This window comes from Bacillus sp. ok061, assembly GCF_900108285.1.
GTDB lineage: Bacteria > Bacillota > Bacilli > Bacillales > Bacillaceae_G > Bacillus_A > Bacillus_A thuringiensis_S.
The window spans coordinates 1-57671 of sequence record NZ_FNUW01000011.1 but is presented as its reverse complement, the minus strand read 5'-3'; the positions used below and the strand labels follow the sequence as shown (position 1 = coordinate 57671).

Here is a 57671-nt window from a genome sequence, read left to right as displayed (position 1 = left end):
GAGAAGAAGAACGCCGACGCTGAAAGGCAAATGAAAGAGGAAGTTACGAAAAATCTAAACATGAACGACAAAGAGGCGAAAGCGCGTCTAGCGGAAATTAAGAAGGAAGCGACGAAAACCGAATTCAAAGACGTCATTATCAACATCAAAGAGTCTATCACACGTACAGTATCGAACATATTCGGTAATGCGGAAAAGCGACACAACGGCGGTACATTATCGCAAACTACGAAGCGACCGAAGTATCATAATGGCGGATCGCCCGCGGGACTTGCAGCGCACCGCCCGAAATTCGACGAAGTAGATGCGCGACTGCTTAAAAACGAGATGGTATTAACACAAGCGCAGCAGGCGAATTTATTTAATGCCCTTCGTACTGCGCATCGACCTAGTAACACAAGTTCGATATTCGACAACAAGGACGACAAAAAGAGCGAGAATGTTACTAAGAATGTCGTTATCAATGTCGCGGAAATGAATGTACGTGACGATCAGGACATCGAGAAGATAGCACAAGAGTTAGCGCGATTAGAAAGATCAAAAGAACGAGCAAGAGGGATCTGATGAATAAATGTGGGAACGCAGAAAGGAGGGAAGCCCAGCGGTTTTCAATTGGCGGCATATATTGCCGTACTAAAGCGAATTGGAGCGATGAAAAATGAAGAAGAAGTTAAAAACGTAGTAAGCGAAGAGATAACGGCAGGCGACGGATAACGACTAGATTACAGTACCAAACGCAGCCGTTATCGGAACTTATCACCGATAGTGTGTTACAATTAATCGAAGCGGAAAACGAGAATCTCCAATTGACTGGACGTGTGATTGGTTGGACAGTTTAAGAAGGTTGTATAAAAAGGGAGATGGCGCAAAGATGGCGAGAGCAAACGAGAATGATATAACGGAGAAATTGGCAGAAGGTCACCGAAAATATGGTGACGGCAACTTTACAATACAGAACATCGGTGATGAAACTAACCCAAATTGGACTGTCGTAAAAAACGTGAGGAAGGGAGCGGCGGGTATTCACGAGGGCGAAGATATATTTAGCATGCGATCAAAATATATAAAATAGTGCGGAGATGGACGGGCATCACTTCGTCTGTCTTTCTTTTTATAGACTATATACGGAAATTGCGATACCGAGAGACGCAATTCTAGACGATTAGATTTAATGTGATGAACAGTTATGGGCTTATATGCGTTCTATTTCGATTTAAGTAGATTAAGAGGGGGAAACGAAAGTAGGAAAACTGCGTGCTAAGGCTAGTGTAGACGAGATTTTTATGCTTGCGTATTAGGTTAGCGTCAGGATATAATATCCATATGTAAAGAAACGAACGTCTACGTGTTGGTGTTCGTATCCTACGTTTAACTTTCGGTAAGAACAAATCGGAAGAAGACGGAGGCAAACCGTTGATATTATCATAATCTCATGCGCCCATAGCTCAGTCGGATAGAGCGGTGGTTTCCGGTACCACGTCTGCCGGGGGTTCGAATCCCTCTGGGCGCGTCAAAAAGTCCTAACTTATGTTTTGTAGGTTAGGACTTTTTTATTTATTCCATTATTCGAGGGCTAAACAAAATAAACTGATAGGAGTTTTATTTTATACGTGTACTTTCAAAATGCCTTGTCTCATTGCTTCTGTTAATGCTTCGGACCTGGATCCTACTTTTAATTTTTTGAAGATTTTTGTTAGGTTGTATTCTACAGCTCTTGAACTCATGTACAGTTCATCAGCAATTTGTTTATTGCTACTTCCTTTAGAGACGGATTCTAAGATTTCTAATTCTTTTTGTGTAAGAAGAGCGGTTTTATTTTCAATTTGTTGAGTTGTTATATCGTCTGTACGTAGTTGACGTAATAAAGAAATAGGAAGCAAAGTATATCCGTTTACAGCTGCACGAATTGCCATTAAAAGCTCTTGCTGAGATGCTGATTTACTAATAATTCCGCTGATACCAGAGTTTATTAATAAATTAAATTGGGATATGTATTCAAAACCTGTGTATAAAATGATTTTTGCATCTGTTTGAATATGTAATATTTTCTGGGCGAGTTCAATACCACTACAATTGGGCATATTCATATCCAAGAGATATACGTCAAAAGGTGTAGCGTCACTTTTTATAAGTGCTTCCTGTTCATTTAAAATATATTCTGCTTGCATATCTTCTTCTAATTCAATCATGCTCTTGGTTCCTTCACCTACAATTTGATGATCATCTACGATTAATACTCGAATCATTATTTACCACCTCGGAACTGTAATGTTTACTTGAAGTCCTTTTTTAGCTGCGGATACTATATGTATTTCTCCACCAATTGATTGAAGCCTTTCTTTTATACCAGAAAGCCCCATATGCTGCTTAGGGGAGTAGGGAGTGTCTATATTAAAACCTTTGCCGTTGTCTCGGTAGTCTAGGAAAATACAGTTATTCTCTTCCCATAAAAAAATCGATACGATAGTTGCCTCGGAATGTTTATCTGCGTTTGTTAGTAGTTCTTGAATGATACGATATAAAGATAAAATTTTGTCAAAATCGTAATAATGTTCTTGAATTGATTCATGATCAAATTGAATTTGAAATTGCACACGTAATTGTGTTTGGGCTAGCAATTCTCTTAATGCACCAATTAAACCAGCGTCTGATAAAAGTGATGGACGCAATTCATTACATGTATCGCGAATTTGTTGTATTACATCGTGCATACCGAAGCGAATTTTTTTTAGTTCATTTTTAAATTCTAGTGGAACGGATTTGTTTTTTAGTAAAGAATCTAGTTTACGGTACCATACGATTTGATCTTGTAATGCAGAGTCGTGTAAATCTGAAGCGAGTCGGCGCCTTTCTTGTTCAGAAATTTGAAAGAGTAGGCGTGATAAGCTTGCAGAATTTGTTTTGGATTCTAAACTCTCCTGCTCTAGAGAATGAATAATTTCATTAATGGTATACAAGTTTTCGTAAATAAGACGGACGTATGTCGTGACAGTGATGAACCATGATTTTTCATGCGTATTATATTTAATATTATTCACTTTTCTTCCAATCCAGATGTAGTGTTTTATATGTTTAGTAGAGTATAAGTAAATGCCGATGCATCCATCATCCTCTAATAAATCATTAATTAGTAATGCTGCCATACTCCATTTTTTCTTTTTAGAAAGTGTGAAATCTTTCGTTTGTCCATATCCGTTACAGAGTGTATATGTGTTGTCTTTCATATCATATTGAACAAATAGAATAAAAGAAGGTTTCAACATCGAAATGATTTCATTAGTGAATTTTTTCTCTAACTCTTCTGTTTTCATAATAGATGATAGCTGTGCGGTAAACTGTTCAATGTTTACGTATAAGTTTGTTTTAGTCCGAAAGAGGTGATTACGGAATGTAAAATCTAATCTTTCTTTTAATATGAGAAATAGAATGTTTAACGGAAAAATAATAATAAAACTTTGCAGTAGTCGAGAGAGAAAATTGTCTTTGTAATAAATGCTCCAGCTCGTAATGATTGCAATTAATAGAGTTGGAATTAGTGACAGAAATGCGTAATACCGTAAACGATCAAATACAAACTCTATATCAAAAATCTGCTTCGTCGCTACTAAATAAAAATAACCGATTGGAAGAGTGATTAGGAACATAGCTCCAATACCTGCTGAGAGAATCGGTGTTCTGAATATTGCATCTGGAAGAGCATAGAGTGTAACGAACGGAAAGAAGGCAATGGAATGAATCGTGAGCATTAATTTTAAAAATGGTTTATGTACTGTACTGTGATATTTGATATAGGCACGGATTAAAAAATATATACAAAAGATAATATTTATTGAAAGGTAAATTAGTTCTAATCCATCGGTATTAACTATCGGAAATGGAATGAACATCGTTAAATTAGAGAGTAATAGTAAAATAATGCCGATTGTAATATCGATTTTTAGAAATCTCATAGAAATAACGTATAGTTGTTTTTTCTTGAATAATTCATTCAACAATAAAATGAGAGACATAGGTGTACCTTGAAATACAATACTTAAAATAATGAGAGCGATAAAATCACCTTTACCAGATTCAACTGCGATTAGAAGACTTGAGGAAGTCATGAATAGAAACGTGATCAAAAAGAATGTTTCCCGGTTCAAAGGCTTCTTTGTATAAAGAAAAATAGATAACCCTAAACAAATAAAAGCGAGTAGGAAGGGAAAGTATACAGAAATAATTTTGTCACGAGAATCAATAAAATGTTGTGTTCCTTTATAAGTTTGGGTGATATCGTCTTTTTTAATTTGTATTTCAGATGCATTTAGTGATTGGTTTTGATATCCAGGAAGTATTCCTAAATGAGGCTTTTCTTTATTTATCGAATAGATTATATCTCCTTCTTTTAAGTCCGTATGAAAAGCCCAACCGGAGGATTTAATTTTTGCTATTGTGTATGCAGTTGAGTCTGTTTTAGAAATAAGAACTCCACTATATGGTTGGTTTATTTTATATAAGATATAGCCTTGTAAACAAAAATACAGGATAGTTACACATAAAATGAAAACGAAGTTACGTTGTATCTGCAACGGTTTAGACACCTCTCTTTGTAGGTATATCGTTTAATTTCTGAATATTTTTATAATAACATTTAAGAAGTTTTCATACAATCAATGTCATCTGTTGAAATTGCGGTGAACCACATAAGAGTGGTTCGCCTTTTTTACGGTAAATACAGTACGGATTGCGGACAATAGCATCAGAAAGAAGTCTATGATAAAGATACAACTTAACAAGTAAATGAAGGAGGCAATAGTGATGAAAAAGTTTTTGTTGATGGTAGGCGGGATTGCATTAGGAATGGCGGTTATTTATTTCGTAAAAAGCTAAAAGGGGATGTTATATATGGCATTTGAAATTCAAGGATTAAATAAAACATTTGGTGAATATAAAGCCGTTAATGATTTAAATATACGTGTAGAAGAAGGTGGAATTTTAGGGATGCTGGGCCGGAATGGTGCTGGTAAGACGACAACGATTCGTATGATCTTAGATTTAATCAAACCGGATAGCGGCCAAATTCTATGGAATAATCGCCCTTTTTCAAAGAAAGACCTATCTATTGGCTATTTACCAGAAGAGCGTGGATTATACCCGAAAATGAATGTAGTGGAGCAATTGGTGTATTTCGGCAAGTTAGAAGGAATGCCAGCTAATCTTGCAAAAAGACATGCGTTACAATGGCTAGAAAAATTAGAAATGACACCACATTTAAAGAAGAAAACAGAGGAATTGTCAAAGGGAAATCAACAAAAGATTCAATTGATTTCAGCGATATTGCATAATCCGGAATTCATCATACTAGATGAGCCATTTAGTGGATTGGATCCTGTAAATGCAGAGATGTTAAAAAATGTTGTGCTCGAGTTAATTGCGCAAAGAAAAACGATTATCTTTTGTAGTCATCAAATGGACAGTGTAGAAACGTTCTGTGAGGAAATTTGTATTATGAAAAACGGTCAACTTGTATTATCGGGTGCTTTGTCAGATATTAAGAAAAGTTATCAGTACAAATATATGACGTTGCAAACGGAAGGGGATATTGAACCTATTCTTAAGAAGAAAAATTTCAATTTTGAAAAAGTTAATCGTACGTTCATGATTAAAGTTAATGATGGAGAGGATGCATTTTCGCTGCTTGAAGATATTAAAACTAAACAATATATCCGAGATGTTTCTATTAAAGAGCCTTCTTTACATCAAATCTTTGTTGAAAAGGCGGGTGCATAAGTAATGAGGAATTTCTGGATTGTTTTAGGGCAAACTTACTGGGACCGTGTGAGGACGAAAATATTTATTGGGATGACATTATTATTAATAGGAGGAGGGATATTCTTATTCTCTTTTCCAACTTTAGTACAAAAGTTTTCTGGAGAGAAAGAAAAAGCAAAGGTTGTATTTATTTCTGAAGCACCTAATGTTACGGTGGATCAATCTAGTCTTAGTAAAGCTCTTCCAGAATGGGATTGGTCTTTAGGAGATAAAACAAAATTAAATCAATATAAGCAAGAATTGTTAGATAGGAAAGTCGAAGCGCTCTTTATATTAAAAGAGGGTGCGGGTGCTGAACCAGTATTAGATTACTTTATGAAGCTGGATAATCCTAAGTTGATTCAAAGTGCACAGGTATTTGTACAAAATCAGTATTTTCAAAGTGCGGTAGTTAAACAACAGTTATCAGAAGAGGCTGTGAAATCACTGACGATGAACGTGCAAGCGACAAAGCAGAACTTAAATAACGAAGAAACAAGTTCATTTTTACTAGTATATTTATTAGTAGCGATTATGTACTTAGCAATCACTTCATATGGAAATGCTATAGCGACAGCAGTTGCATCAGAGAAAGCCTCCCGTGTTATGGAAGTGATGGTTACAAAAGTATCTCCTGTCCATATGGTTTTCGGGAAAATTTTAGGAGTCGGTCTTGCTAGTTTGACACAGTTATTTATTTTCTTCTTTAGTATGGCGTTATATATTAAATCTGGAATTTTCAAGGTATCGGATTCGTTTTTTTGAGTGAATATTGATGTAAATATGATTACAGGTGAGCATGCTGCATATTTCTTGTTATATTTTGTTCTCGGTTACTTCGTTTATGCGGCACTTTTCGCGGTGTTTGGTTCTATGGTAAGCAGGCCAGAAGAATTATCCGGAACAACGATGCCGATTACTCTTATATTGATGGGAAGCTTAGTGGTCGAGTTGTTAGTAGTACTTGATAACCCTGAAGGGCTAGTATCAAGGGTGACATCATATGTTCCGTTTACAGCTCCAATTAGTATGGTAGTTAGGATTATTAATGGATCTGTTGGGAGTTTAGAAATTATTACATCTATGGTTGTATTATTGGCTAGCATCAGCTTAATTGCTATGTTTGCAGCGAAGGTCTATCCGAAAGGTGTATTAAGAAGTGGTAAGAGCCTTAAATTTAGTCAATTGTTAAAAAATAATTAATTGTAGGGGGGAATAAATAATGGGATTTTTTTCGAAAAGAAAACAAAAAATGATGGATAGTAGTGGCGAGAGAAGCGTGAAAAAAATAGTTGAGTTGTCTGTGGAAGAGATGAGAGGAATTCAAGGAGCGTCTAGTGAATCGAACGATTATCTCTATGATTCATATGTAATTAGGAATCAAAGTTCCTTAGCTTTAAATAAGAGGTTTCTTCCTTAATTAAGAATCGTAAAAGAGTAGTTAGGCATAGTGAAGTGTCACTATACCTAAACTGCTCTTTTTATTTTGGAATTGAACAGAGATAAATTTAATGTTGTTATATATAAAATTAAGAGTTACTATTAGTATGTGGTGACAAAACATGAGTTTATCCCGCATTAACGGGCAGTAAGACCCCCACCTCAAAATTCAGCGGAAGCAAAGAAGTTAGGTGGGGGGCGTCTACCCGTAAAAGCCCGATTGGTGAGGGTTGATTAAAGTTTCACTTTATTATTTTCTTTCAATATTATTCAAATTTCGGTTGTAAGTTGTAAATATCATTAATACATATAAATTAATAATATTTTGGAATGGGCGTCTGCGTGAGGATTCTCCTTTTACCAAACTTATTGTACAATAGAAACAAGGGGGAGATTAGTTTGAAGGCAAGTCTTTTACAAGAACAAAGCTTACGTTTGGCAATGACACAAGAGTTAAGGCAAGCGATTACAATGCTTCAGTATAATGTACAAGAATTATCGGAGTTTTTGTATGAGCAATCGTTAGAGAATCCCCTTATTGAGTTAGGTGGTTTTGAGAGGGAGAAGAAGAAGAAGAGCTCTAACAACAGTAAAAGTACCAGCAAACAAGTCGAGAATCAGATGGAAATCTACAGTGTGGATTCTACAACGATTCAGCAACATTTATTAAATCAAATACAGTATTATAAAATAGAAGAAGAAGAGCGAAAAATAGCTTCTTTCATTATTATGAACATGGATGGAAATGGGTATTTACAAGAAACGAATGAAGAATTAGCAGATCTCCTTTCTGCGCATATTCATGTAGTCGATCGCTCTGTAGAGATTGTCCAATCACTTGAGCCAGCAGGGGTAGGAGCGCGTAATATTCAGGAATGTTTAACCTTGCAATTGAAGCGCTTACAAAGAAGAAATGGATTAGCGGAAGATGTTGTAGAGGAGCACTTTGCTTATTTCGTGAAGAAGGATTGGCGAAAGCTCGTTCATGTGCTGAAGTGTAGTAATGAAGAATTACAATCGGCGGTGAACTGTATTACATCATTGCAGCCGAAACCGGGCCTTGCGTATTCTTCGGATAAACCACTGTATATTGTGCCTGACATGGCAGTGAAAAAAGAAGGCGATCGCCTCGTTTTACAGATGAATGAGAGAAATATGCCGAGAATTGAAATTCACTCTGAGTACAGTGCGCTTCTTAATAATAGTGAAAGTGAAGTAGCGTCTTACGTTTCAGAAAAGTATCAGCATGTGCAATGGATTATGCGCAGTTTGAAACAGAGAAAACAAACACTTCTGCAAGTGATGACGATTATTATGGAAAAACAACGTGATTTCTTTTGGGAAGGTCCAGCGTATTTAAAGCCGCTCGCTTTAAAAGAGGTGGCGGAAGAGCTAAGTGTGCATGAGTCTACGATTAGTCGTGCAACAAGAAATAAGTATGTGCAAACGCCACACGGTTTATTTGAGATGAAATCGTTCTTTAGTAATGCAGTTTCGACGACAGAGGATGAGGCAGTTTCAACGAAGCGAGTGAAACAGTTTATTCAAACGCTTGTGGAAGCAGAGAATAAGAAAAAGCCACTCTCAGATCAAAAGATTTCAAAATTATTAGAAGAAGAGCATGAAATTGTTATTTCTCGAAGAACGGTGGCGAAGTATAGAGAACAAATGCATATCCCAGCTTCGTCATTGCGAAAAACAATCGGATAGGTGAAGAAGATGAAAGTTGTGCTGTATACAAAAAAGGATTGTGGTCTTTGCGTGCAGGCGAAACAAGTTTTGCAGGAAGTACAATGTGAATATTCTTTTCAAATTGAGGAAATAGATATATATGAAGATCATGACCTTTTAGAAAAATATCACTTAATGATTCCGGTTGTAGAAATAGACGGAAAACAAGTAGAATATGGTAACATTCACAAAGGTGTCATAATAAACTATATAAAGAATGCAGTTAAGAGTTGAATAAGTTTCTATCTCCTGTTACAATAATACACGTAGCAGGGATTATTTTTTTAACCCACGTGGGACACAAAATGTCACTACGGGACGTAAAGTGACCACCGAGGGAAAATGAACCAATGTAGTGAGGAGAAAAGATATGCGCTCATGGATTCAGAACACAAAAAAATTATTACCTGATCTGCTACCTGTTATGCAAACGAGAATGCAAATTCTTCAATACATTAGGCTCATGCAGCCGATTGGAAGAAGAAACTTATCAGCAAGCCTCGGTATGACAGAACGAGTATTGCGAAGTGAAGTTCAAGTTTTGAAAGAACAAAACTTAGTTCACGTCGCTTCTTCTGGAATGACTTTGACAGAAGAAGGAACAGCTTTAGTTCTTGCTTTGGAAGACTTTATGAAAGAAATTTCCGGGTTAAAGGTTTTAGAAAAACAACTTAAGGAAACATTAGACTTGGATGAAGTTTTCGTTGTCCCTGGTGATAGTGATGAATCACCTTGGGTCAAACTGGAGATGGGCCGTGCTTGTGTGACTTGTATAAAAGACCGTCTGACAGCGAATAATATCGTTGCTGTGGCTGGAGGAACTACGCTAGCTGCTGCTGCGGACATGATGCAACTTGATTGCAAAGATTTACATATGCTATTTGTCCCAGCACGTGGTGGAATTGGAGAAGGTGTTGAATTAGAAGCCAATACCATTTGTGCCAAGATGGCGCAAAATACGATGAGTAATTATCGCTTATTGTATGTTCCAGACCATGTTAGTAGCGAAGCATATGCGTCTATTGTGACAGAGCCTTCCGTGAAAGAAGTTCTTGAGTTGATTCGATCTTCCAATATCGTCATTCATGGAATAGGTGATGCGTTAACAATGGCACGTCGCAGAAGTACTTCAGAAGCAGATTGGTTAAAGATTCAGGCAAGCGAAGCAGTTGGCGAAGCTTTCGGTTACTACTTTAATGAAGAAGGAAATGTTGTTCATAAAGTAAGAACAGTTGGTATGCAACTTGAGGATTTACAAAATGTATCTCACGTTGTTGCAGTCGCTGGAGGTTCTTCAAAGGCAAAAGCAATACAGGCTGTAATTAAACAAGGGCACACTTCAATTCTAATTACAGATGAAGGTGCAGCAAAACAGTTAACAAAGGGTTTTACCCTTTAATATAATCCCCCAAGGAGGAAATTCAAATGACTAAAATTGGTATTAATGGATTTGGACGTATCGGACGTAACGTATTCCGCGCAGCTCTTAACAACTCTGAGGTAGAAGTAGTAGCAATCAACGACTTAACAGATGCTAAAACATTAGCTCACCTTTTAAAATATGACACAGTTCACGGAACTTTAAATGCAGAAGTATCTGCTAACGAAAACAGTATCGTTGTTAACGGTAAAGAAATTAAAGTTATCGCTGAGCGTGACCCAGCTCAATTACCATGGAGCGACTACGGAGTAGAAGTAGTAGTAGAATCTACTGGCCGTTTCACTAAAAAATCAGACGCTGAAAAACACTTAGGTGGATCAGTTAAGAAAGTTATCATCTCAGCTCCAGCTTCTGACGAAGATATCACTGTAGTTATGGGTGTTAACCACGAACAATACGATGCAGCTAACCACAACGTAGTATCTAACGCTTCTTGTACTACAAACTGTCTAGCTCCATTCGCTAAAGTATTAAACGAAAAATTCGGCGTAAAACGCGGAATGATGACAACAATTCACTCTTACACTAACGACCAACAAATCTTAGACTTACCACACAAAGATTTACGTCGTGCTCGTGCAGCAGCTGAAAACATGATCCCAACATCTACTGGTGCAGCTAAAGCTGTAGCATTAGTATTACCAGAACTTAAAGGTAAATTAAACGGTGGCGCTGTACGTGTTCCAACTGCTAACGTTTCTCTTGTTGACTTAGTTGTTGAACTTGACAAAGAAGTAACAGTTGAAGATGTAAACGCAGCATTCAAAGCAGCAGCTGAAGGCGAATTAAAAGGTATCCTTGGATACAGCGAAGAGCCATTAGTATCTATCGACTATAACGGATGTACAGCTTCTTCTACAATCGATGCATTATCTACAATGGTAATGGAAGGTAACATGGTTAAAGTACTTTCTTGGTACGATAACGAAACTGGTTACTCTAACCGCGTAGTAGACTTAGCAGCTTACATGACTTCTAAAGGTCTTTAATTCTTAATTATATAAGCAATCAATGACAAAACGAGGGAGAGGGTTTGTTCCCTCTCTCTCTTCTTTCGTTTTAAAAGCAAATGTGTTAAGCTTTTGAATGGGTTTTGTCAATCCTAACTAGTAGTCGGAGGGAAATCCAATGAACAAAAAATCAATTCGTGACGTAGATTTAAAAGGTAAGCGTGTATTTTGCCGCGTTGATTTCAACGTACCTATGAAAGAAGGCAAAATTACAGATGAAACTCGTATCCGTGCAGCTCTTCCTACAATTCAATATTTAGTAGAGCAAGGTGCGAAAGTTATTTTAGCAAGCCACTTAGGCCGTCCAAAAGGTCAAGCGGTAGAAGAATTACGTCTTACTCCAGTAGCAGCACGTTTAGGCGAGCTTCTTGGTAAAGATGTTAAAAAAGCAGACGAAGCATTCGGACCAGTTGCACAAGAAATGGTTGCAGCAATGAACGAAGGCGACGTATTAGTTCTTGAAAACGTACGTTTCTATGCGGGCGAAGAAAAGAACGATGCAGAACTTGCGAAAGAATTTGCAGCACTTGCTGACATCTTCGTAAACGATGCATTCGGTGCAGCTCACCGTGCTCACGCTTCTACAGCAGGTATCGCAGACTACCTACCAGCAGTATCTGGTCTATTAATGGAAAAAGAGTTAGATGTATTAGGTAAAGCACTTTCTAACCCAGAACGTCCATTTACAGCTATTATTGGTGGTGCGAAAGTAAAAGATAAAATCGGTGTAATTCGTCATCTATTAGACAAAGTAGATAACTTAATCATCGGTGGCGGACTTGCTTACACGTTCGTTAAAGCTTTAGGTCATGAAATTGGTCTATCTCTATGTGAAGACGACAAGATTGAACTAGCTAAAGAATTTATGCAACTTGCAAAAGAAAAAGGCGTAAACTTCTACATGCCAGTTGATGTTGTAATCACTGAGGAATTCTCTGAAACTGCAACAACTCAAATCGTTGGTATCGACTCTATCCCTTCTAACTGGGAAGGCGTAGACATCGGTCCTAAAACACGTGAAATTTATGCAGATGTAATTAAAAACTCTAAGCTTGTTGTATGGAATGGACCAATGGGTGTATTCGAAATGACTCCATTCGCAGAAGGTACAAAAGCAGTAGGACAAGCATTAGCAGATGCAGAAGATACATACTCTGTTATCGGCGGTGGTGACTCTGCAGCAGCTGTTGAAAAATTCGGTATGGCTGATAAAATGAGCCACATTTCTACTGGCGGCGGTGCGTCATTAGAATTCATGGAAGGTAAAGAGCTTCCAGGTGTAGTTTGTCTTAACGACAAATAAGTAGCAGCCAAAGAAAAAGGACGGTGCAAAGCATGCGTAAACCAATTATCGCAGGTAACTGGAAAATGAATAAAACTCTATCTGAAGCAGTTAGCTTCGTAGAGGAAGTTAAAGGTCAAATCCCAGCAGCTTCAGCTGTTGATGCAGTAGTTTGCTCTCCAGCTCTATTCTTAGAGCGCCTTGTAGCAGCAACTGAAGGAACTGATTTACAAGTAGGTGCACAAAACATGCACTTCGAAAAAAATGGTGCATTCACTGGTGAAATTAGCCCAGTAGCACTTAGCGACTTAAAAGTAGGCTACGTAGTACTTGGCCACTCTGAGCGTCGTGAAATGTTTGCTGAAACAGATGAATCAGTAAACAAAAAGACTCTAGCAGCATTTGAACATGGTTTAACACCAATCGTATGTTGTGGTGAGACTTTAGAAGAGCGCGAAAGCGGAAAAACATTTGATCTAGTAGCAGGTCAAGTGACAAAAGCACTTGCAGGTTTAACAGAAGAGCAAGTTAAAGCAACTGTTATCGCTTATGAGCCTATCTGGGCTATCGGTACAGGTAAATCTTCTTCTTCTGCAGATGCAAATGAAGTATGTGCGCACATCCGTAAAGTTGTTGCAGAAGCTGTTTCTCCAGAAGCTGCAGAAGCTGTTCGTATTCAATACGGCGGTAGCGTAAAACCAGAAAACATTAAAGAGTATATGGCACAATCTGACATCGACGGCGCTTTAGTTGGCGGTGCTAGCTTAGAGCCTGCTTCGTTCTTAGGTCTTCTGGGGGCGGTAAAATGAGAAAGCCAACAGCTTTAATCATCCTTGACGGTTTCGGACTTCGTGAAGAAACTCACGGGAATGCTGTAGCGCAAGCTAAGAAACCTAATTTTGATGGTTACTGGAACAAATTCCCTCATACAACGCTTACAGCTTGTGGTGAGGAAGTAGGTCTTCCAGAAGGTCAAATGGGTAACTCTGAGGTTGGTCACTTAAATATTGGTGCTGGCCGCATAGTATATCAAAGCTTAACACGCGTAAACGTTGCAATTCGTGAAGGTGAGTTCGATCAGAACGAAACATTCCAAAATGCAATTAAAAGCGTAAAAGAAAAAGGTACTGCTCTTCATTTATTCGGTTTACTTTCTGATGGTGGTGTGCATAGTCACATGAACCATATGTTTGCTCTTCTTCGCTTAGCAGCAAAAGAAGGTGTGGAGAAAGTTTATATCCATGCGTTCTTAGACGGCCGCGATGTTGGACCACAAACAGCAAAAGGTTATATCGATGCAACAAATGAAGTAATTAAAGAAACAGGAGTAGGACAATTCGCGACTATCTCTGGTCGTTATTACTCCATGGACCGTGACAAGCGTTGGGATCGCGTAGAAAAATGTTACAGTGCTATGGTGAATGGTGAAGGCCCTACTTATAAATCAGCAGAAGAGTGTGTAGAAGACTCTTATGCGAACGGTATCTATGATGAATTCGTATTGCCGTCTGTAATTGTTAACGAAGATAACACGCCAGTTGCAACAATCAATGATGATGATGCAGTTATCTTCTATAACTTCCGTCCAGACCGTGCAATTCAAATTGCTCGTGTATTTACAAACGAAGACTTCCGTGAGTTCGATCGTGGTGAAAAAGTACCTCACATTCCAGAATTCGTATGTATGACACACTTCAGTGAAACTGTAAATGGTTACGTGGCATTCAAGCCAATGAACCTTGATAACACTTTAGGTGAAGTTGTTGCGCAAGCGGGATTAAAGCAACTTCGCATCGCGGAAACTGAAAAGTATCCGCACGTTACATTCTTCTTTAGCGGTGGTCGTGAGGCTGAATTCCCAGGAGAAGAGCGTATCTTAATTAACTCACCGAAGGTTGCAACGTATGACTTGAAACCTGAAATGAGCATTTACGAAGTAACGGACGCTTTAGTAAATGAAATCGAAAATGATAAACATGATGTTATCATTCTTAACTTTGCAAACTGTGATATGGTTGGCCATTCTGGGATGATGGAACCAACGATTAAAGCAGTAGAAGCAACTGACGAATGTTTAGGAAAAGTTGTAGAAGCGATTCTTGCAAAAGATGGTGTAGCACTTATTACTGCTGACCATGGTAATGCCGATCAGGAGTTAACTGCTGATGGCGAGCCGATGACAGCTCATACAACTAACCCGGTTCCTTTCATCGTTACAAAAAATGATGTAGAGCTTCGTGAAGGTGGTATTTTAGGAGATATCGCTCCAACAATGCTTACACTTTTAAATGTGGAACAACCGAAAGAAATGACAGGTAAAACAATTATTAAATAATTTGCTTATATAAAAAGGAGAGAATTTATTATGTCAACAATTATTGATGTTTATGCTCGCGAAGTCCTTGACTCTCGTGGTAACCCAACTGTAGAAGTAGAAGTTTACACAGAAAGCGGTGCTTTCGGACGCGCTATCGTACCAAGTGGTGCATCTACTGGTGAGCACGAAGCAGTAGAATTACGTGACGGTGACAAATCTCGTTACCTTGGTAAAGGTGTTGTTAACGCAGTAAACAACGTTAATGAAATTATCGCTCCAGAAATCGCTGGTTTCGATGTAACTGACCAAGCTGGTATTGACCGTGCTATGATCGAATTAGATGGCACTCCAAACAAAGGTAAACTAGGCGCTAACGCTATCCTTGGTGTATCTATGGCAGTAGCTCACGCAGCAGCTGACTTCGTAGGTCTTCCATTATACCGTTACCTTGGTGGATTCAATGCAAAACAATTACCAACTCCAATGATGAACATCATCAACGGTGGTTCTCACGCTGATAACAACGTTGACTTCCAAGAGTTCATGATCTTACCAGTTGGTGCTCCAACATTCAAAGAATCAATCCGTATGGGTGCTGAAGTATTCCATGCACTTAAAGCTGTATTACATGACAAAGGTCTTAACACTGCAGTAGGTGACGAAGGTGGATTCGCTCCAAACCTTGGTTCTAACCGTGAAGCTTTAGAAGTAATCATCGAAGCTATCGAAAAAGCTGGTTACAAAGCTGGCGAGAACGTATTCTTAGGAATGGACGTTGCTTCTTCTGAGTTCTACAACAAAGAAACTGGTAAATATGACCTTGCAGGCGAAGGCCGTACTGGCTTAACTTCTGCAGAAATGGTTGATTTCTACGAAGAGCTTTGCAAAGACTTCCCAATCATCTCTATCGAAGATGGTTTAGACGAAAACGACTGGGATGGTCACAAATTATTAACTGAGCGTATCGGTGATAAAGTACAATTAGTTGGTGACGATTTATTCGTAACTAACACTCAAAAACTTGCTGAAGGTATCGAAAAAGGTATCTCTAACTCAATCTTAATTAAAGTTAACCAAATCGGTACTTTAACTGAGACTTTCGAAGCTATCGAAATGGCTAAACGTGCTGGTTACACAGCAGTTGTATCTCACCGTTCTGGTGAAACTGAAGATGCTACAATCGCTGACATCGCAGTTGCAACTAACGCTGGCCAAATCAAAACTGGTTCTATGAGCCGTACTGACCGTATTGCTAAGTACAACCAATTATTACGCATCGAAGACGAACTAGGCGAAATCGCTGTTTACGATGGTATCAAATCTTTCTATAACATCAAACGATAATTGTAGAAAATAACGACAGACCGTGAGAAATCACGGTCTGTTTTTTTATGCTAAAATTGTTCACCAGTCATAAGTGACATGAAATGTTTGAAGAAGCGGTTATAATCAAAATCAATTGCTATTTGATGACTCGGCCAATCAATAAATGGCTTAGATTCTCCTAAAGAGCGAAATTCTCTAATGCTTGCCCCCTGCGCATAGGATTCTGTCATGACAACGATAGGTGATTTGTGATAGGTAAACATAGAGTTATCAAGTAAAGCGAGTATTGGCATTGTGTCATGGAAGGGGCTACCCTTTAAATGTGGTAGGGCGTCTTTATAATATCCGTAGTAATAATGATCGAATAAAGGTTTGACAAGTGGGGCTTTTCCTTTTGTTTCAATATACTCCGCCATCTCGGGTGTAATGACGGAATATTGGGTGACGTTTAATGGGTATATGTACATGTTAGCTGTAGATTGGAGGACTATATTAGCAGCAGTAGGATCGCCATAAAAGTTTGCTTCGGAAATAGGGGTAACATTACCAGGGTGTAAAAAGGCACCGCCCATTACGTAGTAAGATTTAACTTGCTTCATTAACTGTTTACATACGATGAATAAAATTGCTAGGGAGGTAAGTCTTCCTAAACTTACAATGATTAATTCATCTTTATACTGCTCAATAAGAGGAATAACTTCAAAAAAATTCTCCATTTCTCCGTTAGTCACATTCACCTTTGGAATAATTGGCCCAAGCCCCTGTTTCCCATGTACATCCGTAAAAAATGCAGGTGGGGCACCAGTAAGAGGACGTTCTGAACCACCGAATATCTTGATATTTCTATTCTTTGTTTCGTTATTAAAAAAATGAGCATTTTGTACGGCCATTTTTTTCGGGACATTGCCGTAATCAGCAACAATACCGATAATTTCTATTTCATCAATAAAGAAAGCTAAGAGCAGAGCCATCGTATCATCAATCCCAGGATCACAAAAAATGAGAACTTTTTTGGGCATATGTTCACCACCTATCTTGTTTATCCCGTACAAACCCGCTTGATGAAGGCTAACAATCAGTATGGATGTGGGAATCCTCATGGATTAAAGTTTCACTTTATATATATGTAAGCTTAAGGATAAAAAGATTATTTTATTGAAATAATAGTCTTATAAATTCAGAAAATAAAAACTTTTTATATTAGGTCAAGGTTTTTGACGTAATTTCTGTTTGGAAATGCAGTCATATCAAGGTTGTAAGCGTATAACATAGGCTGTTTTTGCTGTCAAGTTGATAAATTGCAGCTTTTTACAATTTATACTATGATAAAGATATTAACAGAAGATCGTATAAACATGAGGGATGATGAACATGAAATTTACAAAGATTCTTGTCCAAATTGCTGCTCTTTACGTGTTTTATATGGTTGGAACTTGGGTGCAAGAAATGCTAAATATTCCAATTCCAGGAAGTTTGATTGGGATGTTCCTCTTACTTGTTTTACTTAGCCTAAAAGTTCTTCCAGTGAAATGGTTCGATTTAGGAGCAGAAACACTCGTTGCTATTATGCCGTTTTTATTAATTCCGCCAACGCTTGGCTTAATGAATTACGGTGCTTTTTTTATGAGTAAAGGAATTTCTCTTTTCATTACAGTTGTAGCGAGTACATTTTTAATTATTATTGTCGCAGGACATACAGGACAATATCTTGCGAATAGGAAGGAAAGAGAGTCGCGATGAGCCAAATATTAATCGGAATCGGTTGGGTTCTTTTTACGGTGCTATTATATCAATTATCTAAAAAAATCTATAAATTATTTCCAACACCATTCACCATTCCAATGCTTGTAGCAACAGGATTAATGGCTTTCCTATTTATCGTGCTTGATATACCATATCAACATTATATGGAAAGTGGTGGTGGCTGGATTGCAAAGCTACTTGGACCCGGTGTTGTAGCATTTGCAATTCCTCTTTATAAACAACGTCATATTCTGCAAAAATATGTTGTACCGATTGCCGGCGGGGTATTAGTAGGTACAACAGTTGCAATCGCTAGTGATTTTGCCATTGCTTCACTTATGGGAACAGATAAAAGCTTAATCTTATCGTCTTTACCAAAATCGGTGACAATGCCAGTTGCGATGAGCGTTTCTGAACAAGTTGGTGGTGTACCTTCCTTAACAGCAGCTTTCGTTGTTATCGCAGGTATTACTGGAACGATTACAGGACCTCTCTTATTAAAATGGAGCCGTGTTACAAACTCAGTTGGTAAAGGTATCGGATTTGGATGTGCTTCTCATATTATGGGCGTTATGAGAGCGATGAAAAATAACGAACATGAAGGTGTTATTGGATCGGTAACAATGACATTAACAGCAATTTTGACATGTTTACTTGGACCGTTATTTGCAATGATGTTTATGTAATAGAAGAAAAGCGAGAGCGACTCTATAGCTCTCGCTTTTCTATAGGATTTATGCTACAGTTACAATAACTGAATCTTTGTAGGAGGTACGCCAAGTGCATACGTTATTATCCGTTTTACTTATTACTGTATCGATTTTAATGATTGTTATGGTACTTATGCAGTCTAGTAATAGCTCAGGCCTTTCAGGTGCAATTTCAGGCGGTGCAGAGCAATTATTTGGTAAGCAAAAAGCACGTGGAATTGAAGCGGTATTAAACCGTATTACAATCGTTTTAGCTGTATTGTTCTTTGTATTAACAATTGCTGTTACGTACTTAAACTTATAGAATTGAAAGAAGAAGCGTTAGTAAGATGTACTAATGGTTCTTCTTTTTTTGTTTTGCTATTTGAAAGATGTTTCTAATTAGATTATAGAAATATAAATATGGTACACTAGATATAGAAAGAATACGACTAGATTACAGAAGAGAAAGAGGAGAAGTACATGATGAAATTAGCATCTCCGAAACCATTTACATTTGAGGGTGGAGACCGCGCTGTTTTATTACTACATGGATTCACAGGGAACTCAGCTGATGTACGTATGTTAGGGCGTTTCTTAGAAAAGAAAGGCTATACTTGTCATGCGCCAATTTATAAAGGGCACGGTGTACCACCAGAAGAGCTTGTTCATACAGGGCCTGAAGATTGGTGGCAAGATGTAACGGAGGCATATCAGCTTTTAAAAGATAAAGGTTTTGAGGAAATTGCTGTTGTTGGATTGTCACTTGGCGGCGTATTTTCTTTAAAATTAGGTTATACAGTACCGGTTTTAGGTGTAGTACCAATGTGTGCACCGATGTATATTAAGAGCGAAGAAACGATGTACCAAGGTATATTGGCATATGCCCGCGAATATAAAAAGCGTGAGCAAAAATCACCAGAGCAAATCGAACAAGAAATGTTGGAATTCCAAAAGACACCGATGAATACATTAAAAGCATTACAACAATTAATTGCTGACGTACGTAACAATGTGGATATGATTTATGCACCAACATTTGTTGTACAAGCCCGTCATGACGAAATGATTAATACAGATAGTGCTAACATTATTTATAACGGTGTAGAATCTACGTTAAAAGACATTAAATGGTATGAAGACTCTACGCATGTCATTACACTTGATAAACAACGTGACGAGCTACATGAGGATGTATATAACTTCTTGGAGCAACTAGATTGGTAAGATCTAGTTGCCTCTTTTTTTCATAAGGAATTTTTTGTGAAAACTGTAAAAATCATAAGGGGAGTATTGAAGTTTCGCTTTATACATCCCCTATCTTTCGGATACACTAAATAATATAAGGTTTTAAAGGAGGTATTTTTGCTTGGAAGAAATTACACAAGAACATATTGATAAGTTGTTATTATTTATGAGAGAAGAAGCGTATAAACCGCTAACGATACAAGAGTTAGAAGAGGCATTTGGAATTGAAGGTTCTGAGGGCTTTAAAGATTTTGTAAAGGCACTTGTAATGATGGAAGAGAAGGGGCTTGTTATTCGTACACGTAGCAACCGTTACGGTCTTCCTGAAAAGATGAATTTAGTAAGAGGTAAGTTAATTGGACATGCACGTGGCTTTGCATTCGTTGTACCAGACGAGAAGAAAACGGGAGACGATGATCTTTTCATCCCGCCTACAGAATTAAACGGTGCACTTCATGGCGATACAGTATTAGCACGCCTTAGTTCTCAATCGAGCGGTTCACGTCAAGAAGGTTCAATTGTACGCATTTTAGAGCGTGGAACGAAAGAACTTGTTGGTACATATACAGAATCGAAAAACTTTGGCTTTGTTATACCTGACAATAAGCGCTGGACGAGTGATATCTTTATCTTGAAAAGTGCATCAATGGGTGCTGTAGAAGGTCATAAGGTAGTTGTGAAAATTACGAGCTACCCAGAAAACCGTTTAAGTGCAGAAGGTGAAGTTATTCAAATTCTAGGTCATAAAAATGATCCAGGAGTAGATATTTTATCTGTCATTCATAAACATCATTTACCTTTAGCATTCCCTGAAGAAGTGATGGAGCATGCAAACAGTGTACCAGAAACGATTTCAGAAGAAGATTTAAAGAATCGCCGTGATTTACGTGATCAAATGATCGTAACGATTGATGGTGCAGATGCGAAAGATTTAGATGACGCTGTTACAGTAACGAAGCTTGAGAACGGCAATTACAAGCTAGGCGTTCACATTGCGGATGTAAGTCATTACGTTCAAGAAGGTTCTCCAATTGATGTAGAAGCAGCGGAAAGAGCGACAAGTGTGTATCTTGTTGACCGTGTAATTCCGATGATTCCACATCGTCTATCTAACGGTATTTGCTCATTAAATCCGAAAGTAGACCGTCTGACATTATCTTGTGAAATGGAAATCAATAACTTAGGTGATGTTGTTAAACACGAGATTTTCCAAAGTGTGATTAAAACGACAGAGCGTATGACGTATGCTGACGTAAGAAGCATTTTAGAAGATGAGGACGAAGAGTTAATTAAGCGTTATGAGCCATTAGTACCGATGTTTAAAGAGATGGGGCAATTGGCACAAATTCTACGTGAAAAACGTATGCGCCGTGGTGCAATTGACTTTGACTTTAAAGAAGCGAAAGTATTAGTAGATGAAGAAGGAAAACCGACTGATGTTGTCATGCGCGATCGCTCTGTATCAGAGAAGTTAATTGAAGAATTTATGCTTGTTGCGAATGAAACAGTAGCAGAGCACTTCCACTGGATGAACGTACCGTTTATGTACCGTGTCCATGAAGATCCGAAAGAAGATAAGCTTGAGCGTTTCTTCGAGTTTGTAACGAACTTCGGATATGCGGTAAAAGGACGTGCGAATGAAGTGCACCCTCGTGCGCTGCAACAAATTCTTGAAATGGTTCAAGGACAGCCTGAAGAAGTAGTTATTTCAACGGTTATGCTTCGTTCTATGAAGCAAGCTCGTTACGATGCGGATAGTTTAGGGCATTTCGGTTTATCAACTGAGTTCTACACACATTTCACATCACCAATTCGTCGTTACCCAGATACAATCGTTCATAGATTAATTCGTGAATACATTATTAATGGTAAAGTAGACAATGAAACGCAAGCAAAATGGCGTGAAAAATTACCTGAGATTGCAGAGCACTCTTCTAATATGGAACGCCGTGCTGTTGAAGCAGAGCGTGAAACAGATGAGATGAAAAAAGCAGAGTATATGGTTGATAAGATCGGTGAAGAGTATGACGGTATGATTAGCTCTGTAACAAACTTCGGTTTATTTGTAGAGCTTCCAAATACAATTGAAGGTCTTGTACACGTTAGCTACTTAACGGATGATTACTACCGTTATGACGAGCAGCATTTCGCTATGATCGGAGAGCGTACAGGAAACGTATTCCGCATCGGTGACGAAATTACAATTCGTGTTATTAACGTAAATAAAGATGAGCGTGCAATCGACTTTGAAATCGTTGGCATGAAAGGTACACCTCGTCGTAAGTTCAAAGATCGTCCAGTCGTTATCGAGCAGCCAAGAACAGGCAGAAAGAAACGCGGTGGACGTAGCGAGCGCAGTAATGAGCGCGGCGGTGAACGTGGCACAGGTAGAAAATTTGACCGTGGTGGCAAAGGAAAAGGAAGAGGATCCGCATCTGCATCCACATCCGCATCCGCAAGTCAGCCAGGGAAAAAAGATGGTAACGGCAAGAAGAAAAAAGGATTTTTCGAAAACGTACCAGGATTCAAGAAGAAAAAGAAAAAGCGTAAGTAAGAAAAGGATGGCTTCGCTTTGATGAAAAGCGGAGCCTTTTCTTTTTTTATTGGTGGCTTGAGAACGAGCCACTTTCGCTTTTTATTAACATTTGTTACAATAGTAAAAATAGAGGAGGGACGTTATATGCCAAAAGGTACAGGTAAGGTTATTGCACAAAATAAAAAAGCGTTTCATGATTATTTCATCGAAGAAACATACGAAGCAGGGCTTGTCCTTCAAGGAACGGAAATTAAGTCGATTCGCGCTGGTCGCGTGAACTTGAAAGATGCGTTTGCACGTATACATAATGGTGAAGTATGGGTTCATAATATGCACATTAATACATACGAACAAGGGAATCGTTTCAACCATGATCCACTTCGTACGAGAAAATTACTTCTTCATAAAAAAGAAATTGATAAGCTAGCGGGCGCTGCAAAAGAAACAGGTTACGCATTAGTTCCACTTAGAATCTATTTGAAAAATGGATTTGCAAAAATGGCACTTGGTTTAGCAAAAGGTAAGAAACAATATGATAAACGTCACGATTTAAAAGAGAAAGAAGCGAAACGTGAAATTGCACGCGTGTTCCGTGATCGCCAAAAGATGTAATACAGATATTTACATTTGTAAAACCGCGCGCGTATGATATAATAACTTATGTAAGGTTGTTGCACATTGAAAAACAGCTCTTAGTAGCTATCACGATATTTTCTTCGTATGCTCCATTTTTATCATGGGGACGTTACGGATTCGACAGGGATAGTTCGAGCTTAGGTTGCGAGTCGAGGGGATCGGCCTCGTTAAAACGTCAAAGCCTATAATTGGCAAACAAAACAATCTTTCTTTAGCTGCTTAATTGCACTAAAGGTTCCTCCCTCCATCGTCCATGTGGTAGGGTAAGGGACTCAAACTAAGTGGACTACGCCGGAGTTCGCCGTCTGAGGGCGAAGGAAGAGAACAATCAGACTAGCAACTTGGAAGCCTGTCGATAGGCCGAAGAGTTTGCGAAATGCTAATATATCGACTACACTCGTAGAAGCTTAAGTGCCGATATTTTTGGACGTGGGTTCGACTCCCACCGTCTCCACCAATACATATTTGGTGGTTTTTTTATTTTGTGTGTGATTTGAACCATAAATTTGCCACTTTGGCAAGGTTATGGTTCTTTTTGTTTGCGGCAAACTTATGCTTCAAATTTTTATGTTTAGGGGTCAACATACATACCCAATAACCTATTGTTAAAAATAGCATTTTAAGAGCTATTTCTTACACACGATATGCAACAATTAAATACATGAAATTTTAAGGTATCCCCTAAAAAAAATATCTTTCACTGTGCTTATAAAAATTTAGCTTATCTTAAGGTACTAAAAATAAAGTGAGAGAAATTGCTGTCTACTTCCGATTATGTATTAAAAAGTTTAATATAGGGATTAAAAAATTATTTGACAATCTAAATATAAAAGGATATTATCTTACACTGTAAGATAATAAAAAAAGGAGGGGACTCAATGTTTTATAAAAAGTTGGCAGCAGAGTTTTTTGAATTTATGGTAAAAGCACAAAATAGATCGATGGGACCACTTGATACGCAAGAATTTTCTCGTGGCGAAATGGGAATCTTGGTGTATTTAACATTTAAAAAGGATGGAGTAACCTCTGGACAATTAAGTGAGGCTTTATATGTAAGTACTGGTCGAATTGCTACCGCTCTTAAAGGTCTTGAAAAAAAGAATTTAATTGAGCGTCGTACGGATTCTACGGATAAGCGTAGAGTCAATGTATATATTATGGAGGCTGGTAAACAAATCATCTTAGAGAAACATGAGCAAGCACTTAAGAAGATGGAGATGAAACTGCAAAAGCTTGGGAAAGAAGACGCACAGAAGTTTGTAGAACTTTCGAAACGTGTGTTCTCATAATCGTATATAAAACACCTTATAGACTTTAAAAAATAGGCAGTTTTCATGAGTATTATTAAATTTGCAGTTCAACACTGGACTGCATAAAAATTTATTATATATCTTACACTATAAGATAAAAGGGGCATTGATATGTTGAAAATATTTAAATATTTGAAAAGGAATGAATGGATACTTGTTCTATTTAGTATAGCATTCATTACGGTACAGGTTTGGCTGGACTTAAAGCTACCGGACTATATGGCTGAAATCACGACATTAATCCAAATGGAAGGTACGAACTTTTCTCAAATTATTGAACCTGGAGCATATATGCTACTCTGTGCAGTAGGAAGTATGGTTACTGCTGTTATCGTAGGATACTTTGCTGCTAAGGTTGCAGCGGGATTATCAAAACGTCTACGCGGATTAGTTTTTGATAAAACTTTATCTTTTTCGTTGGAAGAAATTAATCGTTTTTCGATAGCAAGTTTGATTACTCGTTCAACTAATGATGTTACGCAAATTCAATTTATTGTGGCAATGGGATTACAGATAATTGTAAAAGCGCCAATTCTAGCTGTTTGGGCAATCATGAAAATTTCAGGGAAAAGCTGGCAATTGACAACAGCGACGGGTATAGCAGTTGTCGTTTTATGCATGATGTTAGCTGTGATTATTCTATTTGCAATACCAAAGTTCAAAATCATTCAAACTCTTACTGATAATTTAAACCGTGTAACTCGTGAGAACTTGACAGGGATGCGCGTTGTACGTGCTTATAACGCTAAGGACTATGAAGAAAATAAATTTGAAAAAGCTAATATGGAATTAACAAAAACAAATCTTTTTGCAAATCGTTTAATGGCAATTATTGGACCAGGGATGACTGCAATTATGTCCGGTTTAAGTGTTGCGATTTATTGGATTGGTGCTTATTTGATTAACGAAGCACAGATGGTAAATCGAATTACAATTTTCTCGGATATAGTTGTTTTCTCATCGTATGCCATGCAAGTTGTAATGGCATTTATGATGGTAAGTATGATTTTTATTATGTTACCTCGTGCTACGGTATCAGCAAAACGTATTATGGAAGTACTTGAAACAGAAGCGAAAATTACAGATGGTACAGTTACAGAAGGAAAACCAGGTATTGTAGGAGAGATTGAGTTCCGCAATGTTAGCTTTAAATATCCAGATTCAGAGAACCATATTCTTCGTAATATTAGCTTTACTGCAAAAAAAGGAGAAACGGTAGCTTTTATTGGATCCACGGGGAGTGGAAAAACAAGTTTGGTAAATCTAATTCCTCGTTTCAATGATGTTTCTGAAGGGGAAGTATTGGTTGATGGCATAAATGTAAAAAATTATAGACAAGAAACTCTACACGATAAAATTGGTTACGTTTCACAATCGTCTGTGTTATTCAGTGGTACTGTAACTTCGAACGTATCCTATGGAGAATCTGGACATATGGATTCGTCACTAAATGCTGTCAAAGAAGCATTGGAAATTGCACAAGGGAAAGAATTCGTGGAAAAACTTGAAGGACAATATGAAGCGCAGATATCACAAGGTGGTACAAACGTATCTGGGGGACAAAAACAGCGTATATCGATTGCACGTGCAATTTATCGGAAACCAGAAATTTATATATTCGATGACTCGTTTTCAGCATTAGACTACAAAACAGACAGGGTTCTACGTTCTGCTTTAAGAAAAGAAACGAAGGATGCCACTACCTTAATTGTTGCACAGCGTATCGGAACAATTAAAGACGCAGACCGCATTATTGTGCTTGAAGAGGGAGAAGTAGTTGGGAATGGAACACATGAACAATTAATGGATAGCTGCGAGACGTATCAAGAGATTGCATATTCTCAGCTTTCGAAGGAGGAATTGACTGATGGCCAAAAATGATTATACCATTGGAGATCATGAAAAAAACTCAAAAAATGGGAGACAGATGGGCGGAGGGCTTAGTCCAATGGGTGGCAGGGCCCAAGGGCAAAAAGTAAACAATTTTAAAAAAACGATTCAACAGCTGATTTCCTACTGTAAGTCTTATGTACCCATTGTTATTTTTGCCTTAATATTAGCTTTTGTGGGTTCTGCATTTAATGTATATGGCCCAGATAAATTAAGTGAAATGACAGACCTTATCCAAGAAGGGATTAGGGGTGACATTGATTTAGGTGCAATCAAAAATATTGGAATCATTTTAGTGGTTCTCTACGGATTAGGCTTGGTATTTAATTATATACAAGGTTTTATAATGGCAACGGTAACACAAAAAATCACAAAAAAAATGCGTACAGAATTATCGCAAAAAATGAATCGAATCCCTTTAAGTTACTTTGATAAAATGAGTTATGGAAATATATTAAGCCGTGTAACAAATGATGTTGATACAATTGGCCAAACGCTAAATAATAGCCTAGGACAATTAGTAACGGCAATCGCAACTTTTGTTGGTGCATTAATAATGATGTTCTATACAAACTGGATTATGGCTATAACAGGAATTGTTGCAACCTTAATTGGATTTATTTTAATGACATTGATTATGAAGCGTTCTCAAAAATACTTTGTACAACAGCAGGCTGAACTAGGGAAAATCAATGGACATATTGAAGAAATGTATGCAGGTCACCATATCGTAAAAGCATATAACGGCGAAAAGGAAGCAAAAGAAGTGTTCCATACAATCAATGATCGTCTTTTTGATAATGCTTGGAAATCACAGTTTATGTCTGGGATTATGATGCCTATCATGCAGTTTATCGGGAACTTTGGGTATGTAGCAGTTTGTATTGTTGGTGCATTACTTGTGACAAATGGTGTAATTACAATTGGAACAATCGTTGCCTTTATGGTCTATATTCGTTTGTTCACACAGCCATTATCACAATTAGCACAAGCTGCAACGAATCTGCAATCTACAGCAGCAGCAAGTGAACGTGTATTTGAATTTTTAGAAGAAGAAGAATTATCAAATGAAAGTGAAAAAACACTGAGATTAGATAATGTCAAAGGAGATGTGGAATTTAAGCATGTTAAATTTGGCTATGATAAAGATCGTCTTATCATTAAAGACTTCTCTGCTAAAGTGAATGCAGGACAAAAAGTAGCTATTGTAGGTCCAACGGGTGCTGGAAAAACGACATTAGTAAATTTATTAATGCGATTTTATGAACTGAACAGTGGCGAAATTACTATTGATGGTGTTCCTATAAATCAATTAACTCGTGAACATGTGCATGATCTATTCTGTATGGTACTTCAGGATACATGGCTATTCGAGGGGACGATTCGCGAAAATATTGTCTATTCAAAGGAAAATGTTTCAGATGAAGAAATTATAGCAACATGTAAAGCAGTTGGGCTGCATAATACGATTAAAAACTTATCTAACGGTTATGATACCTTATTAAATGATAAAGCGAATTTATCAGCTGGACAAAAACAATTAATTACGATTGCCCGTGCGATGATTGAAAATGCCCCATTATTAATTCTAGATGAGGCTACGAGCTCAGTTGATACACGTACGGAATTATTAATTCAAAAAGCAATGGATCGTTTAACAGTTGGGAAAACATCCTTTGTCATTGCACACCGTCTTTCGACGATAAAAAATGCTGACTTGATCTTAGTGATGAAAGAGGGAGACATTTTAGAAACAGGAAACCATGAGGAGTTACTAGCAAAAGGTGGATTCTATGCGGATCTGTATAATAGTCAATTTGAATCAGTCTCTTAAGTATTGATTACTAACTTCTTTCTCAGGATCCTTGAGGCTAAAAGCTAGTGACTGAAGTACGAAGGTTTAGTAGGTAGGGCTAGAAATAGATATAGACTCTTTCCAGACCATAAAATTAATTTACTGGGTGAGGTTGGTTGAACAAAGACGAGTTTTGAGATTATTGCTCACGTAATTTAAATATCTTATGTTGGGCATACTATTCAGTTGTGCCATAGGTCAAAAAATTTAGCAAATATGTAAAGCTCCATTAAATTAAAAATGGAGCTTACTTTTTTTATACATTAAACCTTCAAAGTTTCAGGTGCTACATTTTCCGAATGGATATCATCTCCATTCAGTACTCCATGCATTTAGAAGCCAAAAAATCAATCCATTTCCTAATAAATTTTGGTTAAACCATCGTGACAACGTGTCATATTTTCCCTTTGACGTATGACATGTTGTCATGTACTATTGATTTACACCCAGTTGTGACACATTGTCACATTCTAGTTAGATTGGAGGGAAAAAATGCCTAAACAAACATTTTTTAATTTAGCAAGTGAAAAAAAAGAAGCATTAATTCAAGCAGCAATGAAAGAATTTTCAAGAGTTCCATTATTTGAAGCATCGATTTCCAATATCATCAAAGATGCTGGAATACCGAGGGGGAGCTTTTATCAATACTTTGAGGGTAAAGAAGATGTTTTCTTCTTTTTATTAGATGAATATTCCAAAAGAGACAATGAAAAATTCATTTCGATATTAAAAGAAAAGGATGGGGATTTATTTGACGCATACATTGAGTTATACCAATATATGCTAACGAAATTTCAAAACCTAGAAAATAGAAACTTTTTTAGAAATGCCTTTTTGAATATGAATTATAAAGTCGAAAATACATTGACTCGAAATGTGAACGAGGAAAACTATAAGAGTCGATTATCAGAAATCATGGTTTTAATAAATACAGAAAAATTGAACATTATAGAAGAAGGAGAAATATTTCATATCATGAAAATTATCATGATGGTGACATTTCAAAATCTTATTCAAAGTTTCGCAAAGGAAATCCCTTTTGATGAGTCGGTGAAAAACTATGCTTTAGAACTTTCTTTGCTTAAAAAAGGGTTTTATAAGGGGGGCGAATAAATGAAATTTTTAGAAGGCAAAGAAATGAGGGAATCCCAAATGGAAGATATGCAAAAATGGGGTCAGTTTTTATTACCTTATAAGTTTGCTTTAGACGAAATGAAAACAAAAATCACTATTATAGCTGAGGAAGCAAAATATTTAAATAATCACAATCAAATTGAACATATTAAGACCAGACTCAAATCTTTAGAAAGTATTCAATCAAAACTTGATAGAAAGAAAATTGCGCCTTCCCTGTTAAATACGAAAGAACATTTGTATGATATTGCTGGGATGAGAATTATTTGTCCTTTTGTAAGTGACATCTATGATATCTATTCGCAATTATCTAACCGAAATGATATCGAGATTGTACAAGTGAAAGATTATATCACAAACCCAAAACCAAATGGATATCAAAGTTTACATGTAATTGTTCAAATTCCTGTGACACTATCCAAAAGTGTAGAGAAGGTTTATGTTGAAATTCAGCTTCGCACCTTAGCGATGGATTTTTGGGCTAGCCTAGAACATAAAATTTATTATAAGTATGATAAAGAAATCCCTTGCTACCTTGAAAAAGAACTTAAAGAGGCAGCGGAAACAGTAAAATCTCTGGATGAAAAAATGAAAGATATCCATAAAAAAGTAAAAGATTTAAATTGTTAAACAATGCTATGGAACCAAGGAAAGGAAAGAGAATCTTTAAATATAGAAATAAAAAAAATTTGAGGGAGATGCATGCGTTTGGCCGAAACTGCACAAAGATAACTACAACATCAACGATTGCCTATGTTCCAAATTATTAAGCGGGCTATAGCTATAATCATTGGAGCGCTATTAATGGCCACAGGACTCGAAATTTTCTTAATTCCTAATCAGGTTATTGATGGAGGCATTACCGGAATCTCGATTATGCTTTCTCACCTCACCGGATTAAATTTAGGTATCTTCCTATTTATATTAAACCTTCCTTTTGTTTTCATGGGCCATAAACAAATTGGAAAAACATCCGCATTTTCTACTGTTTTTGGTATTTTAACTTTATCAATTTTAACTACACTTTTTCACTCAATTCCTGCATTTACAGATGATATTCTTCTTGCTACTATTTTTGGAGGCATGGCACTTGGGGTTGGTCTAGTCATTAGATATGGCGGGGCATTAGACGGTACAGAAATCCTGGCGATTTTAATTAATAAAAAGATTCCTTTTTCTGTAGGAGAAATTGTTATGTTTTTTAATGTTTTTATTTTAGGAGCTGCAGGATTCGTATTCAGTTGGGATCGCGCAATGTATTCCATTTTAGCTTATGTCATTGCATCGAAGGCAATTGATACTGTAGTTAATGGTTTTGAACAATCGAAATCTATATGGATTATCAGTGAACAGCAGGAAGAACTTGGCGAAGCAATAAATTCAGAATTAGGTCGTGGGGTCACATATCTTCACGGCGAAGGTGCTTATACGGGGGATAACAAAAAGTTATTTTTTGCATTATTAACCGACTTGAAGAGGCTAAATTAAAATCTTTAATTGAAGAACTAGATCCATCTGATTTCCTAGCCGTAGCAGATATTACAGAAGTACGTGAAGGAAGATTTAAAAAACGAGATATACATTAGTGTTAAAAATATCACAATATATGCCGCTTACAAGTTGATTTAGGTGGCTATCAATTGTTTGTAACTAAATTTACAAAGATATATCGCCACGGTAATTATAAAAAATATATAAATTACCATAAAACCCCAAACAATTTATTTATAATCCGTTTTATCAATTTCCTCCACGATTCTTTGCATAAGGAATTCTATTCCAATACATGGTATGATAAGTAGTGGTTCAATATTTAACCAAGTTAATTATAAATTAAGTTATATAAATAAGGAGTGTTTATTATGTCAAAAGTACTTTTTATTAATTTCCCCGGAGAAGGCCATGTGAATCCGTCAATTGGAATTGTAAGTGATTTGATACAACGAGGCGAACAAATTATTTATTATTGTATTGAAGATTATAGAGATAAAATTGAAAAGACAGGTGCAGAATTTCGAACATATGAAAACTTTATGCCAAAAAGAGATATTAATACGGATGTTAAACAAAAAGCTAATCAGTTAGATATGTTATTTAACATGATTTCTGCCATGGATAGAATAATAAAAGATATTTTATCCGAAATCGAAGGTGAACAATTTGATTATGTAATTTATGATCATCATTTTGCGGTGGGATATATTATAGCATCTGCTTTACAATTACCAAAGATTTCTTCATGTACAACGTTTGCTTTTAATGATTCTATTTCGTTATTCGGGAAAGATAATTCTGGGTATTCAGGCGGGAATGCTCCTTTGAATAAAAATTGTATAGACATTATTAACAAATGGAAAGAACAATACGGAGTCATGTACGATAGCTTCCCTGACATTTTAAGTAATCCAGGAGATATTACTATTGTATATACTTCGAAAGAGTACCAACCGTATGCGAATGAATTTGATGATTCTTTTATATTTGTCGGACCTTCCATCACACCGCGTCATGATGTGGGAGATTTTCCTATAGAAGATTTAAAAAATAAAAAAGTGATTTTCATCTCTATGGGAACTATAGTTAATCAACAACAAACTTTATATGAAAAATGCTTTGAAGCCTTTAAAGACATACCTGCAACAATTGTATTAGCAGTTGGTAAAAAAACAGATATAGAACAATTTAAAAATGTTCCTCCGAATTTTATTCTATATAAATATGTTCCACAATTAGAAGTATTAAAGCATACAGATGTATTCATTACACATGGAGGAATGAATAGTTCCAGTGAAGCGCTATATTATGGGGTACCATTAGTCGTAATACCTATTTCAGGAGATCAACCTTTAGTTGCTAAAAGAGTAACTGAATTAGGAGCGGGTATTCATTTAGACAAAACGAGCTTAACTCCAGAAATATTACGGGAAGAGACAGAAGCAGTACTATATAGAAAAGAATTCAAAGAAAATAGCTGTAAAATTAGGAACTCTTTCCAAATGGCAGGGGGATATAAAAAAGCAGTTGATGAAATTCTGCACGTTCTTTCAAAAACAAACTATAAGAAATAAATAATGGAACAAATCTAATGAATTATATGAACTATAAAGGAACTTTCTATATAAGGAAGTTCCTTTTTTATTGGTATCTTCATAAAAAAATTCTAAAAGAACTAGGATATATAAACGTAACTTAAAATAAATGGATCTTAGTGAGTAATGTACGACAATAAGAGTAAGCTGTTTAGGTTTTATCATTAACTATACAAACTTGGGGTTTTATAGGATAGAATCGTAACGAATTTTTGTTTTTTTATTGTACTTGTGGCAACCTTATGGGTTAATTAGGTACTCACGGCAACATTATACTTCTAATTTTTTGGTTATCTATTTTGAAAATGTGTTGTTCATGGCAATTTTATGATTCAAACCATGGTAATTTTATGGTTCAAATCACATTTTGTATGATCTGAACCATAACTTTGTCAGGTTGGCGAGGTTATGGTTCTTTTTGTTTGTGGTTGTATAGAATACTTAAGTTGATGGGGCGGTATCCCTGAAACAGAGAATAAAAAATGGTTATTGATGATAAACAGGTAGATACTATAGCTGCTAGTAAACGCCCAATTGGTGAGTGTTTATTAAAGTTTCACTTTATTCGAATCTTCATATGTTTTGTGTTTTTATCCATACCTATTGTAAGATTATATAGAGTTCTCCTAATAAGCTGTTTTAATGGATTATTTAGGAATTTTAAATTTATAAATCTTAAATTGTTTTTTCAGGATAATTTTTTTATCTAAATAAGTTATATTGAAGTAGAGGTGAACCATCGGTGAGGCAGGTGTTAGTAATTAAGAATGAAAGGTCTTTAGCGAAGAAAATTGTAAGCGGTCTAACGCAAGAAGGCTATTTCATTTTAAAACTTCACAATGAAAACGAAGGTTTAAATATAATATATGAACAAGATTGGGATATTATCGTATTAGATTGGGATTCATTAAGTATATCGGGACCGGAAATTTGCAGACAAATACGACTTGTTAAAACGACACCGATCATTATTGTGACTGACAATATTTCTAGTAAGGATTGCGTAGCAGGGTTACAAGCAGGAGCAGATGATTATATAAGAAAACCATTTGCGAAAGAAGAATTAGTAGCAAGGGTTCAAGCTATTTTAAGGAGAAGTGATTGTAACCAGCAAAATGAGACGAATTTTTTTCAGTTTAAAGATCTCTTTGTTGATGCATCTAGCAATATTGTGAAAAAGGGTGGCGAAAACCTCTCGCTTACTAAGCGCGAGTACGACTTACTTGTATTTTTAATCAAGAATAAAAACACAATATTGAGCCGTGAAATGCTTTTGAATCAAGTTTGGGGATATAACGTAGTAGTAAATCCAAATGTAGTAGATTTATATATTGGGTATGTAAGAAAAAAGTTAAAGTGCGAGAAGAAAGACAGATATATTCAAACGATACATGGTAGAGGTTATTCAATGACTGAATGATAAAATAAGGTAATAGAAAAAAGAGTAAAACTGTTTCATTCAGTTTTACTCTTTTTTCTATTGAATCTAATAATCAAATAGTTTCTTAGAAATATTAAAAGACGTAAAAAAATGGATTATAAAAATATTAGCTATTAATGAGCGTGTTTTGTAGAGGAAATCATGGTTAATCAACACGCCTGACTTCACATATTACTTTTTATGCCTGATTTTATGAATTCACACCATTCACAAGATTTTCACAGAATTAATGACTATACTAATTAACAGGATGTTCAAATGAAAATGATTATCAATAGCGATTCAATTGAATAAAAGTTACTTTCTAATTCAATCTATGGATGTCATCATTTTCGAAATAAATCACACTATAAGGAGTATACATATGAAAAAATCTATGCTTTTAAAATTAGTGAGTATTCTAGCAATTTTCACTTTAATGTTAGTAGCTTGCTCAGATTCAAGTAAAGAAACTTCGAAGGCTAATAATAAAGATAATGGTAGTGATAAGCCAAAAACGGTTGAAATCACTGATGCTCATGGAACTGTTAAAGTCCCTGTAAACCCAAAGAATGTAGTTGCTTTGGATAACAGAACTTTTGAAACTTTATCTGATTGGGGAATTAAATTAGCGGCTGCTCCGAAGGATGTAATGCCTGCAGATTCAGCATATGTAAAGGATAATTCAGTTCAAAATATTGGAAATCACCGTGAACCAAATCTTGAAATTATTGCAGCTGCAAATCCAGAACTTGTAATTGTTGGTCAAAGATTTGCTGGTCATTACGAAGAAATTAAAAAATTAGTACCAAATGCAGCTGTTATTGATCTTAATTTTGATGTTTCTGAGAAAGCTACTAAGCCTGGCGAAAACTTAGTAAAAGGACTTAAAGATTCTACAGTTACTTTAGGAAAAATCTTTGATAAAGATAAAGAAGCAAAAAAATTAGTAGCTGATTTTGATAAATCTATTGAAAACGCAAAATCTGCTTATAACGGAAAAGATAAAGTTATGAGTGTTATCGTTACTGGTGGGAATATTGGTTTTGCTGCTCCACATTCTGGTCGTGTTTGGGGACCAATGTATGAAATTTTCGGTTGGGTTCCAGCATTAGAAGTTTCTAATTCTACTGCAGGTCATAAAGGTGACGACGTTTCTGTTGAAGCTATTGCACAAACAAATCCTGATTGGATTTTCGTATTAGATCGTGATGCTGCAACATCTGATGCAGCTACTTCAGCTCCAGCTAAGGATGTTATTTCTAAATCACCTGCTCTTCAAAACACAACTGCTGTTTCTAAAAACCAGGTTATTTATGCACCAGAAGATACTTACACAAATGAATCAATTCAAACTTATATAGAGTTGTTTGGAAATATTGCAAAAACTTTAGCTAAGTAGTGTAAAGGAGTACGAAGCAGTGTCAAAAAATATAATTTCTAGGGTTGAGAATATTTCTCAACCCCAGTTTTATAATCACAATAAATTATGGACAAAACCTTTTATAATAGCGATTATAGTTGTTATAATTTTAGGGATTATATCACTGTTTACTGGAGTTTATGATATACGTGGACAAGAGGACGGAATGGAGATGTTTTTCATAACTCGTGTTCCGAGAACAGTTGCATTAATGCTTACTGGAGCTGCAATGGCGATGGCAGGGCTCGTAATGCAACTCATTACACAGAATCGCTTTGTTGAACCTACTACAACAGGGACTATTGAATGGTCAGGCTTAGGCCTGCTTTTTGTATATTTACTATTTCCTGCCCCAACTTTAGTTCAAAGAATGACTGGTGCAATCATTTTTTCTTTTATAGGAACTATGATTTTCTTTCTATTTTTAAGAAGAGTTAAGCTTCGTTCGTCTTTAATTGTCCCGATTATTGGATTGATGCTTGGAGCAGTAATTTCTGCAGTGTCTACTTTTTTGGGACTCCTTTTTCAAAAGACGCAAAGTATTGAAACTTGGTTCGTAGGTTCATTTGCTAACGTTCAGGTGGGAAGATATGAATATTTATGGCTGATTGTTATCATTACTTTTCTTATTTTTATGTATGCTAATAGATTGACTTTAGCTGGACTAGGAGAAGATGTCGCAACAAGCCTTGGAGTTAATTACAATAGAATTGTTCTTTTGGGGACTGCTCTTATCTCTGTTGCAGTTGGAATTGTTGCAGCTGTTATTGGACACTTGCCTTTCTTAGGATTAATTGTGCCAAATATCGTTTCAATGTTTAGAGGTGATGATCTTAGGAGTAATTTACCTTGGGTTTGTGTGATCGGAATGGGGTCAATAACTGCCTGTGACATCATTTCTCGAACAATTATACAGCCTTTTGAAGTACCTGTTTCTTTAATACTTGCAACAGTGGGAGCAGTCGTGTTTATTACTATTTTATTGAGACAAAGAAAACCAAGGAGGCTGCGATGATCACATTAGATTATAGAAATAAAGAAAATGTCGAAATCGATTCTAGCCTTCATAATGAAAGTAGATCGGCCAGTGCTTTTCGGTCTAAGAAGGAAGCAAGACGTTATTGGATTTTACTGATTACATTGATTGCTTTAGGTCTCCTTTCTTCGTATGGACTTTTAGTTTATAACAATCCAGTTCCGATAGATTCACCTTCTTTTATTCCAGTTGTTAAGAGAAGGATAGTAGCTATTGTTGCAATGATTATCGCTGCAGTTTGCCATAGCTTGTCGACAGTTGCTTTCCAATCTATTACGAATAATAAAATTATTACTCCTTCGCTTTTAGGTTTCGAATCACTTTATTCAGCAATTCAAACGAGTACAATATTCTTCTTTGGTGCTAGTGCATTAATAAATTTTAATGGAATTGGATCATTTTTATTCCAAGTTGTTGTTATGGTCTTCATGAGTTTGATACTTTATGGATGGTTACTTTCCGGTAAATACGGGAATTTACAACTTATGCTTTTAGTTGGAATTATTATTGGTACCGGGCTAAATTCTGTGTCAACTTTCATGAGAAAACTACTTGCGCCTTCAGAATTTGATATTTTACAAGCAAGATTATTTGGTTCTGTTAATCATGCAGACCCTGCATATTTTCCTATTGTAATTCCTATGATCATAATTGTAGCAGTATTAATTTTGGCTCATTCTAAGAATTTGAATGTTTTGTCACTAGGAAAAGATGTTGCTACTTCTTTTGGCGTTAAATATCAACCTAGTGTAATTTATACGCTTGTATTAGTAGCTATTTTGATGTCCATTTCAACAGCTCTAATTGGACCACTTACTTTCTACGGCTTTTTAGTAGCAACTTTGAGTTATCAGGCAGCGTCAACTTATGATCATAGATACATTTTTTCGATGGCTTTTGCTATAGGATTTTTAATAATGACGAGCGCATACTTTTTAATGTATCATGTATTCCATGCTCAAGGTGTAGTTTCAGTTATTATTGAATTATTTGGTGGAATCATATTCTTAACTATAGTTTTAAGGAAGAGGGCTTTATGATAAAAATTGATAATGTTAAAAAGTTCTATACTGATAAGGTGAAGATAGGACCTTTGGATATTGAAATACCAAAAGCAGGCTTTACTTCTTTAATTGGACCAAATGGTGCTGGAAAGTCAACGACACTTTTGATGATTGGCAGACTTTTAGATATGGATGAAGGTCAAATTCAGGTAGCAAATATGGATGTTTCTGAATCTAAATCAAAAGACTTAGCAAAAATTTTGACTATATTGCGACAAGAAAATCATTTTGTAACTAGGCTTACTGTTAGACAATTAGTTGGATTTGGGCGCTTTCCTTATTCAAAGGGAAGATTGACTAAAGAAGATGAGGTTATCATTTCTAAATATATCGATTTCTTAGATTTAACTAGTTTAGAGAATAGATATTTAGATGAGCTTTCTGGTGGTCAAAGACAAAGGGCATATGTAGCGATGGTATTGTGCCAAGAGACGGAATATGTACTTTTGGACGAACCTTTGAACAACCTTGATGTTGCTCGTTCTGTTCAAATGATGGAGCATTTGAGACGTGCAGCTAATGAATTTGGAAGAACAATTTTGACTGTTATGCATGACATAAATTTTGCAGCTAAATACTCGGATAAAATTTGTGCTATGAAAGATGGACAAATTGCTGCTTTCGGAACAGTAGAAGAGGTTATGGACCCAACACTTTTGACAGATATTTTTGAAACAAAAATAGAGATTATTAATGGTCCTTATGGGCCAATCGCAGTTTATTAGTTATAAAATGTCTTGCGTAGATTATGCAAGACACTCTAGTTGAAGTTGCTGTCTATATTTTATAGGCAGCAGCTTTTTTTATGTGATTACTCATAAAATGAAAAAGAACGCTTCACCTTTTCAAGTATGTACCAAACGGAAAAAATATCTCTGTATAACTTTTTAAAAGAATTCAGCTTGTTTTTTTATATGTAATATTGCATATCAGAGTGTATTGATAAAAGTGTAAGGGGTCACTATAATGAGGGCATAAAGATAAATCACATTTTCGTAGCAAGAAAAAGGAGGAAATAATATGGAAATCGCAATGGCAGTTTTAAAATTTGTAGGTGGCGTAATTCCGTTAATTCAAGAACTTTTAAAAGTATTTATGTAAGTTTATTAGTTAGCTATCATTTATCAATCATTATCATATTTTACTAAAAAAAGAACGGGGTGATTTTTCTGAATATTAAGAAAAACACTAAAAGAAGAAAGTTCCTTGCATGTTTATTAGTTAGTCTATGCACTATTAATTATTCATCTATTTCCTTCGCAGAAACACAAGCAAGTAATGCAACTGATGTAACTAAAAATGCTAGTGGCATTGATACTGGTATAGCAAATCTTAAATATAATAATCAAGAGGTTTTAGCTGTAAATGGTGATAAAGTGGAAAGTTTTGTTCCGAAAGAAAGTATCAATTCAAATGGTAAATTTGTAGTAGTGGAACGCGAGAAAAAATCACTTACAACGTCACCAGTCGATATTTCAATTATTGATTCTGTAGTGAATCGCACGTATCCAGGAGCTGTACAACTTGCTAATAAAGCTTTTGCAGACAATCAACCGAGTTTATTAGTGGCTAAGAGAAAGCCTTTGAATATTAGTATAGACTTACCGGGCATGAGAAAAGAAAATACAATCACTGTCCAAAATCCGACATATGGTAATGTAGCTGGAGCAGTAGACGATTTAGTATCTACTTGGAATGAAAAGTATTCTACAACACATACGTTACCTGCAAGAATGCAGTATACGGAATCTATGGTTTATAGTAAATCACAAATAGCAAGTGCTCTTAATGTTAACGCTAAATATCTTGATAACAGTCTAAACATTGATTTTAATGCAGTTGCAAATGGAGAGAAAAAAGTGATGGTAGCGGCGTATAAGCAAATATTTTATACGGTAAGTGCTGAACTACCTAACAATCCATCCGACCTTTTTGATAATAGTGTTACTTTTGACGAGTTAACTCGAAAAGGCGTAAGTAATTCGGCTCCACCTGTTATGGTTTCAAATGTAGCTTATGGTAGAACGATTTATGTAAAATTAGAAACAACATCTAAGAGCAAAGATGTACAAGCTGCTTTTAAAGCCTTACTTAAGAATAACAGCGTTGAAACAAGTGGACAGTATAAAGATATTTTTGAAGAAAGTACCTTTACTGCTGTAGTATTAGGCGGAGATGCGAAAGAGCATAACAAGGTTGTTACTAAAGATTTCAATGAAATCCGAAATATCATTAAAGATAATGCTGAATTAAGTCTTAAAAATCCAGCATACCCAATTTCATATACAAGTACTTTCTTAAAAGATAATGCAACTGCTGCTGTTCATAATAATACAGATTATATTGAGACGACAACTACAGAATATTCAAGTGCTAAAATGACACTTGATCATTACGGTGCATACGTTGCTCAATTTGATGTATCTTGGGATGAATTCACATTTGACCAAAAGGGTAACGAAGTACTAACACATAAAACATGGGATGGTAGCGGAAAAGACAAAACGGCTCATTACTCTACAGTTATCCCTCTTCCACCAAATTCAAAAAATATAAAAATTGTAGCAAGAGAATGTACAGGTCTTGCATGGGAATGGTGGAGAACAATTATTAATGAACAAAACGTTCCATTAACAAATGAAATTAAAGTTTCAATTGGAGGAACAACATTATATCCAACTGCTAGTATTAGTCACTAGTTATAAAAAAAGCGCCCTATAAGTAGGACGCTTTTTACTCTTTCCAAAATTGTTCTAATAGAATGACAAGCATGGTACCCACAAGTAAGCCATTACTTAAAACATATTGTAAGGAAGAAGGAATTCCGCTAAATGCATTTTCTGGAAGAAACAATATTCCTAAACTGATTAATAATGAAATTCCTAATATAGTTAATCGGCGTTGATTTACTGCTTCACGTAAAATGGATTGAAATGAAATGCCTATTACTTGGACAAATGTTGCTAAAAGTGCAGCATTAGCAATAGGCCCTGGTAGCAAGGATATAAAGTTTACAATTGAGGGAATAAAAGAAATCCCTGCTAATATAAGACTTGCTATAAGGAACGACTTCACTTTTCTTTGTCCTGTTAGTTGGATAAATCCTGCTGATGCAGGTAATGGTACAATTCCAATTGTAGAGAACAACGACGAGATAATATGTGATATACCTCCGACCCATACACCACGGTTCAGTGTTTGCCTTTCATTTTCTTTAGATAATTGAGCCACTTGTTTTACAGCCGAAATAGCAGCGATTGTATTTGCAACTAAAAGAAATGTAAATAAAGTTGCAGTTAGAGTCATTCCAATATCGAATCTAGGTGTGTCCCAAGCAAATATCTCTGGTAACTTAACTAGCGTTGTGTGCGAAGGCATATGAGATGATTTTCCTAATACTGCATACAAAAGCCAACCGCATGAAATTCCAAGTAATACAGCGTAACTTTTCATCCATCCTTTCCCTTTAATTGATAAGAAAGTAATAAGGGCAAAAACAAAGAGAGCAATAGTAGCTGTTGTATAGTCAGGATGAGTTGCAGATCCTTGTAATCCTATCATTCCTTTTAGTAACACACCACTAAGCTGAAATGCTAAGATTAAAAGAAAAGTTCCTGTAACTAAAGGGGTAAATAAACGTAAGATTCGATGAACAAGCCCTGTTATACCAAGAATGAAGAGTAATATACCTGAAATAATTAATCCACCTTCTAAAAGTTGCAACACGTCTTTTACACTTTGTCCCTGATGCATAGCGATTTGTCCCAATATGACAAATATACTTACCCATGAACCGGCTGGCCCATCCGCGATGGGATAGCGATGCCCAAACCATACTTGTATAAATGAACTTATTCCTACAACTAAAAAAGTTCGCTGCATTAATGTTGAGACATCCTCTATTGGTAAATGGAATATGCCACCAATAATTATAGGTAATGCAATTGTATTTGCTAATAGAAACACAAACCATTGTAGAATATTAAAGCTCGTATCAAAGCATTTTTTATTCATATTATTCTCCTTTGCCGAAAAAGAATCTCATATTAAAAATCCATCCTTTCTACACAGTTAGATTAAAAAGGATGGATTTTGTAAATCTATAAAATCAATTTAATTATATAGATAGATTTTTAATTAATTACCATGCACGGAATGGTAAGAATTTACCGTTAAGTGTAATCACGATACGAGGATCGCCACCTTTTGGATCTTCTTGTGTATCAACACCCAAGTTGAAGTTAATTGCACTCATTACACCTTCGCCGGCTTTTTCTAAGATTAATTCTCTAATAGTTGGTGCATATTGTAACATCATTTCATATAAACGATATGCAATCGGGTCCGTAGGAGGCATTTCCATTACTTGACCGCGAAGTGGAACTACTGTTAATGCTTGAACTACTTCTTCATCTAATTCTAATAGTTTACCAATTTTTTCTGCTTCTGGACGTGTCATTGTAGCTTGTCCTAATAACGCTGTTACAACCCAAGTCTCAGAGTGTTCACTTATTTTTGCAATTTCTTCCCAAGTTAACCCTTTTTTAATTTTTGCCGCTAAAATTTTTTGCGTAGCTTCTTGTCTATTCATATCTAATACTTGTTTTTTCATATCTCATAACTTCCCTTCATATACGTGATAATTATTATTTTGTTTTACTATTTAACGCTTTATATCCATCAACCACTACATCTAGTTTACCTGTGTGAGGGTCAATAACTAAACCATGTACAGGAACATCTTTTGGGATAAGTGGATGATTTCTTACTAAATCAACATTAGCTTGCGTTGAGTCGCAAACATCATCGAATCCGAATAACCATTTTTCAAGGTCAATACCAGCATATTCAATCGCTGATAAAATTTCTGATGAAGCTACTCCGCGATCTAATATTTTTTGAAGTGTTCCTTTTGGATTCGTTTGGCTCGCGCCACATCTATGGTGTCCAATAAGGAAGATTTCATCTGCATTTAAATCGTATACTGACGCTACAACACTTTGCATAACACTATCGAAAGCAGAAGCAATTTTACCACCTGCATTTCTGATAACTTTTGCATCACCATCGTGTATATCTAAAGCTTTTGGAAGTAGCTCAATTAAGCGAGCATCCATGCAAGAAACAACAACCATACGTTTTTTAGGCATTTTTGTCGCTTCACGAGGAGCGTATTCCTTATTTTCTACAAAATGTTCATTGAACGATAGAATTTCTTGTAATAACATATTTGTAACCTCCTTTAAATCTAGATGTATTTTTTTGTTGTGTCCTCTGTGTTATAAGTAAATATAGCTGATAAATAATGTGATGTAAGAGGATAAACTAAGTATAGTGAATTGTATCGATAAGCAGAATAAGTTGGCGAAACACTTTCGGGCTTTCTACTTTCACGGTGAAAGGATTGGTTTATATCATTGATCAAACAGATTTTGAGATACTGAAATTATTAGGAGAAAACTCAAGAATACAATGGAAAGAACTTGGCCAAAAAATACATATGACGGGGCAAGCTGTAGGAAATCGAATTCGAAGATTAGAGGATTTAGGGATTATTGAACAGTATACAATTGCAATAAACCGAATCAAATTAGGGCAAGTAGTGACGGCATTTGTTACTTTGTTCGTAACAACAGCTAATCACCAAGAGTTTATGAATTTCTTTCAAGGAGAAGAAGGGATTTCTGAAGTACACCGTATAAGTGGTGAGGGGTGTTATTTATTAAAAACACATTTTGCTTCCAACGAAGACTTAGATAACTTTCTAGGACGACTATTAAAATACGGGAACTATCGTGTTAACTTATCAATAGGAAAGTTGAAATAAGGTTTCTTTTCTTTGGAGGAGATAGTAACATTATTTGCTAAACTTTATTTGTATAGAGATAATGAAGTCGTTTAATGTTTATCTTAAATAGTCAGAGCCTTACTACAATTTATGTGTAGTAAGGCTTTTTAAAGTTGTTATATTCAACAATTAAGCTGAAGTGTTGAGGGGGGATATGAGACGATTTCTTTCAAGAGAATCATAAATAATTTTGTCTTAAGAAAGATCTTGCAACTCAGTACAGGATCTTTAATTAAACATTTTTAAAAGCTAAATTGTGGTTTCATATCCCCTTTATAAGGTTCATGTTCAACGAATATAGTTATATCCTTACCAGCTTGGTCTTTACCAGTTCTTTTATACGTAAATTTATTCTTATTTAGTTCAGTAAGTTCAAGAGCAGCACCATATTTATTATTTCCAATTGAAACATGGGCTCTTATTTTATTTTCGTGTACAACATCGAAGTAGCCATAATCACCGCGGCTTTGACCTGTTTCGCTATTGAAGAACTCATATTTATTAGATTTGGCATCAAATTTTGCTAGACTTATAAAATTCGAATTAAACTGTGTTACATCGTTACCAGTTTCATCTAATACCTTTGTTCCGTGCCAAAGGGTGCCGCCCAAAATTTTATCTCCATCAACGTTTTTAACAATATCGCCTGTAGTCGTGTTCAGCTGCTTGTCCGGATCAGTGAAAGAAAGTTCTTTTTCTTTATATGGAATATGTTCAACGAAAACTTCTACATCTTTACCATTAGCGTCTTTCCCTATTCGTTTATAAGTAAATATATTTTTATTTAGTTTTGTCATGTCAACGACAGCTTGATACTTCATTGATTCTGAAATTAATATTCTCTTCTTCCCATCATTTGTGACAAAGAAAGTTCCTTTATCACCACGACTTGCACCTGTTTTAGCATCAAAAAATTCATATCTTCCTGACTTCGCATCATATTTTGCAAGACCAATGAAGTTTGCATTCTCTTTTGTTAAGTCATTCTTATCTTTGTCATACACTCGTGTACCTTGCCAATTTGTCTCGCTAAGAATATCAGCCATTTTTTGCCCTTTAGTTAATTTATTTTCCTTTTTTGTTTCTTTAGCAACTTGTTCTTGTTTTTGTTTACTATGATTTTCTTCAGCTTTAGTACCAGCACACCCTGTTAATGCTAATGTGAATCCGAGCAGTACGGATGATAGTGCTTTTGTTTTTTTGTTCATGTTTTATCGTCTCCTTATTTTATGATTTTAAGTAGCACGGTTTGCGATTATAGTAGCAGTGCGTCATATATGAACTTAGTTGCTACGTTTCTTATGTTAATACCCGACTATAAACTGCCTCTAAATAAAACATTAAAAAAAGATAAACTAATTCCTAAAAAATGTTCATATTTATAAAAAATCGCTAGCCTGTTGTAGTGCCTGCGAGTAATCCCAAAAATACATTATAATGAAGAAGGAAAGTCGCTAACAATAATGTAATTCCTAATGGAGCCAATCGATTGTATTGCAAAACTTTTGAGAAAAACTGTAGGGGAAATGAAGATTTTATAGAATTCGTTTCGTATAGGAAGGGGATGTCCATGTTTGATTCAACAGATTTTAAGATTATACAATTACTACAAGAAAACGCTAGAATGAACTGGAAGGAAATTGGGGAGATAGTACATTTGACTGGTCAGGCTGTTGGGAAACGAATTAATAAATTAGAAGAAGCAGGTGTCATTCAAAAATATACGATAAATATCGACAGGGCTAAGCTGGAAGGATCTATTATGACCTTTGTTACACTATTTTTGCATGCACCACACTATCATAATAAAATTCAAAACTTTTTTGGAAAAACGGATGTAATTACTGAAATGTATCGTATAAGCGGCGATGGGTGCTATGTCATGACTCTTCACACATCTTCGCATCAGCAATTAGAAGAGACTCTTGCAGATGTTTTACATTATGGTGATTATCGTATAAATACGGTCATTAAGACAATGGAAAAAAAGAAAGAATAAGATATTTATCCTTTCTTTTTTTTATGGGACTGTAATTTTTTATTTGCTTTTGTTTATAAAACAGTTTGCTGACATGACTGTTGCATAAATATCACCAAACTCTAATGCACTCATGAACGATTGATGAGCGTGTACTGCGGGGATTAGATTTCCTTGAAATTCTAAATCTTTTGTCGTACAAGCATCTTCAATTACAATACATTGAAATCCGAAGTCACTGGCAGCGCGTACTGTTGCATCAATACATACATGAGTCATCATACCGCAAATGACTAGTTGATCTATTTTTTCTGTCTTTAATGTTTCTAATAAATTTGTTCTTAAAAAACTGTTAGGGTGATGTTTTTGAATGACTCTTTCGTTAGCAATCGGTTGTACATTATTATGAATTTGAACACCTACTGTTTCGGGTAAGAAGAAAGTAGCTCCTTCATTGTTCGCAATATGTTGTACGTGAATAACTGTTTTATGCTTTTCGCGAAATACTTTCAAAACTTCTTTCGCTTTTTGTGCGGCTTTTTCAGGTTGATGTAATTCCATATTGCCACCTTCAAAGTAATCATTTTGTATGTCTACTAATAGTAACGCTTCGTTCATCGTTATTCCCCCATACTTAGTGATTCAGCACGTTATTTGTACTGTACCGTTATTATATAAATTGTAGCTATGCGGAAGTAATAACGTTATGAAACGATTTTAACGTATATAGTTTCATTGTGAAAAAAGTGAAAGTTGGTATAAGTACAAATGGATTTTGTGGAATTCACGGCAAAGTTATAGATAGAGTGGCGTTGTAGGATAAAAACCATAACTTTGCTGGAGGATCGGGTTATGGTTTTTTTTGAGGAAATGCGATTTTAAGTTTTTGCTGAAGGTGTTTTTCTAGGATATGCTGTGAGTGATTGGAGTGAGGTAATGTCGGATATTGTCGACCGATCGATATATTAGAAAAATCGTTGATATATTGTGAGCTATGATAGATATATTGAAAAAATCGTTGATATATTGTGAGTTATGATAGATATATTGAAAAAATCGTTGATATATTTGTAAAGGGGTGTTTGAGGTGATTGTGAAAGAGAGAAAAATGCCGATTTATATAAGACAGTTAGAAGCACTTCTTAGAAGGTTACCTGTACATCATCCGAAACGAAATTTAATTGGAGAAAACTTGGCAAAACACATGGCGGGGTATAAAGGAGAGCAAGCGATTGATTATCCGCTTAGTTTTATTTCTGAGAAAGAGTATAGTGTTTTACATGATGTTCGCTTATCTAATCATGATCAATACTTTCAAATTGATACTATTATCATTTCCACAAAGTTTCTTCTGTTTCTTGAGATAAAAAATATAGCAGGTACATTAATATTTGATACAAAGTTTAATCAACTTATCCGAATAACAGAAGGAAATTCAGAGGGATTTCCAGACCCTGTTTTACAAATAAAAAGGCAGGAAATACAACTTAAAAAATGGTTAAGCTTACATGGATTTTCTTCTAGTCTTCCAATCGAGTCCCTCGTTGTTATTAGCTCGCCTCGTACCATTATAAAATCTTCAGATGACAATCTTCTTCATACAATTATTCATAGTGCAAATCTACCTCATAAAATAAAGTGGTTTGAAAGTAAATATAAGAGAAAAGTTATAGATAATGTAGATAGGCTCATTCATCAAATAATAGCGGAGCATTCTCCACTTCAACAAAATATACTTGAGCAATATAAAATAGAAAAAGAGGAGTTGCTAAATGGAGTACAATGTGAGAAATGCTTAGTTATTCCAATGGTTAAAGTTAAGAAGGGTTGGCGTTGTACAAGTTGTAAAGATTTTTCAAAAGTGGCACATGAGGGTGCTATACGAGATTATGCATTGCTCATTAGTAAGACATGTACGAATGGTAATTTGAAAGAGTTTCTCCGTGTTTCGTCAGGTATGGTTGTAAACAGAATTCTCCACACACTAAATCTGCCCTACACTGGCAACAACAAAGGACGAATATATGATTTAACTTCTTTCCAATCATAATTTTGCTATAATAAATAAGTACTTATACGAAGGGGAGTCTAAAGAGAAAATGAAGTCATTTAATATCGATCATGTTATAGCTAGTGTTTTGCAATGGATATTAAATATAGCTTTAATTATATTATCCATTGTGTTATCGATTTTTTTAGTGAATGAGACGATCACATTTGTGCAGTATATTTTTTCGTCAAAAGAGTATACGTCTTATAAATTGGTTGAAAGTATCATCGTCTATTTCTTATACTTCGAGTTCATTGCATTAATTATTAAGTATTTTAAATCGAATTATCATTTCCCGTTACGTTATTTTATTTATATCGGAATTACGGCTTTAATTCGATTAATTATTGTGTCTCATGAGGAACCGATGGAGACGTTATTATACGCAGGAGCAATTCTTGTTTTAGTTATTGCTTTATACATATCGAATATGAGAGATTTGAGAAAAGAGTAGTAGTGCAGACGTAAGTTTGCACTACTTTTTTATGTGGAATTTTCCACCCTATGATTTTGGGGCTGTAATCAAATGAATAGTGTCAGGACATTCTAATTTATAAGTTACTTTGTTGTCTTCAATATCTTTCTTTATCTTTTGACATGTAGTATTCGAATATTGTATCTCTTGGTTTTCATTATGTTTCTCATTTGTTTTTGTGTAGTCGACATCATAATAGACGGAGGTAGATTCCTTTTCTTTTTTTACAGTTAAATCAATAATAATAGGCTCGTTCTTGTTATTAAATTTAGTAATTCTAACTGAATCGTCTTTATTTGAATTATAGTTTTTTACGAAAGTATCTAATTTCTCTATGTTATAAACTTCATCGTTTTTCTCAATAATATCACCACGTTTTTTGGAAGCCTCAAAAGTATATGTCTCGTTTTTATCGTTTTTTTGCTCATTATTAGTACAACCAATAAGAGTAAATAGGGCTAATGAGATTACAGATAACGCATACTTTCTATATTGTATTCTCATGGATTCAGCTCCTTTTCTTAATTTTTAACGATGATATATTTATAATTTTATTTTATCTTACTGAGCTTTTTGGAAAGCAAAAAGACTGTTCTTTTTTCGTTAAATTACTGTAAATACCTACATTCTTTATTAATTAGTTATAAATTTCGGCATAATATTTTTACATTAGTTTTTACATCTTGACCTTCAAGTTGCTTGAAAGTTTACAATGAAATTAGGGCGTTTGAAATCGAAAAAAATCGAGAAATTAAGTGAAGAGGTTTCTTTTACTTGGAGGTTATAGGAATGAATCAGGAATTGAAGTTACGTCCATTGGAACGAGAAGATTTAAAGTTCGTACACGAACTGAATAATAATGCGCATATTATGTCATATTGGTTTGAAGAGCCATATGAGGCATTTGTAGAGCTGCAAGACTTATACGATAAACATATACATGATCAAAGCGAACGCCGATTTATCGTTGAGAAAGACAATGAAATGGTTGGATTAGTTGAGTTAGTAGAAATCGATTATATTCACCGTAGAACAGAATTCCAAATTATTATTGATCCGAATTATCAAGGATATGGTTATGCAGCAGAGGCGACGCGTTTAGCGATGGATTATGCTTTCGCTGTATTAAATATGCATAAGATATATTTAGTTGTGGATAAGGAAAATGAAAAAGCAGTACATGTTTATAAAAAAGTTGGATTTATGGTAGAAGGTGAGCTTATCGATGAGTTTTTCGTTGATGGTAACTATCATAATGCGATAAGAATGTGTATGTTTCAGAAGCAATATTTTAAAAGCAAGTAGTTGAAAGATTCGGAAGTAATGTTGACGCTTCGTAAAACCGTATGCTAAAATCCCTTTTAAGTATTAAGGAAGGTGCAGAATATGCTTTATATAAAATTTGTAAAACTCATTAGAAAACTTTGCTCCGCACAAATGTATACGGTGAAGCGTTGTACGGAGCTTAATCAAGGGGTATAAATCCCCTATATTCATCGGCTGAATAACTTTTCTAAAAAAGTATAGTTTATCTATGCTTATTTCGTTATGGTTTTTCAGCTGGTGTATAAAATAGATTAAGGGGCCATAGACAATGCTTTGTCTATGGCCCTTTGTGTATATTATTCCGATGAGTCTTTACCGTAAATTGGAGTAGTATAGGAAAAACCACGAAGCAGAGGGCTAGTGTCGAATGACGCTATCTCTCTGCTTTTTTTAATTTCAGGAAAAGAGGAATAAAAATGAGTTTACTTAAAGTTGAAAGTTTATCACATAGTTTTATAGATAAAGTATTATACGAGAATGCTTCTTTTGATTTGCATAAAGGGGAGCATATGGGAATTGTTGGGCAGAATGGTACAGGAAAAAGCACATTAATGAAAATATTGGTGGGGGAAATTATTTCTGATAAGGGAGACATAAAGTGGCAACCTAACATTCAAATTGGGCATCTTGATCAATACGCTGAAATTGATGAGGGTTATACCATTTCACAATATTTAAAGAGAGCTTTTTATGATTTGTATGAAATGGAAAAGAGAATGAACAAGTTATATGAAGAAAGTGCGATGACTGGAGATGAGAATCAACTACTAAAAGCGGCTGAAATGCAAGAGCAGCTTGAGGCTCGTGATTTTTATTCAGTAGACAGTATTACGAATAAGGTGGCAGCCGGTTTAGGTATTGATGCGATTGGGATGGATCGTGTTATTGGTGAATTAAGCGGAGGGCAGCGTGCAAAGGTAATTTTAGCGAAGCTCTTATTAGAAGAGCCTAATATTTTATTACTAGATGAACCGACGAATTTTCTCGATAAGGAGCATGTGGAGTGGCTTGCTAATTATTTAATGAATTTTGAAGGAGCATTTATTGTCGTGTCACATGATTTTGATTTTCTGGAAAAAGTAACTTCTTGTATATGTGATGTAGAGTTCGGAACGGTGAAGAAGTATTACGGAAAATATTCAGATTTTGTAAGACAAAAGGAGCATTTACGAAAAGATTATATTCGCCAATACCATGCACAGCAAAAGAGAATTGAAAAAACGGAAGAGTATATTCGTAGAAATATTGCTGGGGTGAATTCAAAAATAGCGCAAGGTCGTAGAAAACAATTGGAGCGTATGGAAAGAATTGCGCCACCAAGTTTTACTCATAAACCGTCTATTCATTTTCGGGAACTTCCCATTTCAGTTCAGACAGTTCTTGAAGTAAATAACCTTGAAGTTGGTTACGATTTTGCTCTTTTACCCAAGTTGAATTTTTCAGTAATGGGTGGGCAAAAATTTGTTATTACAGGTTTCAATGGAGTAGGGAAATCTACTTTATTAAAAACAATCGTTGGAAATATTGCTAGTATTTCTGGAGAGTTTCACTTTTCAGAGCAAATAAAGATTGGATATTATGAGCAAGATTTAAATTGGAGCGATGATTCTTTAACGCCGCTTCAAATTATTTCAGAGCAGTTTCCTAAACTGAATATGAAGGAAATACGCCATCATTTAGCTGCGTGTGGTGTGAAGGATACGCACGTTTCGCAAGAAATTCGTACGTTAAGTGGTGGTGAACAATCGAAGGTGAAACTGTGCGGATTATTACTATCACCTTGTAACTTCTTAATTTTAGATGAGCCGACAAATCATTTAGATGCAGAAGCGAAGGAAGCTTTGCAAAAGGCGCTAATTAAGTTTAAGGGCAGCATTATACTCGTATCTCACGAAGCAAGTTTTTATCTTGATTGGGCAGATAGCATCTTTGATATAGAGACAGGATTAGTTAAGGGGGTGGGAAACATATGAGTGAAAACAATTGGAAAACGAAAATTATATTATTTTTGACCGCTCAAACTATTTCGTTGTTCGGTTCCTCTCTCGTGCAATACGCGATTATATGGTATATCACCCTTACAACATCATCAGGAGTGATGTTGACCATTTCAACTGTTTGCGGTTTTCTACCACAAATTGCGATATCTTTGTTTGCAGGTGTTTGGATTGATCGTTATGACCGTAAAAAGATGATTATGTTATCGGATGGGGTTATAGCGATTGCGACGTTAGTTTTAGCAAGTTTATTTTTAACAGGATATAAAAGTATTTGGTTACTTTTTATTGTGTTACTCATTCGTTCAGCTGGAACAGGGGTACAAACGCCAGCTGTGAATGCATTAATTCCGCAAATCGTTCCGAAAGAGTATCTTATGAAAGTAAATGGAATAAATAGCAGTATTACATCTTTAATTATGTTTCTTTCTCCAGCAGCAAGCGCTGCGATTCTTTCTATTGCTGGCATTGAAACGACATTTTTTATTGATGTTATTACGGCTGTGGTTGGAATTAGTATTATGTTTGTTATTCAGGTGGAAGGACATGTGAATGTAGAGAGTAAGCAAAAATCTAACCTACAAGGAATTAAAGAAGGGTTCTCTTATTTAAAAGAAAATGTATTTATTAAAAGGCTAATCGTTTTATTGATTATCGTCATGATTTTAATAAGTCCAGCTGCTTTTTTAACACCTTTAATGGTAACTCGTTCTTTCGGGGCCGAAATGTGGAGACTTACTGCTAGTGAGATGACCTTTAGTGCGGGTGCGGCAGCTGGTGGCGTATTGATTGCGGCGTGGGGTGGTTTTCGTAATCGTATGCATACAACAGCGCTAGCTTGTGCATTATATGGACTGCTTATGATTGGACTCGGAATAGCACCGATATTTACTATGTATTTAGTATTTAATTTTTTAATTGGTATAACAATGCCGTGCTTCAATACACCAGTTACTGTGTTATTGCAGGAGAAAGTAGAACCATCGATGCACGGACGGATGTTTAGCCTTGTACAAATTGCGAATTCATGCGCGCTTCCTTTAGGAATGATAATATTTGGTCCGTTGTCGGATATGTTTAGTGTAGAGATTTTGTTAATTTATGCTGGGATATTCGTGCTATTTTGCGCAATGTATATTGTATTAAGCAAGAGGTTTGAAGTGTAAATATTTATAATTTAGAAGGTTTGCGAAGTGATTTAAGATGCTTCGTAAACCTTTTTGTTATTAGTTTAGTCAATAATTATTTATTGTTAAACAATAAATAATTATTGACTGTTAATGTTGTTTTAGATAATATGATGTTAACGATCTAAGGAGAATTACATGAGTAGAGGAGAATGTGAAATGAAAAATAAATACGTAGTAGCTATTTCTTTAATGATTTTAGCGATTCTTTCTTTAACTATACATGCTTCAAACAGTAAAATAGGAGCGGATGGATTCCTTGAAGAACCTTTCTTTTTCCTAGTACCGATAAGTTATGTATTGTTCCTTAGTGGTATTGGTGTATTACTATTTGGATTTATTACTTCAAAGCTGAAAAAGGGCAATAGATAGGAGCTACCAATAGGGACAAAACACTCACTATGAAATAGAAACATACCATATGGAAGAAAAAGAATAAGTGAGATGAATCATGATGAATCATTATTTTTATAATGGTAGACAAGTAGGAGCAGCTATTACGCTGGCTGGGGCACAAGGGACAATTCATGCTGTGAATCAGGCTATTCAAATGCAGCAACAAGCATATTTTGCACAAATGATGCAAAGTCAGTATATGCCGTATTCACAACTTCCGATGCAAATTGTACATTACGATGTACATCCAGCGGGTTTATTTTCCATTCCATATGGCGGGACATACTTCTTATGAAAGAAAGCGACTGGTTAGAGTCGCTTTTTTTTATATTCCGCCTAGCTTCATTCCAAGGAATGCGAAGAGGATACCAATTATGTAAGTAGCGCTTAAGTATAAGAGGAAAGTGCTAATATTTTTTCGATTGAGAAGCTGAACAGATTCTAATTTAAACGTCGAAAATGTAGTGAATGCGCCCATAAATCCAGTACCTAATAATAGTTGCCAGCCTGTAGTGACTCCGTTGCCAATTATATATCCAAGTAAAAATGCCCCTGTTATATTAATAAGGAATGTAGCAATTGGAAATTGTGTTTTATTTCTTTTCTTAAACCAATTGCTAATTGCAAATCGTGTAATCGCACCGAAAAATCCTCCTGTTGCTACTAATAAAGCTTCTATCATGAGTAATCACCTTCCGTAAGAGATTTCTTAATTAAGAAATCTCCAAGTGTATAGCCAAGGCCAGACATAATGAGGCCACCAAGTATGCTACATGATACATATAAGAAGGCTATGCTCCACTCAGAATGATTGATCAATTGCACAGTTTCTACACTAAATGTTGAAAAAGTCGTAAAGGAACCGATGAATCCAGTCCCGATGCCTGTGATAACCTCTGAAGGTAAGAGGTTTAGCCGAGCGATATAAGTAGTTAGCCACGCTAAGAAGAAGCAACCGATTAAGTTAATGAGTAATGTTGCTAATGGAAATGAATGATGCCAAAATGTGGTGATATTAAGGCCTAAATAATAACGAGAAAGAGCTCCTAATATGCCAGCAATGCCAACGATAATATAAATCAATTTTCTCACCTCTTTAAATAGCTTGCTCAAAAAAATAGACTCCTACCAGTATGTATACTGGTAGGAGTCATTAGCTAAGCAGCGTTTATGGCGAACTCCATCGCCTATGATTATTACATATAGTGTACTAAATATATCGTTTAATTTCCAGTGAGGAGGTGGGTGTAAATTTTCTTTTTTTTTGATGTCTGAAGGTTTTTTAAGTAATTAAAATGGGATCGATTACTTATCAACTAAATATAGTGATATACAGTTTTAATTATGGTAAAATGTTTCTTATGTGTGTCGTTTTATTTCATTTGACTGAAAATAAAGAAAAATAAATTCGCGTGAAAAGGAGTCATTTATTTGAAGAAATTTTTAAAAATCGTATTTACATGTGTTTTAGTTTTAGCAGGCATTGTAGGAGGATTTCTAGCGTATATGACACTTACTAAAGAACAGCCTGCTGATGTTATAAGCTTGAAGGTGGAGAATAATAAGGAGCGCGTATTAGCGACTGGAAATGAATTTAAAGTTACAACATTTAATATTGGATATGCTGGGTTAGATAAGGACCAAGATTTCTTTATGGATGGTGGAAAGGGATCTGGTTCAAGTAGTAAAGAGCAAACGGAAACTAATTTAAAGAATATGCTTTCGTTTTTACAAAATGAGAATAGTGATTTTGCGCTATTACAAGAAGTTGATATAAAGTCACTTCGTTCATTTGATGTAAATGGACATGAATTTTTGAAAAAAGGATTACCTGATTATGTTTCGTCATTTGGCAAGAACTATGATACGAAATGGGTTCCAGTGCCAATAACAAATCCAATGGGATATGCGGAGGCTGGATTAAGTACGTTTTCTAAATACACTGTTCAAGAAGCGAAGAGGTTCCAGCTTCCTGGAATGGAGCCTTGGCCAAAGCGTTTGTTTGATTTAGATCGAGCAATTGTGGAATATAAAATTCCTGTTAATAATGGGAAACATGTTAGACTCGTAAATTTACATTTGTCTGCTTATGATGAAGGCGGGAAAATTAGAAAACAGCAAGTAGAGTATTTAAAAGAATATATGAACAAGCATTATGAAAATGGTGATTACGTAATAATGGGTGGAGATTGGAATCAATTAGTTTCAAACGCTCAATTAAGTGATCCGAAGTTTGTGAAAGAGCGTCCTGAGTGGTTAGTAGAGTTACCGAAGGACTTTACGGACGGTGGCTTTAAGTGGGCTGTAGATCCGTCTGTTATGACTGTGAGAGATGATGTAAAGAAATATGTAGAAGGTGAAAATTTCGTCACTATTATTGATGGCTTTATCGTTTCACCGAATGTAGAGATTGTAAATGTACAAGGGAAAGATTTAAAGTTTGAAAATAGCGATCATAACCCAGTGAGTGCGGTATTTAAACTGAAGTAATTGATATGTATAAGTAGAAGGTGGGGCTTCATATGGAGTGGTTAAAGAGGACTTGTTTTTCTAACCTTGAGAAAGAATCACAGAAAAATCATTTATTACTGTTTATAACGATTTGTAGTTTCTGCCTTGGGATAATCGCGATTGGGTATTATGGATATATTTTTACAGAGAGAGCAATAGCGTTTTGGATTTGTGGTATTTCTGTCGTTGCATTTGGAACGCTTTTTACTTTTATAAAAAGTATGGAATCAGCGTATAAATATATCATGACATTTATGTTGCTTACCATGTCTTACATCATGGTACAAGCTTTTAATGAAAGCCCGGCTGTATTTCAAATGGTCTATTTTACATTAGCTGTTTCACTTATTTATTTAAGTGAGCGCCTTATTTTAATTCTTGGCGGGGTAGCTGTTGTAATCACATTTATCCTTTGTAGCTATTGGCCGGAGCAATTTTTTGCTTATACAGCCTCGTCTGAAGCTGCTAATTTTGCAAGTTTGTTAGCGATTGTAACAATTGCTATGTGGGGCGTCACGAAAATTGGTTCTAATCTGCTCCTTCGTTTAAGTGATGAGAAGCAAGAAGTAATGAGAAAAGCTCAGGAGCTAGAAGAGACGCAAAGATTTATTGAAGAAACAGTTGTGAAACTAGATAGTAATTTCAATCATTTAAGGCAAAATATGAACACGTCGATGGAATCGATGAGTGAAATTAATTTTGCCTTTGAAGAGGTAGCAGTTGGTACGCAATCACAATCAGAGATGATGTATCGTTCGGTAGAGGTATTGAATGATATGGAGGGAAATATTGAACAAATCATCTCTCAAGTAAGAACTGCATCGGCTCGTGTGGATGAAAGCTTAGACATTTCAAAAGGTAGTGTACATACTTTAAGAAATTTTGAAGCTAACATGAGAAGTTTAAATGATGTTGTTTCACAGTCTGGAATTATATTTAGAGATTTAATGATGCAATCGAAACAAATTAATGAAATTGTAGATGTAATAACGAATATTTCAAGTCAGACGAGTTTGCTAGCTTTAAATGCAAATATTGAAGCTGCGAGGGCAGGTGAGCATGGAAAAGGTTTTGCTATTGTAGCGAGTGAAGTGTTAAAGCTTGCTGAAGAATCAAATCGTTCTGCGGGAAGAATTCAAGGGATTTTGAAGGAGTTTAGTAATCAAGCAAGTAAGGTAGAAGTGCAGGTAGAGAAGTCAGAAAGAGTACAAGAAGAGTGTAACGAAATGTTAGCAAGCGTTTTAACAAACGTAACTGATTTAGGGAAGTTTATTGATGCGATTAATAAAGTAATGCGAGAGGTTGTTGTTCATCAAGAAAGTTTCCAAGTTAAAACGACGAATATTGTAAAGGATGTTACGCATGCTTCTAACGTAATTCAGCAAACTTCTACAGCTACAGAAGAAGTGCTAGCGAGTGTGGAAGAAGAAAAACATCGAAATGATATATCGGTGAAGACGTTACATACTGTTAGCGAGCAAGTGAAGTTACTAGAAGATATTCTAGAAAAGTAATATTTCTTGAAAAGGGCACACTATGTGTGCTCTTTTTTCATTTAAATGAATACTTGATAGTAATTTAATTGCTTTTCTGCGCGTTTTCTGCCAAGCTTAAGGAGATAAAGTGAGACTAATACCTACTGATTATTAGTTGAACCTCGCAAATAGCGGGATAAAATACTTCAAAGAAAGAATTATATAGGTGACGAATATGATTGAAGTTAAGACTTCTGAACTTAGTGATGGAGAATTTAATAGAGGTGTATTTGCAACTCGTGATATTAAAAAGGGTGAGTTGATTCACTCAGCACCAGTTATCTCTTATCCGAATGAACAGCATGAACACATTGAAAAAACGTTACTTGCTGACTACGCATTTGAGTATGGGGTAAATCATACGGCATTCCTGTTAGGATACGGCATGTTATTTAATCATGCATATAATCCGAATGCAACGTATGAAATTGTCTTCGAGAATCATACTTTTAACTTCTTCGCGTATAAGGATATAAAAGCGGGAGAAGAAATTTTAATCAATTATAATGGTGAAGTGGATGACGATGAGCTATTATGGTTTGATAAGGAAAAAGAAGAGAACGAAAAATAATTTAATGAGTATAGAAAGAGCACATTCTGTGGAATGTGCTCTTTTCAGGCTGTGGAGAAAGTCTTCTCCACAGCCTGTTTTTGTGTCTGAACCTCTTTTTATGTGTCAACACTGATAAAAAGAGGTAAAGGAGAGATTTTTTATGATGGGTGCTTTAAAAAATCATCGTGATGAACGTGTATCTGTTTCTGTAGAAGAGTTGGTTCCACAAGATCATTTCCTTCGTGCGATCGAAGCGACAATTAGTTTTGATTTTATTGAAGAGAAGTTACGCCCTTATTACTGTGAAAACAATGGACGTCCGTCAATCCATCCTATCGTTTTATTTAAAATGATGTTTATTGGATATTTTTACGGTATTCGTTCGGAGCGTCAATTGGAAAAAGA

General features: G+C 35.6%; 55 protein-coding genes, 1 tRNA gene, 1 other RNA gene, 2 pseudogenes and 1 riboswitch (1 of these 60 running past the window's edge). Of the genes and pseudogenes, 48 read left to right on the top strand and 11 right to left on the bottom strand.

Annotated elements, in window-relative coordinates; genetic code table 11:
• The 4 genes from C4S65_RS16080 to C4S65_RS16070 all read left to right on the top strand — a co-directional run.
• Positions 1-564: the end of a phage tail tape measure protein gene (locus C4S65_RS16080; protein ID WP_258043870.1), read on the top strand. Its footprint begins 2724 nt before the window's first position; only the last 564 of its 3288 coding nucleotides appear in the window; the start codon falls outside the window, past its left edge; its stop codon occupies positions 562-564.
• Between the two features lie 9 nt (positions 565-573).
• Entirely contained in the window at positions 574-714 is a 141-nt protein-coding gene (locus C4S65_RS34390) for a hypothetical protein (RefSeq protein ID WP_181032133.1), read from the top strand.
• 157 nt (positions 715-871) lie between these two features.
• Positions 872-1072, top strand: a complete 201-nt coding sequence (locus C4S65_RS16075; protein ID WP_000090085.1) for a hypothetical protein — start codon at positions 872-874, stop codon at positions 1070-1072.
• Between the two features lie 362 nt (positions 1073-1434).
• Positions 1435-1510 (top strand) — tRNA-Arg (locus C4S65_RS16070).
• Between the two features lie 94 nt (positions 1511-1604).
• Here C4S65_RS16070 and C4S65_RS16065 read toward each other — a convergent pair.
• Together C4S65_RS16065 and C4S65_RS16060 are read right to left on the bottom strand one after the other, a co-directional pair.
• Positions 1605-2246 (bottom strand): response regulator transcription factor, encoded by a 642-nt coding sequence (locus C4S65_RS16065; protein WP_000621764.1) that lies wholly within the window; start codon positions 2244-2246, stop codon positions 1605-1607.
• A gap of 3 nt (positions 2247-2249) precedes the next feature.
• On the bottom strand, positions 2250-4568 hold the full coding sequence (locus C4S65_RS16060; protein WP_086790542.1) for a sensor histidine kinase: 2319 nt from the start codon (positions 4566-4568) through the stop codon (positions 2250-2252).
• 316 nt (positions 4569-4884) lie between these two features.
• Between C4S65_RS16060 and C4S65_RS16055 the strand changes: the two genes are divergently transcribed.
• The 11 genes and pseudogenes from C4S65_RS16055 to eno all read left to right on the top strand — a co-directional run bounded on the left by C4S65_RS16055 (position 4885) and on the right by eno (position 16355).
• The gene (locus C4S65_RS16055; protein WP_000863493.1) at positions 4885-5769 is read left to right on the top strand and encodes an ATP-binding cassette domain-containing protein; all 885 of its coding nucleotides are present in this window, start codon (positions 4885-4887) and stop codon (positions 5767-5769) included.
• A gap of 3 nt (positions 5770-5772) precedes the next feature.
• Positions 5773-6993 (top strand): annotated as a pseudogene (locus C4S65_RS16050) (ABC transporter permease).
• 19 nt (positions 6994-7012) lie between these two features.
• Positions 7013-7210, top strand: a complete 198-nt coding sequence (locus C4S65_RS16045) for a hypothetical protein (RefSeq protein ID WP_000505576.1) — start codon at positions 7013-7015, stop codon at positions 7208-7210.
• 419 nt (positions 7211-7629) lie between these two features.
• Complete coding sequence (rpoN, locus tag C4S65_RS16040; RefSeq protein WP_000647941.1) at positions 7630-8940, top strand: RNA polymerase factor sigma-54; 1311 nt, start codon at positions 7630-7632, stop codon at positions 8938-8940.
• Positions 8941-8949: 9 nt separating this feature from the next.
• Positions 8950-9195 (top strand): glutaredoxin family protein, encoded by a 246-nt coding sequence (locus C4S65_RS16035; protein WP_000869733.1) that lies wholly within the window; start codon positions 8950-8952, stop codon positions 9193-9195.
• Between the two features lie 136 nt (positions 9196-9331).
• Positions 9332-10360: a gapA transcriptional regulator CggR gene (cggR, locus tag C4S65_RS16030; RefSeq protein ID WP_001258185.1), complete on the top strand. Its 1029-nt coding sequence runs from the start codon at positions 9332-9334 to the stop codon at positions 10358-10360.
• Between the two features lie 26 nt (positions 10361-10386).
• Positions 10387-11391: a type I glyceraldehyde-3-phosphate dehydrogenase gene (gap, locus tag C4S65_RS16025; RefSeq protein WP_000161234.1), complete on the top strand. Its 1005-nt coding sequence runs from the start codon at positions 10387-10389 to the stop codon at positions 11389-11391.
• A gap of 139 nt (positions 11392-11530) precedes the next feature.
• Entirely contained in the window at positions 11531-12715 is a 1185-nt protein-coding gene (locus C4S65_RS16020) for a phosphoglycerate kinase (RefSeq protein ID WP_001036332.1), read from the top strand.
• A 32-nt stretch (positions 12716-12747) separates the two neighbouring features.
• On the top strand, positions 12748-13503 hold the full coding sequence (tpiA, locus tag C4S65_RS16015; protein WP_001231042.1) for a triose-phosphate isomerase: 756 nt from the start codon (positions 12748-12750) through the stop codon (positions 13501-13503).
• Entirely contained in the window at positions 13500-15029 is a 1530-nt protein-coding gene (gpmI, locus tag C4S65_RS16010; RefSeq protein ID WP_061666152.1) for a 2,3-bisphosphoglycerate-independent phosphoglycerate mutase, read from the top strand. The genes tpiA and gpmI overlap by 4 nt, the downstream gene beginning before the upstream one ends.
• Positions 15030-15059: 30 nt before the next feature.
• A complete protein-coding gene (gene eno, locus C4S65_RS16005; protein WP_000103951.1) occupies positions 15060-16355 on the top strand; it encodes a phosphopyruvate hydratase in 1296 nt (431 codons plus the stop codon).
• 50 nt (positions 16356-16405) lie between these two features.
• Here eno and C4S65_RS16000 read toward each other — a convergent pair whose 3' ends face one another.
• Complete coding sequence (locus C4S65_RS16000) at positions 16406-17356, bottom strand: nucleoside hydrolase (RefSeq protein WP_098838514.1); 951 nt, start codon at positions 17354-17356, stop codon at positions 16406-16408.
• A 352-nt stretch (positions 17357-17708) separates the two neighbouring features.
• On the opposite strand from C4S65_RS16000, the gene C4S65_RS15995 reads away from it, so the two are divergent.
• The 20 genes and pseudogenes from C4S65_RS15995 to alo all read left to right on the top strand — a co-directional run bounded on the left by C4S65_RS15995 (position 17709) and on the right by alo (position 40109).
• Positions 17709-18077: a CidA/LrgA family holin-like protein gene (locus C4S65_RS15995; RefSeq protein ID WP_000673222.1), complete on the top strand. Its 369-nt coding sequence runs from the start codon at positions 17709-17711 to the stop codon at positions 18075-18077.
• Entirely contained in the window at positions 18074-18766 is a 693-nt protein-coding gene (locus tag C4S65_RS15990) for an LrgB family protein (RefSeq protein WP_000078303.1), read from the top strand. The genes C4S65_RS15995 and C4S65_RS15990 overlap by 4 nt, the downstream gene beginning before the upstream one ends.
• Positions 18767-18860: 94 nt before the next feature.
• A complete protein-coding gene (gene secG, locus C4S65_RS15985) occupies positions 18861-19094 on the top strand; it encodes a preprotein translocase subunit SecG (protein ID WP_000557266.1) in 234 nt (77 codons plus the stop codon).
• A gap of 161 nt (positions 19095-19255) precedes the next feature.
• Positions 19256-19996 carry a carboxylesterase gene (gene estA, locus C4S65_RS15980; protein WP_176543119.1) on the top strand — a complete coding sequence of 247 codons (741 nt, stop codon included), beginning with the start codon at positions 19256-19258 and terminating at the stop codon, positions 19994-19996.
• Positions 19997-20138: 142 nt separating this feature from the next.
• On the top strand, positions 20139-22571 hold the full coding sequence (rnr, locus tag C4S65_RS15975; RefSeq protein WP_097960168.1) for a ribonuclease R: 2433 nt from the start codon (positions 20139-20141) through the stop codon (positions 22569-22571).
• 126 nt (positions 22572-22697) lie between these two features.
• Positions 22698-23165: an SsrA-binding protein gene (gene smpB, locus C4S65_RS15970; RefSeq protein ID WP_001123917.1), complete on the top strand. Its 468-nt coding sequence runs from the start codon at positions 22698-22700 to the stop codon at positions 23163-23165.
• Between the two features lie 126 nt (positions 23166-23291).
• Positions 23292-23646: a transfer-messenger RNA gene (gene ssrA, locus C4S65_RS15965) on the top strand.
• 421 nt (positions 23647-24067) lie between these two features.
• Positions 24068-24478 carry a MarR family winged helix-turn-helix transcriptional regulator gene (locus C4S65_RS15960; RefSeq protein ID WP_086407207.1) on the top strand — a complete coding sequence of 137 codons (411 nt, stop codon included), beginning with the start codon at positions 24068-24070 and terminating at the stop codon, positions 24476-24478.
• Between the two features lie 132 nt (positions 24479-24610).
• Positions 24611-26380 carry an ABC transporter ATP-binding protein gene (locus C4S65_RS15955; protein WP_086407208.1) on the top strand — a complete coding sequence of 590 codons (1770 nt, stop codon included), beginning with the start codon at positions 24611-24613 and terminating at the stop codon, positions 26378-26380.
• Positions 26367-28223 carry an ABC transporter ATP-binding protein gene (locus C4S65_RS15950; RefSeq protein ID WP_086407209.1) on the top strand — a complete coding sequence of 619 codons (1857 nt, stop codon included), beginning with the start codon at positions 26367-26369 and terminating at the stop codon, positions 28221-28223. Before C4S65_RS15955 ends, C4S65_RS15950 begins: the two co-directional genes overlap by 14 nt.
• Positions 28224-28736: 513 nt before the next feature.
• Entirely contained in the window at positions 28737-29357 is a 621-nt protein-coding gene (locus C4S65_RS15945) for a TetR family transcriptional regulator (RefSeq protein ID WP_086407210.1), read from the top strand.
• Positions 29358-29396: 39 nt separating this feature from the next.
• Positions 29397-30008 carry a GTP pyrophosphokinase family protein gene (locus C4S65_RS15940; protein WP_033667507.1) on the top strand — a complete coding sequence of 204 codons (612 nt, stop codon included), beginning with the start codon at positions 29397-29399 and terminating at the stop codon, positions 30006-30008.
• Positions 30009-30131: 123 nt separating this feature from the next.
• Positions 30132-30964 (top strand): annotated as a pseudogene (locus tag C4S65_RS15935) (YitT family protein).
• A 276-nt stretch (positions 30965-31240) separates the two neighbouring features.
• Entirely contained in the window at positions 31241-32446 is a 1206-nt protein-coding gene (locus C4S65_RS15930; RefSeq protein WP_086407211.1) for a macrolide family glycosyltransferase, read from the top strand.
• A gap of 763 nt (positions 32447-33209) precedes the next feature.
• Positions 33210-33887, top strand: a complete 678-nt coding sequence (locus C4S65_RS15925; RefSeq protein WP_001250261.1) for a response regulator transcription factor — start codon at positions 33210-33212, stop codon at positions 33885-33887.
• A 385-nt stretch (positions 33888-34272) separates the two neighbouring features.
• Positions 34273-35289, top strand: coding sequence for a siderophore ABC transporter substrate-binding protein (locus C4S65_RS15920; RefSeq protein WP_086407212.1), 1017 nt, complete (start codon positions 34273-34275; stop codon positions 35287-35289).
• Positions 35290-35308: 19 nt separating this feature from the next.
• Positions 35309-36325 carry an iron chelate uptake ABC transporter family permease subunit gene (locus C4S65_RS15915; protein WP_086407213.1) on the top strand — a complete coding sequence of 339 codons (1017 nt, stop codon included), beginning with the start codon at positions 35309-35311 and terminating at the stop codon, positions 36323-36325.
• The gene (locus C4S65_RS15910) at positions 36322-37386 is read left to right on the top strand and encodes an iron chelate uptake ABC transporter family permease subunit (protein ID WP_103945288.1); all 1065 of its coding nucleotides are present in this window, start codon (positions 36322-36324) and stop codon (positions 37384-37386) included. The genes C4S65_RS15915 and C4S65_RS15910 overlap by 4 nt, the downstream gene beginning before the upstream one ends.
• Positions 37383-38135 carry an ATP-binding cassette domain-containing protein gene (locus C4S65_RS15905; protein WP_000590056.1) on the top strand — a complete coding sequence of 251 codons (753 nt, stop codon included), beginning with the start codon at positions 37383-37385 and terminating at the stop codon, positions 38133-38135. Before C4S65_RS15910 ends, C4S65_RS15905 begins: the two co-directional genes overlap by 4 nt.
• A gap of 435 nt (positions 38136-38570) precedes the next feature.
• Positions 38571-40109, top strand: a complete 1539-nt coding sequence (gene alo, locus C4S65_RS15895; protein WP_000576728.1) for an anthrolysin O/cereolysin O family cholesterol-dependent cytolysin Alo — start codon at positions 38571-38573, stop codon at positions 40107-40109.
• Between the two features lie 34 nt (positions 40110-40143).
• Here the strand turns inward: alo and C4S65_RS15890 are convergent, their stop codons facing one another.
• The 3 genes from C4S65_RS15890 to C4S65_RS15880 all read right to left on the bottom strand — a co-directional run bounded on the left by C4S65_RS15890 (position 40144) and on the right by C4S65_RS15880 (position 42638).
• Complete coding sequence (locus C4S65_RS15890) at positions 40144-41424, bottom strand: purine/pyrimidine permease (protein ID WP_086407214.1); 1281 nt, start codon at positions 41422-41424, stop codon at positions 40144-40146.
• A gap of 127 nt (positions 41425-41551) precedes the next feature.
• The gene (cynS, locus tag C4S65_RS15885) at positions 41552-42001 is read right to left on the bottom strand and encodes a cyanase (RefSeq protein WP_042973444.1); all 450 of its coding nucleotides are present in this window, start codon (positions 41999-42001) and stop codon (positions 41552-41554) included.
• Between the two features lie 55 nt (positions 42002-42056).
• Positions 42057-42638 (bottom strand): carbonic anhydrase, encoded by a 582-nt coding sequence (locus C4S65_RS15880; protein WP_000926482.1) that lies wholly within the window; start codon positions 42636-42638, stop codon positions 42057-42059.
• 167 nt (positions 42639-42805) lie between these two features.
• Here C4S65_RS15880 and C4S65_RS15875 point away from each other — a divergent pair, with 167 nt between their 5' ends.
• On the top strand, positions 42806-43237 hold the full coding sequence (locus C4S65_RS15875) for an Lrp/AsnC family transcriptional regulator (protein ID WP_002008929.1): 432 nt from the start codon (positions 42806-42808) through the stop codon (positions 43235-43237).
• 263 nt (positions 43238-43500) lie between these two features.
• Here C4S65_RS15875 and C4S65_RS15870 read toward each other — a convergent pair whose 3' ends face one another.
• The gene (locus tag C4S65_RS15870; protein WP_001036623.1) at positions 43501-44466 is read right to left on the bottom strand and encodes a DUF4822 domain-containing protein; all 966 of its coding nucleotides are present in this window, start codon (positions 44464-44466) and stop codon (positions 43501-43503) included.
• Between the two features lie 362 nt (positions 44467-44828).
• Here C4S65_RS15870 and C4S65_RS15865 point away from each other — a divergent pair, with 362 nt between their 5' ends.
• Positions 44829-45257, top strand: coding sequence for an Lrp/AsnC family transcriptional regulator (locus tag C4S65_RS15865; protein WP_225988051.1), 429 nt, complete (start codon positions 44829-44831; stop codon positions 45255-45257).
• A gap of 39 nt (positions 45258-45296) precedes the next feature.
• Here the strand turns inward: C4S65_RS15865 and C4S65_RS15860 are convergent, their stop codons facing one another.
• Complete coding sequence (locus C4S65_RS15860) at positions 45297-45854, bottom strand: cysteine hydrolase family protein (protein ID WP_001001090.1); 558 nt, start codon at positions 45852-45854, stop codon at positions 45297-45299.
• Positions 45855-46329: 475 nt separating this feature from the next.
• Between C4S65_RS15860 and C4S65_RS15855 the strand changes: the two genes are divergently transcribed.
• Positions 46330-47286: a nuclease-related domain-containing protein gene (locus C4S65_RS15855; RefSeq protein WP_086407219.1), complete on the top strand. Its 957-nt coding sequence runs from the start codon at positions 46330-46332 to the stop codon at positions 47284-47286.
• Between the two features lie 49 nt (positions 47287-47335).
• Positions 47336-47740: a phosphate-starvation-inducible protein PsiE gene (gene psiE, locus C4S65_RS15850; protein ID WP_000834709.1), complete on the top strand. Its 405-nt coding sequence runs from the start codon at positions 47336-47338 to the stop codon at positions 47738-47740.
• Positions 47741-47788: 48 nt separating this feature from the next.
• On the opposite strand, the gene C4S65_RS15845 is transcribed toward psiE, so the two are convergent.
• Positions 47789-48265 (bottom strand): DUF4362 domain-containing protein, encoded by a 477-nt coding sequence (locus tag C4S65_RS15845; protein ID WP_001222628.1) that lies wholly within the window; start codon positions 48263-48265, stop codon positions 47789-47791.
• A 285-nt stretch (positions 48266-48550) separates the two neighbouring features.
• Between C4S65_RS15845 and speG the strand changes: the two genes are divergently transcribed.
• From speG to C4S65_RS15820, 5 genes are all read left to right on the top strand, one after another.
• The gene (gene speG / locus C4S65_RS15840; protein ID WP_103945287.1) at positions 48551-49066 is read left to right on the top strand and encodes a spermidine N1-acetyltransferase; all 516 of its coding nucleotides are present in this window, start codon (positions 48551-48553) and stop codon (positions 49064-49066) included.
• Between the two features lie 437 nt (positions 49067-49503).
• Complete coding sequence (locus C4S65_RS15835) at positions 49504-51060, top strand: ABC-F family ATP-binding cassette domain-containing protein (protein ID WP_086407215.1); 1557 nt, start codon at positions 49504-49506, stop codon at positions 51058-51060.
• Complete coding sequence (locus C4S65_RS15830) at positions 51057-52250, top strand: MFS transporter (RefSeq protein WP_061666147.1); 1194 nt, start codon at positions 51057-51059, stop codon at positions 52248-52250. Before C4S65_RS15835 ends, C4S65_RS15830 begins: the two co-directional genes overlap by 4 nt.
• A gap of 159 nt (positions 52251-52409) precedes the next feature.
• Positions 52410-52643, top strand: coding sequence for a DUF3955 domain-containing protein (locus tag C4S65_RS15825; protein WP_061666146.1), 234 nt, complete (start codon positions 52410-52412; stop codon positions 52641-52643).
• A gap of 79 nt (positions 52644-52722) precedes the next feature.
• A complete protein-coding gene (locus C4S65_RS15820) occupies positions 52723-52962 on the top strand; it encodes a DUF3947 family protein (RefSeq protein ID WP_000980956.1) in 240 nt (79 codons plus the stop codon).
• Between the two features lie 30 nt (positions 52963-52992).
• On the opposite strand, the gene crcB (C4S65_RS15815) is transcribed toward C4S65_RS15820, so the two are convergent.
• Together crcB (C4S65_RS15815) and crcB (C4S65_RS15810) are read right to left on the bottom strand one after the other, a co-directional pair.
• Positions 52993-53349 carry a fluoride efflux transporter CrcB gene (gene crcB, locus C4S65_RS15815; protein WP_061666145.1) on the bottom strand — a complete coding sequence of 119 codons (357 nt, stop codon included), beginning with the start codon at positions 53347-53349 and terminating at the stop codon, positions 52993-52995.
• Positions 53346-53750 (bottom strand): fluoride efflux transporter CrcB, encoded by a 405-nt coding sequence (gene crcB / locus C4S65_RS15810; protein ID WP_000639316.1) that lies wholly within the window; start codon positions 53748-53750, stop codon positions 53346-53348. The genes crcB (C4S65_RS15815) and crcB (C4S65_RS15810) overlap by 4 nt, the downstream gene beginning before the upstream one ends.
• Positions 53751-53804: 54 nt before the next feature.
• Positions 53805-53864: riboswitch (Fluoride riboswitch) on the bottom strand.
• A gap of 234 nt (positions 53865-54098) precedes the next feature.
• On the opposite strand from crcB (C4S65_RS15810), the gene C4S65_RS15805 reads away from it, so the two are divergent.
• The 4 genes from C4S65_RS15805 to C4S65_RS15790 form a co-directional block, all read left to right on the top strand.
• Positions 54099-55157 (top strand): endonuclease/exonuclease/phosphatase family protein, encoded by a 1059-nt coding sequence (locus tag C4S65_RS15805; protein ID WP_000714046.1) that lies wholly within the window; start codon positions 54099-54101, stop codon positions 55155-55157.
• A gap of 32 nt (positions 55158-55189) precedes the next feature.
• Positions 55190-56692 (top strand): DUF4077 domain-containing protein, encoded by a 1503-nt coding sequence (locus C4S65_RS15800; RefSeq protein WP_000455071.1) that lies wholly within the window; start codon positions 55190-55192, stop codon positions 56690-56692.
• A 196-nt stretch (positions 56693-56888) separates the two neighbouring features.
• Complete coding sequence (locus C4S65_RS15795) at positions 56889-57284, top strand: SET domain-containing protein (protein WP_000573651.1); 396 nt, start codon at positions 56889-56891, stop codon at positions 57282-57284.
• Between the two features lie 142 nt (positions 57285-57426).
• Positions 57427-57671 (top strand): transposase (locus C4S65_RS15790; RefSeq protein ID WP_142391538.1); only part of this gene is annotated, 245 nt, incomplete at its 3' end.

What these genes read in the sequence shown, in the direction of transcription:
- C4S65_RS16075 (WP_000090085.1), top strand. Translation starts at nt 872, where the DNA reads ATGGCGAGAGCAAACGAGAATGATATAACGGAGAAATTGGCAGAAGGT.
- C4S65_RS16065 (WP_000621764.1), bottom strand. Translation starts at nt 2,246, where the DNA reads ATGATTCGAGTATTAATCGTAGATGATCATCAAATTGTAGGTGAAGGA.
- C4S65_RS16055 (WP_000863493.1), top strand. Translation starts at nt 4,885, where the DNA reads ATGGCATTTGAAATTCAAGGATTAAATAAAACATTTGGTGAATATAAA.
- C4S65_RS16045 (WP_000505576.1), top strand. Translation starts at nt 7,013, where the DNA reads ATGGGATTTTTTTCGAAAAGAAAACAAAAAATGATGGATAGTAGTGGC.
- C4S65_RS16035 (WP_000869733.1), top strand. Translation starts at nt 8,950, where the DNA reads ATGAAAGTTGTGCTGTATACAAAAAAGGATTGTGGTCTTTGCGTGCAG.
- cggR (WP_001258185.1), top strand. Translation starts at nt 9,332, where the DNA reads ATGCGCTCATGGATTCAGAACACAAAAAAATTATTACCTGATCTGCTA.
- gap (WP_000161234.1), top strand. Translation starts at nt 10,387, where the DNA reads ATGACTAAAATTGGTATTAATGGATTTGGACGTATCGGACGTAACGTA.
- C4S65_RS16020 (WP_001036332.1), top strand. Translation starts at nt 11,531, where the DNA reads ATGAACAAAAAATCAATTCGTGACGTAGATTTAAAAGGTAAGCGTGTA.
- tpiA (WP_001231042.1), top strand. Translation starts at nt 12,748, where the DNA reads ATGCGTAAACCAATTATCGCAGGTAACTGGAAAATGAATAAAACTCTA.
- gpmI (WP_061666152.1), top strand. Translation starts at nt 13,500, where the DNA reads ATGAGAAAGCCAACAGCTTTAATCATCCTTGACGGTTTCGGACTTCGT.
- eno (WP_000103951.1), top strand. Translation starts at nt 15,060, where the DNA reads ATGTCAACAATTATTGATGTTTATGCTCGCGAAGTCCTTGACTCTCGT.
- C4S65_RS16000 (WP_098838514.1), bottom strand. Translation starts at nt 17,356, where the DNA reads ATGCCCAAAAAAGTTCTCATTTTTTGTGATCCTGGGATTGATGATACG.
- C4S65_RS15995 (WP_000673222.1), top strand. Translation starts at nt 17,709, where the DNA reads ATGAAATTTACAAAGATTCTTGTCCAAATTGCTGCTCTTTACGTGTTT.
- C4S65_RS15990 (WP_000078303.1), top strand. Translation starts at nt 18,074, where the DNA reads ATGAGCCAAATATTAATCGGAATCGGTTGGGTTCTTTTTACGGTGCTA.
- estA (WP_176543119.1), top strand. Translation starts at nt 19,256, where the DNA reads ATGAAATTAGCATCTCCGAAACCATTTACATTTGAGGGTGGAGACCGC.
- smpB (WP_001123917.1), top strand. Translation starts at nt 22,698, where the DNA reads ATGCCAAAAGGTACAGGTAAGGTTATTGCACAAAATAAAAAAGCGTTT.
- C4S65_RS15960 (WP_086407207.1), top strand. Translation starts at nt 24,068, where the DNA reads ATGTTTTATAAAAAGTTGGCAGCAGAGTTTTTTGAATTTATGGTAAAA.
- C4S65_RS15955 (WP_086407208.1), top strand. Translation starts at nt 24,611, where the DNA reads ATGTTGAAAATATTTAAATATTTGAAAAGGAATGAATGGATACTTGTT.
- C4S65_RS15950 (WP_086407209.1), top strand. Translation starts at nt 26,367, where the DNA reads ATGGCCAAAAATGATTATACCATTGGAGATCATGAAAAAAACTCAAAA.
- C4S65_RS15945 (WP_086407210.1), top strand. Translation starts at nt 28,737, where the DNA reads ATGCCTAAACAAACATTTTTTAATTTAGCAAGTGAAAAAAAAGAAGCA.
- C4S65_RS15940 (WP_033667507.1), top strand. Translation starts at nt 29,397, where the DNA reads ATGGAAGATATGCAAAAATGGGGTCAGTTTTTATTACCTTATAAGTTT.
- C4S65_RS15930 (WP_086407211.1), top strand. Translation starts at nt 31,241, where the DNA reads ATGTCAAAAGTACTTTTTATTAATTTCCCCGGAGAAGGCCATGTGAAT.
- C4S65_RS15920 (WP_086407212.1), top strand. Translation starts at nt 34,273, where the DNA reads ATGAAAAAATCTATGCTTTTAAAATTAGTGAGTATTCTAGCAATTTTC.
- C4S65_RS15910 (WP_103945288.1), top strand. Translation starts at nt 36,322, where the DNA reads ATGATCACATTAGATTATAGAAATAAAGAAAATGTCGAAATCGATTCT.
- C4S65_RS15905 (WP_000590056.1), top strand. Translation starts at nt 37,383, where the DNA reads ATGATAAAAATTGATAATGTTAAAAAGTTCTATACTGATAAGGTGAAG.
- C4S65_RS15890 (WP_086407214.1), bottom strand. Translation starts at nt 41,424, where the DNA reads ATGAATAAAAAATGCTTTGATACGAGCTTTAATATTCTACAATGGTTT.
- cynS (WP_042973444.1), bottom strand. Translation starts at nt 42,001, where the DNA reads ATGAATAGACAAGAAGCTACGCAAAAAATTTTAGCGGCAAAAATTAAA.
- C4S65_RS15880 (WP_000926482.1), bottom strand. Translation starts at nt 42,638, where the DNA reads ATGTTATTACAAGAAATTCTATCGTTCAATGAACATTTTGTAGAAAAT.
- C4S65_RS15870 (WP_001036623.1), bottom strand. Translation starts at nt 44,466, where the DNA reads ATGAACAAAAAAACAAAAGCACTATCATCCGTACTGCTCGGATTCACA.
- C4S65_RS15865 (WP_225988051.1), top strand. Translation starts at nt 44,829, where the DNA reads ATGTTTGATTCAACAGATTTTAAGATTATACAATTACTACAAGAAAAC.
- C4S65_RS15860 (WP_001001090.1), bottom strand. Translation starts at nt 45,854, where the DNA reads ATGAACGAAGCGTTACTATTAGTAGACATACAAAATGATTACTTTGAA.
- psiE (WP_000834709.1), top strand. Translation starts at nt 47,336, where the DNA reads ATGAAGTCATTTAATATCGATCATGTTATAGCTAGTGTTTTGCAATGG.
- C4S65_RS15845 (WP_001222628.1), bottom strand. Translation starts at nt 48,265, where the DNA reads ATGAGAATACAATATAGAAAGTATGCGTTATCTGTAATCTCATTAGCC.
- speG (WP_103945287.1), top strand. Translation starts at nt 48,551, where the DNA reads ATGAATCAGGAATTGAAGTTACGTCCATTGGAACGAGAAGATTTAAAG.
- C4S65_RS15835 (WP_086407215.1), top strand. Translation starts at nt 49,504, where the DNA reads ATGAGTTTACTTAAAGTTGAAAGTTTATCACATAGTTTTATAGATAAA.
- C4S65_RS15830 (WP_061666147.1), top strand. Translation starts at nt 51,057, where the DNA reads ATGAGTGAAAACAATTGGAAAACGAAAATTATATTATTTTTGACCGCT.
- C4S65_RS15825 (WP_061666146.1), top strand. Translation starts at nt 52,410, where the DNA reads ATGAGTAGAGGAGAATGTGAAATGAAAAATAAATACGTAGTAGCTATT.
- C4S65_RS15820 (WP_000980956.1), top strand. Translation starts at nt 52,723, where the DNA reads ATGATGAATCATTATTTTTATAATGGTAGACAAGTAGGAGCAGCTATT.
- crcB (WP_061666145.1), bottom strand. Translation starts at nt 53,349, where the DNA reads ATGATAGAAGCTTTATTAGTAGCAACAGGAGGATTTTTCGGTGCGATT.
- C4S65_RS15800 (WP_000455071.1), top strand. Translation starts at nt 55,190, where the DNA reads ATGGAGTGGTTAAAGAGGACTTGTTTTTCTAACCTTGAGAAAGAATCA.
- C4S65_RS15795 (WP_000573651.1), top strand. Translation starts at nt 56,889, where the DNA reads ATGATTGAAGTTAAGACTTCTGAACTTAGTGATGGAGAATTTAATAGA.